Genomic DNA, 57,671 nt, shown 5'->3' on the forward strand with positions numbered 1-57,671 from the left:
AAGTCGCGCAACGTCATCAACGCATCGACGGCCGCGAGCCGCAGGTCCGAGCGCTCCCAGCTATGGCTCGCAAGGTTGATCAGGCGCGGTCCGAGGCCGAAGGTGTTGCCGCTGCCGCTCGCGACGATCAGCCCTTCAGCCTGCAAAGCCGCGACGATGCGATGGACGGTCGGGCGTGGATAGCCGCTCGCCGCGCTCAGCTTCGCGACGTTGGGCGGCGTTGGCGCATCGGCGATCAGTTGCAGCACCGCGATGAACTTCGAGAACGCGGCCGCGCCGGCGACGGCCTTGGAGTCGGCTTTGTCGTCGGCGTGCCCGACAGCGTCATGGCCGGCGGCGCCGGCGTGGGAACGGGGTTTGGAAGCGGAACTCGACATCACACAGAGGCAGGGCAGAGCAGGGGTACGCAATTATGCCTTTATCGATGGCGTCGAACGACGGCGGCGCCGCTTCACGCGACGACCCGATCACGCGACGAGATATCCGCCGTCGACCGGCACGATTGCGCCCGTCATGAACGACGCCGCCGGCGAGCACAGGAACACCGCGACCTGCGCGACTTCCTGCGGCGTGCCCCAGCGACGCAGCGGCGTACGTTCCAGAATCGCCAGCGAGCGGCCATCGTCGTCCTGCAACGCCTGGGTGAGCGGCGTTGCGATCCAGCCCGGCGCGACCGCATTGACGCGAATGCCGTCGACGGCATAGGCGATCGCGAGTGACTTCGTTAGCTGCGCCACCGCGCCCTTGCTCGCGCTATAAGCGGGCACGAGACCGCCGCCGAAAAAACTCAGCATCGACGCCGTATTGACGATGCAGCCCGCCGACGCCTTCAACGAATCGCGCGCGGCGGCGCACACGCGCATCGTGCCGTTCAGATTGATATCCATCACGCGTTCGAACACGTCGAGCCGATGTTCTTCGACGCGGCTGATCACGCCGGCGCAGTTGACCACGATGTCGAGACGCTCGAACGCGTTCACCGCGGCCGTGACGGCGTTGCCCGAGCGGACATCCAGCGTGACGCGCGCAATCTCGCGATTGAGCGTATCGGGCGTGCCTTCGGGCGGCGGCAAACCAGCCGCCACCGTGTGCGCGCCAAGCTGCGCGAGCGTGTTGGCGATCGCCGCGCCGATACCGGACAAGCCGCCGGTCACGAGCGCGGTCTTGCCTTCGAGGAGCTGGTTCTGGAACGTCATGGGAGAAGCCGCCTCAGGTGGGTTGGGTCTCGATCGAGCTCGCGAGCGGCGCGGGCGCCACTTCCTGGACGACGAACAGATAGACGAGCGCCGCCGCGAACGCGACGGCCGCGCTGATCAGCAGCGCGTTGACGAACGAATGCGTCCGATCGACGACGATGCCGGTGATCACCGGCGCGAACGAGCCGCCCAGATAACCACCGAAGTTCTGCATGCTGCCGAGCGACGCCACCAGATGTCGCGGCGCGGCGACGCTGACGAGCGCCCACGCGCTGCCGCTCGACAGGTTCACGAACAGCATCGCGAGCGACACGTAGACGATCGCGAGCGTCGTGCTCGGTGTGTAGGCGGCCGGCACCGTGAATGCGGCGGCGCCGACGAGACCGACGCATAGCGGCCACTTGCGGCTGCGGATCGGCGCCATGCCGCGCTTCAACAGATAGTCGGCGATCACGCCGCTGCTCGCCATGCCGATCGTGCCGAACACATACGGAATCGCGACGAGCCAGCCGGTGTGTGCGATGCTCAGATGACGCTCACGCTCCAGATAGCCGGGCAGCCACGTCAGATAGAGCCACACCATGTAGATCACGCCCATGAAGCCGAAGATCATGCCCCACGTGTTGCGCAGCTTGAACAGCGCGCCCCATTCGGACCAGCTGAGGCCCTGCGGGTTCTCCTGGCCGGTCGCGCCTTCGTTCAGATGCGCGGTTTCTTCTTCGGTCAGCGCGATTTCGCTGCGATTGCGATAGACGAGGTACCACGCGAGCGCGACGACAATGCCGGCCACGCCCATGATGACGAACATCGTTCGCCATCCGAAGGAAAGCATCAGCACCGTGAGCAGCGGCGGTGCGATCATCGGCGCAATGGTGGATGACGAGATGAAGGTGCCGATCGGCGTGCCGCGCTCGCGTACCGCGAACCATTCGCTGACGACTTTGGCGCCGGCCGGAAACAGCGGCGCCTCGGCGATGCCGAGCACGACGCGCGCCGTGAGAAAGTGATTGAGCGTCTGGATGAAGCCGCCCGCGACCTGGGCGATCGACCACACGAGCATGCCGAGGCCGAGCATCACGCGCGATCCGAAACGGTCCAGCAGCGCGCCGACCGGCAACTGCGCGAACGCATACGACAACGAGAACGCGGACAGCAGCAGCCCCATCTGCGAAGCGGACAGATGCAATTCCTCGCTGACCAGATGATTCGCGATCGACAGCGTGCTGCGGTCGAGATAATTGACGATGCCCGCGACCGTCAGGAAGACGACGGCGACCACCTGGATACGTTTCAGACGCTGCGACTTCTGAAGCATGTTTGTCTCCTGCGCAATGGGTCCTGCTGTGTGGGAATGGTGTTGCCGTGCCTGTCGGTATTGCGGTGTCCTGGCTGTTGGTTCCGTTGGGGGCTTGCGCGGCGTTTTACCGGACGAACTGCTCGACGTAGTCTTCGCCGAGGCCCACCGCCGCGTAGTGCTTGCGGCACATGTCGATCTTCGTGAATACGTCTTCGTAACCGGTGTAGTTCCCGTACGGATCGCAATAGAACATCACGCCGTTGACCTGGAAGTACGTGATCATTTCCTCGACGTCCTCGGGCACATATAACGTATGCGTTTCGCCCGGCGGCTCGTACACGTAGCTGCCTTCGGTCGCGACCCAGTCATGCTCGAGATAACGCCAGCGGCCCTTGAGCACCATGCCGTGCACGGCCTGCGGATGACGATGCCGGCTCAACACACCCGAGCGGCGTACGCGCAGCAGATTCATCCAGTATCCCTGCGACGCATTCAGGCACAGTGGGCGGAACGACACGTTTTCTGCCTGCGGGACCCACACGCGTTCGTCGGTCGGAATCGCGAAGGGCACGACGATTTCCTTTTGCGCTTCCTTCGGGAACGGTAGCTGGTACGGCGTCAGGTCGGATTGATTGGCCTCTGGCATGGGAAATTCCTCGCGAAGTGTGCAGAAAAAAGAAATGTCCACATTATGGATAACAAGTCCACGATATGGTTATTATCCGAACCGCTTTGGGCGGGGTCAATCCTGGGGAAATTACTGGTCAGGCACGATAAAGCGACGCTGCACTCGTTCTCGAATCGCGCGAAAGATACAGATGTTGCTATCTCATAAAAGCCGCACGACACGCAAAAAGCGCCTAAAACAAGGCCTGCGCGCGCATTCTGATCGAACACCATCTTTAAGTCTGCTTTAAGTGGAGGCCACTACATTACGCATCCACCACGTAACCCTCCGCAAGACTCCCTGACTATGACCACCAAAAACTATTGGCGCGGTAGCGCCGCGATCTGCGCTGTCCTCGCAATCGGCGGCGCGTATGCGCTCAGCCATCGCAATGCCGATGCGTCCGTAAACGACGCGCAGGGATCGACGTCGTCGCTGCACGCGGCGGCGGATGTCGTCGGCTCGCGCTCGTCGGCACCGGACTTCTCCAGCATCGTGACGCGCTATGGCCCGGCGGTCGTGCATATCGGCGTGAAAGAAGCCGCGTCGGTCGACGAGAACGGTCAACGCAAGAGCGGCGGCGAAGCGCTCGGCTCGGGCTTCATCATCAGCCAGGACGGGTACATCCTGACCAACAATCACGTCGTCGACGGCGCGACCAGCGTGACCGTGAAGCTCACCGACGGCCGCGAATTCCACGCGCGCGTGATCGGCAAGGACAAGGCCACCGACGTCGCCGTCGTCAAGATCGACGCGACCAATCTGCCGACCGTGAAGATCGGCAACCCGGACAGCAGCAAGGTCGGCGAATGGGTCGTGGCGATCGGCTCGCCCTACGGCTTCGACAGCACGGTGACCTCGGGCATCATCAGCGCGAAATCGCGCTCGTTCTCCGACGATAGCCCGATCCCGTTCATCCAGACCGACGTGCCGGTCAACCCGGGCAACTCGGGCGGTCCGCTGTTCAACCTGAACGGCGAAGTGATCGGCATCAACTCGATGATCTACTCGCGCACCGGCGGCTTCCAGGGACTGTCGTTCGCCATCCCGATCGACGCGGCGATGCACGTGAAGGACCAGCTCGTGAGTACCGGTCACGTAAGCCGCGGCCGCATCGGCGTGGGCGTGCAGCCGCTCAGCGTCGACAAGGCCAAGGCGCTCGGCCTCGACTCGACGGGCGGCGCACTGGTCGGCTCGGTCGATCCGAATGGTCCCGCGCACGCAGCCGGTCTGCGCCAGGGCGACGTGATCGTCGGCGTGAACGGCAAGCATATTGGTAACACGACCGAATTGATCGGTCAGGTCGCGCAACTGTCGCCGGGCAGCAAAGCGACGATCAGCGTGTGGCGCAACGGCGGCGAAAGCAAGCTGGCGGTGACGGTGGGCGCGCAGCAAGCGTCGGACATGGCGTCGGCCGCGCCACGCGAAGAGCAGCAGGAGCAACCGCAGCAGCAAAACCGTCCGCGTCTCGGCGTCGCCGTGCGTGCGCTGACCCAGGACGAACAGCAGCAAGCGCAGCTGCCGGGCGGCGTGGTGGTGCAGCAGTCCACCGGTCCGGCCGCCGAAGCCGGCATTCAGGCGGGCGACATCATCGTTGCCGTCGACGGCAAGGTGATTCACGGCGTCGAGCAACTGCGCCGCATGATCGCTCAGGCGGACGACAGCGTGTCTGTCACCGTGGTGCGCGATGGTGAACAAGCATCGGTCGACGTAACGCTTGGCTGATGAGTAGATCCCGCCGGTGCAATGCCGGCGGCGGACACGACGCGCTGCTGTGGCGCGCGTGCCTCAGTTGGACGGGTGGACCCCCGCAGCGTGAGACGTGCTTTGCGTGACGTTCCGCGGCTCGTCGGGCCCGCCCCCCAATGCGACGTAAAGTGACACTCCGTTCTGCAAGGCCGTCGCCCGAAGCTGGATCAGCTGCTGCTCGGCGGCAAACTGATTGCGTCGCGCATCCACCACCTCGAGATAGATCGAGATCCCGTTTTCGTAGCGCAGCTCCGCCGTTTCGGCGAGTTGCCGCTGCGCCTGCACCGCCTGTTCCTGCGCCGCGATCTGTTCCTTGTAGCGTTGTCGCGCGACCAATGCGTCGGACACTTCACGAAACGCGTTCTGCACCGTGCGCTGATAATCGGCGACCAGTTCGTCGCGTCGCGCGCGCGCCTGCGATAGTTGCGCCTGGCGCTGTCCCGCATCGAAGATCGGCATGCCGACCAGCGCGCCGAACGACCACGCCTGCTTGGCCGGCACGAACAGATCGCCGAGTTCGGGCGACACATATCCGAAGCTACCCGTCAGCGCGATGCGTGGGAAAAAGTCCGCACGAGCGGCGCCGATGTCGGCATTGGCTGCGCGCAGTTGCTGCTCGGCCTGCTGGATGTCCGGCCGGTCGATCAGCAGTGCGGAGGGCAGGCCCGCATCGAGCTCGCGGAACTGCGCGGCGTCGGCGATCGGCGGCGCCGGCGGTAGCGACCCGCTGAGCGGCCCGCCGATCAGCACCTCGAGCAGATGGCGCTGCTGCGCGGTGGTCCGTTGCAGCTCGGCCAGCTGCGTCTGTGCCTGCGTGACCAGAATGGCCGCCTGGTCGTAATCGACCATCGACGTGACGCCCGCGTCGAGCCGCATCTTCGCGACTTCCAGCGCGTAGCGCCGACTGTCGAGCGTCTGTTGTGCAAGCTCGATGCCTTCCTCGCCAGACCGGATCGCGTAGTAGTTCGACGCGACATTGCCGATCAGCGACAAACGGAACGCGTGCTGCGCGTCGACAGTGGCCAGATATCGACGCCGCGCGGCTTCGCTGGTGTTGCGCACGCGCCCCCAGAAGTCGAGTTCGAACGACGTCACTGCGGCCTGCACGTTGTACTGGTTGAACTGGACCGAGATGTCCGTGTTGTCGAACTCGGGATCGATCGAACCGAGTGGCGCCCTGGTGCGGGTCGCACCCGCGTTCGCATTGACCTGCGGCAAACGCGCGGCGTTCTGGATGCGATAAAACGCGCGCGCCTGCTCGATGCGCGCGATCGACGCGGCGAGATCGCGGTTGTGCTCGAGCGCCGCCTCGATCAGCAGCTTCAGTTGCGGATCGGCGAAGAAGGTCTGCCAGTCGACTTCGCTTGCCAGATGCGCGGCGGCCGGATTGGCGGTCTCCGTCGTGTCGAAACGATCGGCGATCGGCAATTGGGGCTGCTGATAGTTCGGCGCAAAGTTGCAGGCGGCGAGCGAGCAGCAGAAGAGGGGCAGCACCAGGCGCACATGAATGCATTTACGCATCGCGCTGCCCTCCACCCGAATCGCGCGGCATGGCTGTCGGCAGATCGTCATCGTCGAGATCGGTGCTGCGTTTCTTGCGGCTCAGCCAGCGTCGCGCGGCGACATAGAACAGCGGCGTAAAGAAGACGCCGAACATCGTCGCGGTCAGCATGCTGCCCATCACGCCGGTGCCGACCGCGCGGCGGCTCGCCGCGCCCGCGCCGGTCGCGAGCACGAGCGGCAGCATGCCCAACACGAACGTGACGCTCGTCATCAGAATCGGGCGCAGACGCTGCTGTGCGCCGCTTTTGGCGGCGGCTAGCGCGTCCCTTCCTTCGGATTCCTCCTTGATCGCAAATTCGACGATGAGGATGGCGTTCTTCGCGGCAAGGCCGATGATCGTCACGAGGCCGATGTTGAAATACACGTCCGCGGACAGTCCACGCAGCATCGTCAACAGCACCGCGCCGATCACGCCGAACGGGATGATCAGCAACACCGCGACCGGAATCGCCCAGCTCTCGTACAGCGCCGCGAGCAACAGGAACACGACCACGAGCGACAGCCCGAGCAGCATGCCGATCTGGCCGCTCGCCTGTTTTTCCTCGAGCGCGGTGCCGGTCCATTCGTAAGTCAGGTTGCCGGTCAACACGTGCGACGCGATGCGCTCCATCTCGGCGATCGCCGCGCCGCTCGAGCGGCCGGGCGCGGCCTGACCCGACAGCGTCGCGGACGGAAAGCCGTTATAGCGTTCGAGCTGCTGCGGTCCGGAAATCCAGCGCACGCGCGTGAACGCCGAGAACGGCACCATCTCGCCGCGGTTATTGCGCAAGCGCAGCGAAGTCACGTCCTCGGCACGCATGCGTTGCTCGGCGTCCGCCTGCAACAGCACGCGCAGCACGTTGCCCTCGAACACGAAGTCGTTCACGTAGTTCGAGCCGAACGTCAGCGCAAGCGCCTGGTTGACCTGACCGATTTGCAGGCCTAATGCGCGCGCCTTCACGCGGTCGATCTCGACATACAGTTGCGGCGCTTCCGGCATGCCCTCGGCGCGCACGCCCGCGAGAAGGGGGCTTTGCGACGCCTCGATCATCATCCGCCGCGCGGCCTGTTGCAGCGCTTCGCCGCCGATGCCGCTGCGATCCTGGATCTTCATCGTGAAGCCGGTCGCGTTGCCGAGCGACGGAATCGGCGGCGGGTCGAGCGCAAAAATGATCGCCTCGGGAATCTGCCGAAACGCCGCATTCGCGCGACGCACCAGCGCGCTCGCCGAATTGGCCTCGCCCGAGCGCTCGTCCCACGGCTTCAGATCGACGAACGACAGAGCCGCCGATTGCCCCTGGCCAAAGAAGCTGAAGCCCGTCACGGACGCGACGTTGCGCACTTGCGGCTGGGTTCGCAGAAACGCCTCCACCTGGTCGATCGCGTGCTGCGTGCGCTGGTCGGTCGACCCCGGCGGGCCGGTATACGTGATGAAGATATGCCCCTGGTCCTCGGTCGGCAGAAAGCCGGTCGGCAGCCGCGTGAAGAAAAACACGGTGATCGCGCAGGCCGCGACGAACACCAGCAGCCAGCGCAGCGGCGAGCGCAGCATCGCATCGACGCCCACGATATAGCGTGTGGTGCCCGCGTCGAGCCCACGATTGAAGCCGTCGAACACGCGATGCAGCAGACGCGAAGCCGCGTTCTTCGGCCGCTCCCCGGCGGCCGCCTCGCTACGCAACAGCGCCGCGCACAACGCCGCGCCGAGTGTCAGCGCCAACATCGTCGACAGCAGGATCGACACCGCGAGCGTGACCGAAAACTGCCGGTAGATGCCGCCCGTCGAGCCCGGAAAAAACGCCATCGGAATGAACACCGCGACGAGCACCAGCGTACTCGCGATCGCCGCACCCGATATCTGCCCGATCGCCTTCACCGTTGCGCGCGGCGCGCCGAGCCCTTCCTCGCGCATGATGCGCGCGACGTTTTCGACGACGACGATCGCGTCGTCGTTGAGGATACCGATCGCGACCACCATGCCGAACAGCGACAGAATGTTGATCGACAGCCCGAACAGGTAGAGCCCCGCGCACGTGCCGATCAACGCGATCGGCACCACGATCGTCGGGATCACCGTCGCGCGCCAGTCCTGCAGGAACAGGAACACCACGACCGTCACGAGCAACAGCGCCTCGACCATCGTGCGGATCACGCCCTGCACCGAGGTCGTGATGAACGGCGTGGTGTCGAACGGCACGGTCCACGCGACGCCGCGCGGGAAGATCGGCTGCAATTCGGCCATGCGCTGGCGCACCGCATTGGCGACTGCGAGCGCGTTCGCGCCGCTCGCGAGCTGGATCGCGATCCCGGCCGACGCCTTGCCGTTGACGGTCAGGCGGTTGCCGTAGCTGTCGTTGCCGAGCTCGACGCGCGCGACGTCGCCCACCCGCACGGTCGAGCCATCCGGATTCGCGTGCACGATGATTTCGCGGAACTGCTCGGGCGTCGTGAAGCGGCTTTGCGTGACGATCTGCGCGGTGAACTCGGAGCCCGGCGCGATCGGCTGATCGCCGAGGCTGCCGCCCGCGGTCTGGCTGTTCTGCTCCTGGATCGCCTGCAACACCTCGCTGGCCGACAGCCCAAAGCCCGCGAGCTTGCGCGGATCGAGCCAGATCCGCATCGCGTACGACGAGCCGAACAGTTGCACGTCGCCGACGCCGTCGATACGGCGCAGCTCGTTGACGATGTTGTTCGACGCGAAGTTGCCCATCGCGACGGCGTCGGTGGTGCCGTCGGTCGCCTGCAGTGCAAGCAGCATCAGAAAGCCCGACGACGCCTTCGTCACGCTCAAGCCGATCTGACGGACTTCGAGCGGCAGGCGCGGTTCGACGCGGCTCAGACGGTCCTGCACCTGAGTGCGCGCGATGTCGAGATTGGTGCCGGGCTTTAGCACCACGGTGATCTGCATCGTGCCGTTCGAGCGGCTCACCGACGACATGTACAGGAAATTCTCGATGCCGTTCAGCTCGTCTTCGACGATCGACGTGACGGTACGCTCGAGCGTGCTCGCGTCCGCGCCGCTGTAGACCGCGCTGATGGTGAGCGACGGCGGAGCGACGTCGGGGTACTGCTCGACCGGTAGCAGCGCTAGCGCGATCGAGCCGAACAGCACGATGAAAAGGGCGATGACCCACGCGAAAACCGGCCTGGCGACGAAGAATCGATTCATCGGCGAGCCCGTCAGTGCGCGGTCGAAGCGGGAGCGGGGGACGCGGCCGAATGCGCCGCTGGCGACGCATCGGGGGCGGGCCGCGCGTCGACCCGTTGACCGGGCTGCACCTTCTGCCAGCCATCGACGATCAGGCGCTCGCCGGGCTTCAGACCGTCGCGCACGGTCCAGCGTCCTTCGCCCTGCTCGCCGAGATCGATATTGCGGCGGACCACGGTGCCGTCGTCGGCGACCAACGCAACGCTTGCAATGCCGTTGTCGAGCTGCACCGCGCGCTCGGGAATACGGATGCCCTGCGCATTGCCCGCCGCGATGATGCGCCCGCGCACGAACTGCCCTGGCAACAGCGTGCGGTCCGGATTCGCGAACTGCGCGCGCACCGTCTGCGTACCGGTCGACGGATCGACGACGAGATCGGCGAAGTCCAGAAAACCGCGCTCGTTGTAGACCTGGCCGTTGGCAAGGATCAGTTGCACCTCGACGTGCTTCATGCTGGTCGGCTTGCGCGCGCCCGACTGGATCTGCTGCTCGACGTCGAGCATCGCGGTATTCGACTGCGTGAACACCGCGTTGATCGGCGTCAGTTGATTGACCTGCGTGAGCAGCGTGGCGGCGCCCGCGCTGACGAGCGCGCCTTCGGTGACGAGCGCGCGGCCCGCGCGTCCGGCGATCGGCGTGCGTACGATGCAGCGATCGAGCCGCAATTGCGCAAGCGAGACCGCAGCTTGCGCATCGGAGACATTGGCCTGCGCCTGCTGCATGGTCGCGAGTGCGGCGTCGTATTCCTGCGCGCTGACTGCATGACGGCCGACGAGCGGCTTGAACCGGTCCACCACCGACGCCGCGTTGTCGCGCACGGCGCTCGCGCGCGTGAGCGCGGCCTGCGCCTGCTGCAACTGCGCGCGATAGTCGCTCGCGTCGATCTGGAAGAGTGGGGCGTTGGCCGGCAGGTCCGTGCCTTCCCGATAGAGCGTGCGCTGGACGATGCCGTCGACGCGCGCGCGAATCTCGGCGGTGCGCACGGCCTCGATGCGGCCAGGCAACTCGACGACATCGGCGACAGGGGTGGTGGAAACCGTTTCGACCAGCACGGGAACCGGTGGCATCGACGCGGCGGTGGGCGTCTGCGACCGGTCGTTGCAGGCGGCAAGCAGGAGCGGCAAACCGGTGATCAGAAGCGATACGGCACGACTACGCAGGCGGCATGCGGAGCAAAGCAAGAGAAACTCCTTTGATCAAGGCAGTCTTTTTTGCGCGTGAGATCGGTGACGGTTTTAACGGTTTGCGGTCGAATTAACTATTCAGAACGTGTGTGGGTGCGTTAATGCGGGGAAAAGATTTCTGTTGATCCTACCGTGTCTGGGTAGCTTGTCAATTTATTCTTGGTGGTCGCGAGTGGAATGGACTCGCAACGACCAGGCGGCGCATGCGGTGGGCACGAGCGGGTGATTCCCGCTCGCAGACGAGGTGTTGAATGGTAATTGTCAATTACATGTCAATTGTCATCCAGCAATTGCCGCAATTCAAAGGCATGCAATTGTCATCGAAATCGAGGCGCCTGAAAAAATATTCCGAGTCGCCACACATTCACGTACGCTTGCGCTCCGGATGCCGCAACACCGAATGGTTGCGGCCGTATGACAGATAAATCGTCATGCCGATCACGAGCCACACGACGAGCCGCAGCCACGTGACGAGCGGCAAGCCGACCATCAGCAGCAGGCAGAACAGGATGCCGAGCACTGGCACGACCGGCACGCCGGGCGCCCGGAATGGACGCGTCGCCTCGGCGTCGCTGCGCCGCAGATAGATCACCGCGCCGCACACGAGGACGAACGCGAACAGGGTGCCGATGCTGACCATCTCGCCGAGCACGCCGATCGGTGTCAGCGCCGCGACGATCGCGACGACGGTGCCGATCAGGATCTGACTCAGATAGGGTGTATGCAGGCGCAGATGGACCCTCGAGAAAAAGTGCGGCAACAAACCGTCTTGCGACATCGTGAAGAAGATGCGGCTTTGTCCATAGAGCAGCACGAGTATCACGGTGGTCAGCCCCGTCAACGCGCCGATTTTGATCAGGATCGAGAACCACGTGAGCCCGATCACGTCGACGCCCTTGGCGATCGGATCAGGAACGTTCAGCTCGGGGTACGCAACGAGGCCGGTCAGCACGCCGGCGACGAGGATGTACAGCACCGTACAGATGATCAGCGAGCCGAGAATGCCGATCGGCATGTCGCGCTGCGGCTGCCGCGCTTCCTGCGCGGCGGTCGACACCGCATCGAAGCCGATGAACGCGAAGAACACCACGGCCGAGCCGCGCAGAATACCGCTCATGCCGAAACTGCCGAACTGGCCGGTATTGGCAGGAATGAACGGATGCCAGTGTTCCGGCTTGATGAAAAACACGCCGACGGCGATAAACGCGACCACCACGGTCAGCTTGATCGCGACCATCACGTTGTTGAGCCGCGCCGACTCCTTGGTCCCCAACACGAGCAACGTGGTCAGGATCGCGATGATCAACACCGCCGGCAGGTTGATCACGCCGGTGACCGTCGAGCCATCGGCCAGTTTGACGACGGTGCCGGGGGCGGCGGCGAGGGTAGGTGGAATGTCGATGCCGACGTTGCGCAACAGGCTCACGATATAGCCGGACCAACCGACCGCGACGGTCGCGGCGCCCATCGCGTACTCGAGGATCAGGTCCCAGCCGATCATCCACGCGAAGATCTCGCCGAGCGTCGCATACGTGTACGTATAGCTGCTCCCGCACACGGGCAGCATCGCCGCAAGCTCCGAATAGCACAGGCCGACGAACGCGCACGCGATGCCGCCCAGCACGAACGACAGCGTGATGGCCGGCCCCGCGAACTGCGCGGCGGCGGTCCCGGTCAGCACGAAGATGCCTGCGCCGATGATCGCGCCGATGCCCATCGCGGTGATACTCGTCGCGCCCAGCGTTTTCGACAGGTGACGGCCTTCTTCGGCGTCGGCGCTGGCGACGATATCAGCAACGGTTTTGCGTGCCATGTAACCGGTATCGGCCATGATAAGTCGTCCCTTTTCAGTGTTGATCAGGCACGAACCGGTTAGGCTGCCATCGGCTCGTGGAGCACGACAAAAACATCCGTCGCCGCGCACGGCAATGGCCACGGCAAGTGCGGAGAAAGCATCTAACGGAAAATTCAGTCTATGCCGGATTAAAGGCAAAGTGAAATCCGCTTGCTTTGTCGGCGCGATAGGGCAGTGCGATGGCTGGCGATCGCAAGCAAGGCCTCTGGTTCGATTCAGGAGGACTTACGATGTGCGATTGCGGAATCGGCAAGCCAACGTGGACGATTTCAGGCTTGCGGGGCGGACCTCAGCCGATCCGTCCGCGCCGCAGCACGCCGCTCAGACCGAGCGAGTGGCCTGGGTCGTAGTAGTGAATGAGGAGCGTGCGCCGCTGTCCGTTCTGTACGTCGAGGTTCGCATGCTGAAGTGCGAAGCCGTTGAATTCGTAGACGCTGCCCGGCTTGACCGGAATGCGCTTGCAGTTGCCGACACGCAGATCATGCAAGGTATGCCAGCTGCGCCAGCTGAGCGGCAGGCTTTGCAGGAAGCCATGGCGCATCTTGCAGATCATGTTGGTTAGCGTCGTTACGGACAGGCGCGGCTTGCGGTACATCACGAGGTCGCCGTTGTGAACTCCATCGGGTGCGAGCTGAAGCGGAATCAGCAGCGTCAGCAGGTGCGAGTCGTAGTGGCGGCAGTGGCTCTCGGCCAACGAAGTCCTGCTCGCACAGCGCAGTACGTGGAACGGCTCAGTCGGTAAGTTTGTCCGACCGAACTTCGCGGCCATCGCGCGCGCATTCGCGCAGATCGTCTGTTCGAGTTCGCGAAAGGCCTGACCGCGACGCAGCATCTCTGCAATCTCTGCGCCGGACTGCGAGCGCGGTGCCGTCGTGCCAAACAGGTGGTCGATGAAGTCGTTGATTTCGACGATCGTCTCCTGCGGAATCACGTCATCAAAAGAGTTCAACGCGACGCTTTTGTCGATTCGAATCCGCTTAGTCTCTGTATGCCCACGCACGTCTGTCAGGGTGTCCATAGCCCAAATTTCCATTCGCTTTTTGTTCTACGACCGTATTGAAAAATATTCCCTCCGAGGCGCGCACAATGTGCGCCAGCGTACATAAAGTCCTCAGGCGATTGAGCTCGATCATTAAATCTAAAGCGGATTTCTCTGACAGCCTTGGTAAATCTCGTTGGGCCGATTTGGAAAATGCTGCGACTGCGACGCTTCAGCTTTGCATAGGTACGACATTACAGCTTTGCCGCGACATCACATGTCGAGGCCAGATAGAAATGTCCGGGTTGCGACTTTTTAGAAATGTCCGGTTTTGAGGTTCAGAAATCTCTATGTTAGGGGGCTTTTGAGCACCGAGCCAACCCGCATTCCGGCAGTTCCCAGAATCGCTTCATTCAACTGCGCCCGGGTCAGCTCGCGCTGCTTGCGGGTGCCCACCTTGCGCTCCTTCGAGCGTGGTGCCTCGCCCTGATTGGTCCTCGATGGCGAGCCTGACGCGCGCCGGTCATCGCGCTGCGCCTGAATCACCTGCGCCAGCTGCAACGTGTGTCCCAGCCGCTTGTTATCGACCACCGCCGCCTGATCGATCTCCGAGAGCCGGTCATACGGCACACAGGGCAGGGCAGCGCCATTCACCCGGATCTCGATGCGCCCATCCGGATACTCGAACACATCCAGATAACGGTGAATCAGCCTGCGGTTGGCGACCGTGTCTTCCAGCAGCCAGATCACCCGGTCGTACTGGACCGTCAGCACCTTCGACACGCGCCGCGGCACACGAACCGTCAGGATCAGATCAAGATCGTCGTCGGCACGCAGCGGCCGGTGTGCATCGAAGGTGCTCCGCGGCATCTTGCCAAACCGGCCGTTAAAGTCAGCGATGAAGTGGGGCGCGTACGCATTGGCGGCCTCCTTCGTGGTGATGCCGCGTAGCCGCAGTTCCTTCACGAGACGATCCTGCAACGTCAGGTTCGCGCGCTCGACGCGCCCCTTCGCCTGACTGCTGTTGGCGCAGAACGTATCCACATTGAGCTCGTACAGCGCGCGGCCAAACTGCGTCACACCCTTGCCAGGCGTCGCCGAATGGCTGTTGCAATGGAAGACGCTGGCCTTGTCGCTGTACAGCGCCACCGGCTTGCCATGCTGTTCAAGGTACGCGCGCATCGCCTCGAAGTAGCTGAAGGTCGATTCGGTCGCCGTAAAGTGCAGTGCCATCAGCCGGCCTGTTGCATCGTCGATGAACACCAGCAGCGTGCACGCTGGCGCGCGTTCCTCAAACCACCGGTGATCACTGCCGTCGATCTGCACCAGTTCGCCCAGGCATGCCCGCCGGTTTCTCGGCTGGTGAAGCTTCGGCGGCCGCTGCTTGCGCGGAATCCACAGGCCCGCATCGCGCATCCAGCGTCGCACGGTTTCCTTCGCCAGCATGAGGCCATGACCTTCACGCAGCTTCTCGCAGGCCAGCGTCGGCCCGAAATCGGCATAGCGTTCGCGCACCAGCGCCATGGCCCGCGCACGGACATCCACCGGCAGTTCGCGGTTGCTGGGCTGTCCACGCCGCGCTGAAACCAGCCCGGCCGGTCCCGCCGCCTCGTAGCGCCGCACGAGCCGGCTGACCTGACGCTCACACAGCTGCAGCCGTTCAGCGGCCAGTACGCCCGTCGGGCGATGCTGGACGACCGCCTCGATGATCTTCACGCGCTCGAGCTCGTGCATGCTGATCGTGATGAATCCACGTCCGTTCATGGTCTGGCTCCGGGCTGACGGTGATACCGCAGCATGCGCCACAGCAGCCAGCCCGGAGCAGGAAACCGGACATTTCTAATGAGCCAGAACCGGACATTTCTAAAAAGCTCTGACACATCAAATGTTGATAATTTATCTTATGTCAAATTGTGGATCCTTCAGAAAAATGCTTCCAGTACGCACCGCACGGGCCACCGTCGTTGCGCGTGCCGCGTGTCGGCCCTCCGCCACAAGCGATGCACACCGGTGCCCGGTGACCATCGCGAATCGTCCGATCCGCGACTCTTTCACCTGCCACAACTTACGCCGGGTGCAGCCCGATTCAGTGACCAACAAAACTGGCGCGGCAATTCAATTCCAATTTTTATGGGTGGGCCCAATCAGAGCCCTCACGAATTAAGACGCGGCCGTGCGTACAGATTAATTTATGCACGCCACATGCCGCAATTAGACAGCTGTTAAATACTGCTTTGCGCACCACGAGAATAAGCTTTGTAGCGAAAGCCAATGCCGCTATCGCAGCTCGCGCGGATTTTTATCGTCGGCTATTGCCTTGTGGCTTAGAGACGTTTCGCATTTCTCTCAACCGGCGAGCGTGTCGTCGTTGAGCGACTGTGAATGGGCTACGTGCATTTCGACGTGGCGTACGGGCGCAACGTGTTCGCCACCCTCCCACTTGCCGCGATCTGAGATGCATGTTCGAACACGCGCAGACGCTCGGCATCCGCAATCAGTCGCTTCTTCGTCATCGAGCGTCCCGCCGATCCGAAGCCCATCACCTTTTCGTACTCACGCGGCCTGCCGTGCCTGAAGCGATTAAAGAAGTCATCGCCCGGCAGGCCGTTGTCGAGGCTCATCAGGCAGCCATAGTCGAGCGACGCGCAATCGCTCAGTGAACGCGCCGCGTCCTCCAATGCGCGATAGCGGCTTTGCAACGGTTCGTCGCGAGCGAAAAGCGCGTGCAGTTCCTGATAAGTCACGAGTCTTTTGCGTTTCGCGGCACGCAGTAGCATCGCGGCAATATCGCGGGTCCTATCCATGTTCATGTCGTTCTCCTTACCGCCTGCTTGCAAGCGCCCAATGGCAACCGATGAAAGCACTGTGCAACCGATGAAAGCACTGTCAGCTTTTAATTTCCGGTATTGAACGACGCAGCTAAAATTAAGCGGGTGGTTACTGGATTCGGGCTTCACGACGCCACTCTGCGCGAATGTCCCGTTTACATATAATCCGCTGGAAAAACGCCGCGAAGGATTTTCAATCTTCAGCACCTTTTCGCAGCTTTCCGGCGAATCGCCACCCTGCACCGAAAAATGCATTCCAATTACATTCGCAAAACAGGAATCCGCGCACTCAAACGGTTCAGTCTTCCGACCTGCCGCCCGCACTTAAAAGCGCCCGACGCCAAGCCGGATGCGGCTTGGCGGTATGCGGGCTGTCAGAGCGAGCCGAGCCGGATTGACGTCTTTGAATCACGTCAATCAGGTTAGCAAACGTTAAATTCAATCGCAAGAGAGATATTTAAGATTTTAGAAAGAAAACATCGTGTAACCGCCTTACGGGAGAATTGCGTGATTTTCTATCAGAGGAAAGGCGCGATTGATTTTTTATTCTTTTGGACACAGCGGGCGATTTTTCGATTATCTGTAGGTGGCGCGCCCTCCTCACTGTCTACCCCATAACCGATTGCAGTCCGGTCAGCGACCCAACGGCGGAGTTCTCCGATGCATCGACCAAATGACGATTTGCCGACCGTCGCACGGCGTCTCACGGCGGGCAAGAAACTGCTCGACGGCGTCGCTGCGGCCGAGGTCGCGAGACAGATGGGGATGGCAAAGACCACCGTCGAGCGATATCGCAAGCTGTTGGAGCAAGGCGGGCTCGAGGCGCTGAGAAACATGAGCGTCGGCGGCCGCCATTCCGCACTCGCGGTGGCGGATCTGGACTGGTTGGCCCAGGCGCTGAGGGCCTCGCCGCGGGACTATGGCTTCGACGCCGACGGCTGGAGCAATGCGCGCATGCGGGAGCTGATAAGCCGTCAGTTTGGCATTTCGTACTCGCGAGTCTATGTATGGCAACTGGCCACCAGACTCGGCGTGTCTTATCGGCTCGGCCGGAATGCGCAGTAAAACGGCGGCCGCACCCAGCTAAAGCACGCGCGTGCGCATCGGCTCAGGCGCTTTCTCGAACCTTTGGCAGAAACTGCGGCGCCAGTTCGACCTCCGACCATTGGAACGGCAACGCGCCGCGACTGCGCCGCACTTCGCTCACATGAAACCGCACGAGCCGCTGCGCGCCCGCAAACGCCGCGAGTTCGTCGCCGTCCCAGATGATCTCTGCTAGCACCGCCAGATAAAGCAGATCGCCGGTTGCGAAGTCGATAAACAGTAGACCCGCGCGCGGATCGTGCACGAGGTTGCCGATCGTGTTGAAAAAGCGGTTGCCGCTGTAGTCGGGCGTGGTCAGCGTAGTTGCATCGTCCACGCGCACGAAGCCCGGCGCACCGCCGCGATGGGAAACGTCGATCCCCTTTCCCGGCCCCGCTTCCTCGCTCAGATTCGCGCTGGCGATAAAGAAGGTGTCCGCGCTCGCGAGCAACTCGCGGTCGGCACTGCTCAGAAGCGTGGCGATCTCGGGCTGCGCGCGCGTCGCGGCCGCGTCCCGCTCGATGAAAGACGGCGCGCGGCTCTGGATATACTTCGGGCAATTGCCGAAGCTCTGCGTGACTTCGACCTGCAACGTGTCGCCTGCCACGGACCGGACTACGCCATTTGCCCGATTGCGCCGCCGCGTACGCGGCTCGATGCCCAGCGCACCAAGCTGCGCGCCTTCCCGCCAACCCGCGGCGAGCGGATCGCCAGCCAATGTGCCACCTTCGATGCGCAGTGTCCCCGCCTCCGGTGACGAGACGAAACCCGGCGCACCCGCACGCAGCGTCGCCCACGGCTGAGCGCTCGCATCGACGCCGCCAATCACGACGAACGGCTGCGCGGCAAAGAACTCGCGATGCTGCTCAGGCATGAATCGGCGAATGCCCCGACGTCCCATCGACTCGGCTACCTCACGCACACCCGCGCGCTGCTGCGCATCCTGCTCGCCGGCATGAAACGGCGACGCGTCGCTTCCCCAGTTATTCAACGGGACGAACTCGGACATGATCGGACTCCTTTGCAAGATCTGACGCAGCCGTCAACGCGTATCACGCCGCCAGCAAGCCCGCCTTCGTCGAAGGCATCGCGATGAAACGCGGCAGTGCCTCCACGCGCTGCAGCCACGCGCGAATGTTCGGATACGGCTGCAACGACACGCCGCCCTCGGGCGCGTGAGCGATATACGTGTGCGCGGCAATGTCGGCGATCGTGACGTGCGCACCAGCCACGAACGGCTTACCGGCAAGCTCCTCGTCGATCACGTCGAACAGCTTGACGGCGATCTGCTTCGCACGTTCGTGGTCGAGCGGCGCGCCGAACACGGTCACGAGCCGTGCCGCGCACGGCCCGTAGGCGATCTGGCCAGCGGCGAGCGACAGCCAGCGCTGCACCGCCGCGGCGCCGCGCGGATCGTCCGGCAGCCACGATGCGTCGCCATAGCGCTTCGCCAGATAGACCAGAATCGCGTTCGAATCGAACAGCGTGAGCTCGCCGTCCTGAATCGTCGGCACCTGACCGAATGGGTTCAGCGCGAGGTACTCGGGCTTGCGGTTGTCGCCCGCCTTCATGTTCAGCTCGATGACCTCGAACGGCAGATCGAGCAGCGTCAGAAACAGCTTCACGCGATGACCGTGGCCTGAAAGCAGCGTCGTATACAGCTTGATAGGCTCGGCGGGTCTGGCAGCGGGCATGGATGGCTCCGGATACGTTGAATGACACGCCCAGCATAAGGCGTAGGCACTGTCGCGCGGAAGCCCGATAATCCGGGAAACACAGTCAAGCGAGAATGGACAATCGATCATGGCCGATGTGCGCAACGTGAACCTGAACCGCCTCGCGATCTTCGTCGCGGTCATCGACGCGGGCTCGCTGAGCGCCGCCGCGACGCGGCTCGGGCTCGCGAAGACGATGGTCAGCACGCACATGCAGAGGCTCGAGGCGGAGGTCGGCGCGAGCCTGCTGGTGCGCACCACCCGGCGGCTCGGCGTCACCGAGGCGGGCCGCACGTTCTACGAGGCGAGCGTGAAGATTCTGCGCGCCACCGAGGACGCGCTGAACGCGCTCGGCGGGGAAACCTCACCGGTGCGCGGCACGCTGCGCGTCAGTGCGCCGAACGACTACGGCACGCTCGTCGTCGCGCCCGCGCTGGTCGAACTGCGTCGCACGCATGCGCAGCTCGACGTCGAGCTGCTGAGCAGCGACCGCTACGTCGATCTGATCGCCGATGGCATCGATGTAGCGATCCGGCTTGGTCGCCTCGCGGATTCCAACTATCGCGCGGTGAAGCTCGGCAGCTTCGTCAAATGGCTCGTCGCGAGTCCGGAGTTCCTGCGGACGTGGGGCGCGCCGGGCACGCCGGCCGCGCTGGAGACGCTGCCCTATTGCGCGTTGTCGGTGCTGCCGCATCCGTTGACGCTCGACTTGCGGCACGTCGACGGCAAGATCGCGAGCGTGCGCTGCGCGTCCGCGTTGCGCGTCAACACGGCCGATGCCTGCCGCGCGGCGACGCTCGCGGGCGGCGGCATCGGTCTGTTGACGGATTTTTCGATCGCGGACGACGTCGCGGCGGGACGGCTGATCCGGCTGCTGCCCGAATGGGCGAGCGCACCGGCGAGCATTCAGGCCGTGTTCCCGCCGACGAGTCACCCGCCGGCGAAGGTGCGCGCGTTGATCGATACGCTGAAGCGAAGGCTCGCGGCGGAGCCTGCGGATTAGCACGGCAGATCCTTCTGGCGCTCCCATTCCAGCGCAACGGCGGTTAGCTTCTATCCGCGTTATCGCCCGATTTGCTCTACTGCGACGATGCGCGCCGCACCCCGCGGCCTCGCCTGATCGTCAATGTGGAGAGCTGATGTCCGCCATTTCCCGTCCTGCTCAAGGGGTTCTCACCGTCGCGTGTCCGAGCGCGGCGGGCCAGGTTGCCGCCGCCGCTGGCTTTCTCGAACGGCATCGTTGCTATGTCGACGAACTCACCGTATTCGACGACGAACTGAGCGAGCGCTTTTTCGTGCGCTGCGTGTTTCACCACGTCGATCGCGACGATGCGCTGCAGATCGCCACGCTGAAGCAGGAATTCGCGCCGATCGCCGAACGCTTCCGGATGACGTGGGCGATCCACGATCTGTCGAGCCGGCCGAAAGTCCTGATCATGGTTTCCAGGCTCGAACACTGTCTCGCCGACCTGCTGTTTCGCTGGCGCATGGGCGAACTGAAGATGGACATCGTCGGCATCGGCTCCAATCATCGCGATCTCGAACCGCTCGCGCGAGCGCACGGCCTGCCGTTCCATCATCTGCCGATTACAGCCGACACGAAGCCACAACAGGAAGCCGGCCTGCTCGAGCTGTTCGATACGTCCGGCGCGGAACTGCTGATTCTCGCGCGCTACATGCAGATCCTGTCCGCCGAAACGAGCCGGGCGCTCGCCGGGCGCGCGATCAATATCCACCATTCGTTCCTACCCGGTTTCAAGGGAGCGAGACCGTATCATCAGGCCCATGCGCGCGGCGTCAAGGTAATCGGCGCCACCGCGCATTTCGTCACCGACGATCTCGACGAAGGTCCGATCATCGAGCAGGGAGTCGAACCGGTCGATCACTCGTACAGCCCCGAACGGCTGCTGACGACCGGACGCGACGTCGAATGCATTACGCTCGCGCGCGCGGTCAAGGCGTTCGTCGAGCGGCGTGTGTTCATCAACGGCGAGCGCACCGTCGTGCTGCGGTAAACAGAAAAACGCCGCTGAAAAGCGGCGTTTTCGTGTGCTGCGCCGACGCCTGGCCGAGTTACTTCACCCAGCTATCCACCCGGTCCGCATGCGCGCTGACCCACGCGTCGGCCGCTGCAGCCGGCTTTTCGCCATTCTGCGTGGCCAGCATCACCGTGTCGATCTCGCCCGGCTTCCATTGGAACTTCTTCAGGAACGCGACCACTGTCGGCGCTTTTTTCTCGAGCTCGGGATTCACCACACTGTCCACGTGCTCGGCTTCACCGAATACCTTCTTCGGATCGTCGAGGAATTTCAGCTTGTACTTGGCGAACATCCAGTGCGGCTTCCATCCGGTCACGATGATCGGCTTGCTGGCCGCCTCCGAGCGCGCCAGTTCGGCGGTCATCGCGCTTCCGGAACTCGGCATCAGTTGATAGTCGAGCCCATAGGCCTTGATCGCCTCGCTGGTTTTCTGCATCACACCCGCGCCGGCGTCGATGCCGACGATGCGCGCGCCGAACTCCGCCTTCTTCGCCTGCAGATCGCCGACGCTCTTCACGTCCGCGTTGTCCGGCACGATCAGACCGATCTTCGCGTCGTTGAAGTTCGGCCCGAGGTCGACCACCTTGTCCTTGAAGTTGTTCCAGTAGGCGCCGTGCGTGACCGGCAGCCACGCGGACAGCGTCGCGTCGAGATCGCCGCGCGCCACGCCCTGCCACATCACGCCGGCCGCCACCGGCACCAGTTGCACCTGATAACCGAGGCGTTTTTCGATCACCTCGGCGGCCACGTTCGAGGTCGCCACGCTATCGTCCCAGCCCTCCACGTAACCGATCTTGATGGTCGGCTTCGAATCGGCCGACACGCCCGCACTGACCGCCGCCAGCATCACCCCCAACGCGCTTGCCACCACTATCTTTCCGATCAGTCTCATCGACGTTCTCCCGTTGATCCATTTGCCCATTGACGCGTTTGCCATCGAACCGCACATCGCGTATTTAGAATCGCCAACCAGAATTGCCGGGTAGCGTTGTTTTGCGACATGCAGTTGTCCGCATGCGACTTCCACGCCAATCCGCCCAGTGCTTGCCGTGTTGCTGTGGTGTTATCAGTCGTATTACTTGTCGACGACGAGATCGGTCAGCGGCTTGCTACAGCACAGCAGCACCATGCCCTGATCGATCTCGCGCTGACGGATACCGCCCGCGTGCTTCATCGCCACTTCGCCGGACACGAGCTTCACCTTGCAGGTGCCGCACATGCCTTGCGTGCACGACGCCGGCAGCCGCACGCCCGCCTGCTTCGCCGCATCGAGCACATGCTGGCCGCCGCCGCACTCGATCTCGCGATGACTGCGCGTAAAGCTCACCTTGAAACGCGTGGCGGTTTCGGCCGGCGCGCACGCATCGCTCAGCGTGTGCGCGACATGCGCTTCGGCCAATTGCGCGGCCACTTCGCCGACGGTCTCGAACGAGAAGCTTTCCTCGTGATAGTGCTGGCGATCGAAGCCGCCTTCATCGAGCAGATTGCGCACCGCCTGCATATACGGCGCGGGGCCGCACGTGAAAATCTCGCGCTCCAGAAAATCCGGCGCAATCAGTTTCAGCAGCGGCAGCGTCAGAAAGCCGGTGATGCCGGGCCAATTGGTGCGCGTGCCCACGCGTTCGCAGACGAACGCGGTGCGGAAATGCGCCTGATTGGCGGCGATCAGATCGAGCTCGCGCGCGAAGATGATGTCGTCCGGCGTACGCGCGCTGTGCACGAAGACGATATCGCTGTCCTCGCCGAGTTCATGATGCGCGCGGCTCATCGACATCAGCGGCGTGATGCCCGAGCCCGCGGACAAAAACAGCAACTTGCGCGCCGGATGCCGCGCGCAGGTGAATTCGCCGGCTGGGCCCAGCACGCGTACCTGCATACCCGCATGCAGATGGTCGTGCAGCCAGTTGGACACCGGGCCGCCCGGCACGCGCTTGACGGTGATCGAAATCGTATGCGGCCGGGTGGGCGCAGAGGAGATCGTATAGCAGCGATTGACGCGCTCGCCGTCAATCTCCAACTCCAGCGTGATGAATTGCCCCGGCTCGAACACGAACGCCCGACCGGATGGCGCGCGGAAGAAGAAACTCTTCACGTCGTGCGTTTCGCTGCGGACCTGGCAGCACTCCAGCGTGTCGTCGGCGTCGCTGTTCCAGCGCGCCGGCAGCGCGTCCCAGAAGCGCGGCTGCGTGACGCGGCTCGGCGCGTCAGCTGGATTCTGCGAAGTCTGCTCGATGTCCGGTTGAAACATGGCCTGATCGCGCATCATGGTTGTCCCCCCGCTCCTCATTGCGGTCTTGCGCTCAGCGCACGAACGACACGACTTTCTCGTCGTGCACCGCCCGCGAGTTCGCGTCGTAATCCGCGAGACGGCCGATATACCACTCGCAGAACTTTTCGACGAGTCCTTCGGTGAACGGCGAATAAGGACCCGGCTCATACGCGCTGCTCGTCGCGCCGCGCTGCGAATATTCGACGAGCGCGCGATCCTGGTCGTTGGTCGCGCGCCATACGGCGGTCAGATTGTCGACGTCGTAATCGATGCCTTCGCGCGCGTCCTTGTGCACGAGCCATTTGGTGCGCACCAGCGTCTTGCCGGCCGACAGCGGAATCGCCGAGAAACTGACGATGTGGTCGCTCATGAAGTGATGCCACGAGTTCGGCTGGGTCCAGAACGACAGGCCGCCGAGATCCGCATGCCTGAAACCGCCGAGCAGCTTCTTCGAGGCGACCTTCGCGTCGAGTGTCTGCGATTCGCCGTCGCGATCGAGCGGCAGACGTTGCGTACGAAACCCGGTGACCAGGTCGGCGAGCCGCTCGATTTCCGCCGACGGCAACTGCATCGCCTCCCACTGCGCGGTGCGGCGCGCGACCGTCGTCTCGAACGCGGCCATGCCCTCCTCGTTCGCCGGCGTGCGCTGATAACCGAAACCGTATTCGTACAGCGAGATGGTCAACTCCGGATGGTTCGCGACGCAGTGATAGCACTCGCGATTGTTTTCCATCGTCAGCTTCCAGTTGCCCTCCTCGATGATGTCGATCGACGCGGCGATCTTGCAGCCGGCCAGATCGTGCGGCAACAGATACGGTTCCATCGCGGCGCGCATCACGGCGAAATCGGCGGGCGGCTGCTCGGCGAGGCAGATGAAAATCAGTCCGGCGAGATTTTCGACATGCACCGCTTTCAGACTATGTTTGCAGCGCTCGAACTGCTCGCCCATGTGCTCGGCGAACATCAGGTCGCCATTGAGGCTATACGTCCAGCTGTGATACGGACAGACGATATTGCCAAGCGAGCCCTTGCCGGTATTGCACAGACGCGCGCCGCGGTGGCGGCATACGTTATGAAACGCACGCACCCGCATGTCGTCGTCGCGCACGATCAGGATCGAATCGTCGCCGATCTCAACCGTCACATAGTCGCCCGGCTCGGGCACGTCGGGCTCGACCGCGACCTGAATCCAGTGCCGACGGAAAATCGCGTCGATGTCGAGCGCGAAGATGGGCTCGCTGGTATAGAACGGCGCTTCCAGCGTGTAGTTCTGCTTGCGGCGTTCGATCATTGCGCGAACGTCTGCGGAAACTTTCATTGTTTGCTCCGTTGCGTGTCACGTCTGGCGCCGCGCCAGGCCCTCCTGGTCGCATGCTGGCCCGAGCCGGAATTCAGTAATCCACCAGTTGATGCTCGCGCAAATACGCGAGTATCACTTGTGCTTTTTCGACGGAACTCCCTTCAATTACGACGCTGCCGCCGCGGCTCTCGGTCGCCGTCGCCGACAGCATGCGCGCGTGGCCTGAGCGCTTTTCGGCGGCGGCGAGGCGCACCGGTTTCGCTGTGGCGGAACCGATCGTCCATGCGGACTGTTCGGGAGTGGTGCCGCGCCGCGCGTCGGCGAGCGGCGCGACGGCGCGCTCGATCGTGCCTTCGCGCATCCGTGCATACGCGTACGACGTCGCGACGTTCGCGAGCGGATGCACGGCAACCAATGCCGGCAGCCGCACTTCGACGCGCCGTCGCAGGCCCTTCGGCATGAACTGCCGGACCTGCGCTCGACCGTCGCGCAGCGCCACATCGACGGCGGCGCCGACGAGCGGCACCGCCAGCGCATGCGCGACGCGATACGGCAGCATGCCGCTATCGAAACCGCCTTCGGCGCGCGTGCCGGTCAGCACCAGCTGGTAGCCACGCAAACGCCCGGCGAGTTGCGGCGCAGGATCGGCGTCGGGCGTCATCTCGAGCACTTCGACCGAACGCGCGCCGAGCGCCAGATACTCGTTCAACGCGGCGTTCGACGGATCGCCCGCGTGCAGCACGTCGAGCGTCGCGCCATGCGTTCTGACGAGCGACAGCGCCAGCGTCAACGCCGCCGCATCGTTGCGGCTGTAGCGCGCGACGCCGCTGACCGGGTGACGTCCGACTGAAACCAGCACGGCGATCTTCATGCGAGCACTCCTTCGGCAAGCTTGCCCGGCCGCAGCAGCGCGGCCGAGGTCTCGCGGGCACCGCGCGCCGCGGCCGCCGCCTCGTTGAGCGCCGCGATGGTGTCCTGCGCGTCGGCGATCACGGTCAGATTCGCGCGCTTCGCGATCGGCGCGCTCGCGTCGAGATTCACCGCGATCACATGGCGGCAATCCTTGATGCCTTGCAGATGCTGGACCGCCCCCGAGATGCCGAACGCGATATACACGCTCGCCTCGACGGTCTTGCCGGTCGCGCCGATCTGCTTGTCGCGCGTGAACTTGCCGTCGTCGACGGCAACCCGGCTGGCACCGATCGCCGCGCCGAGGGTCGTCGCGAGTCGCTCGAACGCGGGCACGTCGCTGACGCCGTTGCCCGCCGACACGATGAAATCCGCCTCTTCCAGCGCGACCTGCGCCGCGTCGATTTCGTCGATGCCGAGATCGTGTATCGCTCGTTGCGCGACCGTGCTGTCCGCTTCGCGCTCGAAGCGCCACGCGACCCGCTCGCCCGCGCCGACGAACGGCAGCTTCGGATCGACCGCATTCGGCTCGAGCAGCACGACCTCGGGCAGCGCGCGGCTGGCGAGCGCCGTATTCGCGCGAACATAGCTGCACACGTGCCCGGCAGCGATCTCGACGACGTGCGTCGCGACGCTTGCATCGGCCGCCGCCGCATAGCGGCGGCCGAGGTCGCCGTCGCCGGTCGCGTTGTCGGGCAGCAAGACATGGGCTGGCGCATAGGCCGCGACGCAGGCCGCCAGCGCATTCAGTTCATCGTTCGGCGCGTACGTGCGGCGATCGAACATCGGCAATTCGATCAGCTTGTCGGCGCCGAGCGCGGCGGCATCGCCGGTGAATTCGCCGAACACCAGCAGCACGACTTCGCTGTGCGTGTCCGCGATCAGCGCGGCGGCCGCGAGCGTCTGGCGCGCGTGTTCATCGAGCGCGCCGCGATCCGTGTGCGCCGCGACCAGCAGCACACGGCGCGGCGCGGCCGTCGTGCGGCGCGGCTTCGGCTGTTCGCGATGCGCGGCGTGACGCGCATCAGCCAGCGACGCACTGCCGCCGGCGTCCGCGATGCCAACGACGCCGAGCGTGATGCGCCTGAGTCCCTGTGCCGTCACCGTGAACGGCCGGCGCGGATCGATTCGTTTGAGCGTATTGATCATCGCGTTACTCCAGCGCCGCGGCGACCAGTTCGGCGACGTCCAGCACTTCCGGTCGCGGACCCACCACCCCTTCGAGCATCGCGGTGCAATTCGGACAGCCGACCGCGACGATCTCCGCGCCGCTCGCGCGCGCGTCGTCGATACGGATGTCGGGAATCCGCCGTTTGCCGGGAATATCGGTCAGCGGTGCGCCGCCGCCACCGCCGCAGCAGCGTCCGCGCAGGCCGTGACGCTCCATCTCGACCACCTTGATGCCGATGCTCTTCAGCACCCGGCGCGGCGCTTGCGTCTCGCCGTTGTAGCGGCCCAGATAGCACGGGTCGTGATACGTGATGTTGCGCTCCGCGACGGCGGCGGCCGCGCGCGGCGACAGCTTGCCGCTCGCGATCAGTTCGTCGATCAGCGCCGTGTGATGCTGGACCTGATAGAACCCGCCGAGCGCGCGATATTCGTTGCGCAGGCTATGCAGCACGTGCGGATCGGCGGTAACGATGCGCGCGAACGAGTACTGCGCGAGCGTCCCGATCAGCGTACGGGCCAGTTGCTGGAACGTCGCTTCGTCGCCGAGCCGCCGCGCGGTGTCGCCGGTATCGGTCTCGACACCGCCCAGCACCGCGTAATCGACGCCCGCGCGGTTCAGCACCTTGACGAGCGCGCGCAGCGTGCGCTGATAGCGCATGTCGAACGCGCCTTCGCCGGCGATCAGCAGCACGTCCACGTGACGGCCCGGCTGCGCGACCTGCACCTGCAGATCGACGGCCCAGTCGTAGCGCGCGCCGATGTCGTAGCCGTTGAGGCTGCCGGTTTCGCGCAGATTCGCGAGCGTCGCCGGCCCCTTGCCCGGCACGCTGCCTTCGACCAGCGTCTGATTGCGGCGCATGTCCACGATCGCGTCCACGTGCTCGATCAGCATGGGGCACTCCTGCACGCAGGCGCGGCAGGTCGTGCAGGACCACAGCGTGTCCGCTTCGATCAGCGTCGAGATCAGCGGCTTGGCGGGCGCGCCCGCGTGCTTGCCGACCGGAATGCCGGGCGTCGGGCTGCCTGCGTACTGCGCGTCGGTGCCGCCGACCATGCCGGTTACCAGATCCTGAATCAGCTTCTTCGGATTGAGCGGCTGACCGGCCGCGAACGCGGGGCACGCCGCTTCGCATTTGCCGCATTGCACGCAGGCGTCGAAGCTGAGCAACTGGTTCCAGCGGAATTCGACCGGCTTGCCGACGCCGTATTCCTTCGCGCCGAGCAGCGGGGTTTTAAGCGCGGTGGGCGGCACGGCATCGCGAGCGTGACGCGCTGCGGTGGAATCGGCAAAGCGCTCCTGACGCGGATGAAACGCGAGGTGCAGCAGACCGGCCACCGCATGTTTCATCGGGCCGCCACGCGCCGCGCCGAACGTCATCGTGAACGCGCCCGCCGCGATCAGCAGCGCGACGATCACGGCGAACGCGCCGGACATCGCCGTCGCGGGCAGCCCGACGAATAGCACGAGACCGAGCGCGAACGCGCCGAGCAGCAGCGGCAACTGATCCCACGGGCCGCGCGACAGCCGCGCCGGCACCGTCTTCGCGCCATGCCGGCGGCGCCAGACGAACACCGTGCCGATCAGCATCGCCAGCGCGGCGAGAAAGATCAGCTTGTCGAGCCACGGCGAGTAGATCGCGAGGCCGTAGTTGACGAACACGAGCGCCATCGCGAGGATCGCTCCGCCCGCCGTGGCAACGTGCGTGCGGGCGATATACGGATCGCGCGCGACCACATGATGCAGGTCGACGAAGTAGCGCTTCGGGATCGCGAGCAGATTGGCCCAGCCGTAGGCGCCCGCGACGGTCGCACGGCCCTCGCGCCAGTAGGCGGCGCGGCGCGCCAGCGCGAACGCGAGACCGGCCACCGACACCCACAGCAGGACGGTGATGACAAACACGGGGCTCATCGTCAGAAATCCTTGCAAAGGCGCAGCGCGTCGTAGATCGCGCCGTGAATGTTGTGCATCGAGATGCAGTCGCCGACCCGGAACAGCAGGAAGCAGCCGTCGCCGAGCTGCTCGTCGAGACACGGTTGCGGTTCGGACGCGAACAGTTTGTGCACGTCGACCTGGCCGCGATTGACCGATTCAGGCTTCAGCTTCCAGTAAAGCCGGTCGTTCGGCGTACTGCCGTTTTCGATCACCACCTGATCGACCGCGCGCTCCTCCTGCTCCTCGGTGTACTCGTTGCGGATCACGGCGATCTTTTTGCCGTCCTCCTCGTACACCCTGTCGAGCCAGTAATTGGGCGTATGGATCACGCCTTGCGCGTACAGACGGCGATAGAAGATCGGGAACGTGGTGCCGCCGACGTCGTCGGCGACCTTCACGTCGGGCGTGACGATCTCCACGTTGGCGCCGCGGCTCGCGATGAAATCGGCGACGCCCGCGCCGGCATGCGTGCTGACGCCGTCGTACACGAGCACGTTTCTGCCCGGCTCGACCTTGCCGGCCAGCACGTCCCACGAACTGACCGCGAGCCCCGCGTCGACGCCCCATGCCGCGACCTGCGACGTGAACGCCGAACCGCCGGTGGCGAGCACGACGATGTCGGGCTTCTCGGCCATGATGGTCCGCTCGTCGGCGGCGACACCGAGGCGGCGGTCCACGCCGAGGCGCTTCGTCTCCATGTCGAACCAGCGCACGATGCCCGCCATCTGCTCGCGCTGCGGCGCTTTCGCCGCCAGCATGATCTGGCCGCCCACGTGATCGTTCTGTTCGAACAGCACCACGTCGTGACCGCGCGACTTCGCGACGCGCGCCGCTTCGAGCCCCGCCGGCCCCGCGCCGACCACCACGACCTTGCGCTTCGGCCCGCGCGTCTTCGCGATTACGTGCGGCATCGTCGCTTCGCGCGAGGTCGCCGCGTTCTGTACGCACAGCACGTCGAGCCCGTTGTACTGACGGTCGATGCAGTAGTTCGCGCCGACGCACTGCTTGATTTCGTCCTCGCGGCCATCGCGGATCTTGATGACCATATGCGGATCGGCGATCTGTGCGCGCGTCATGCCGACCAGATCGACCATGCCGCTCGCGAGCAAGCGCTCGGCCTGGCCGGCGTCGCGAATGCTTTGCGCGTGCATCACCGGCACCTTGACGACCTGCTTGATGCCGGCCGCGAGATGCACGAACGGCTCGGGCGGCAGCGCCATCGGCGGCATGCAGTTGGCGAGCGTATTGTGCGTGTCCGCGCCGGAACCGATCACGCCGAGATAGTCGATCAGACCGGTCTCGCTCATCGCCTGGGCAATCTCTTTCAGCTGCTCGTGATCGAGCCCGTCTTCATGGAATTCGTCGCCACACATGCGCAGGCCGACGCAGAAGTCGGCACCCACCGCCGCGCGCACCGCCTGCAACACTTCGACGCCGAAACGCAGGCGGTTTTCGAACGAGCCGCCCCATTCGTCGGTACGGAAGTTGGTGCGCGGGCTCCAGAACTGATCGATCAGATGCTGGTGCGCCGCCGAGATCTCGATGCCGTCCATGCCCGCATCCTTCACGCGCTTCGCGGCCGCCGCGAAGTCGCCGATGATGCGGCGGATCTCTTCGACCTCGATGATCTTCGCGTTGCCGCGATGCACCGGCTCGCGCACTCCCGACGGCGACATCAGATGCGGCCAGTGCTCGCCGTGAAACGCCGAGCGGCGTCCCATGTGGGTGGCCTGAATCATGATTTTCGCGCCATGCGCATGCATCGCTTCGGCGAGCCGCGCGAGCGGATCGACGATCCGGTCGGTGGCGAGATTCACCGACTTCCACCAGCCTTGCGGGCTGTCGATCGACACCGGGCTCGAACCGCCGCACACGGCGAGTCCGACTCCGCCCTTCGCCTTTTCCTCGTAGTAGCGGATATAACGGTCGCCGGGCAGACCACCCGGCTCCGCATAGACCTCCGCGTGCGCGGTACTGACGATGCGATTGCGCAGCGTCAGCTGGTTCAACGTGAGCGGCTTGAAAAGGTTCGGGTAACGCATCGCGATCGACCTCGGAATGCCCGGATTAAATTGACGCGAGCGGCGAGACTTCGAACACGCAGTGCTCGTGTCCCTCCGCCGCGCAGCGCGCTTCTTTCGACTGCGACGGCGGGCCCTTGCGCGCGCCGTCGGGCGCGGTATCGTTGACCCAGTCCATCGCGCCCGCGAACCAGCCGGCGAACATGTAGCAAAGCTTGCCGGTCTTGCCCGGTTGCGCGAGCACGAACGACGAGTGCCGCAATTCGATCCGCGCATGCGAGCTGGCCGGATCGGCTTCGATGATCCTGAAGATGCCCCAGCCGCGCTGCGACAGACGGTTCAGGTAATGCTCGAATACCGCCATGCCGGCAAGACCATGTTGCTTCGCTTCCTTCTCGCACCAGAAGTAGGCGGACTTGTGACCGGCCTTGTAGAGAATCCCGGCGTACGTATCGCGGCCGAGCGCTTCCTCGACGGCGACGTGGTTGTTGGTGAAGAAGTGGCGCGGCACGTACAGCATCGGCAGCGCGTCGGTGGTCCAGACGCCGGTGTCCGGATCGACGTCGATAGGCAGTTGGGGTTGCATGTGGAGACTCCGTTTCGTATCCGCTATGAAAACAAGGGCTAAAGCTCACACCTTCCAGACTTCGCCGAACACCCGTACCCAGTTTTCGCCCATGATCTTGCGGATGCGCGTCTCGCTCCAGCCGGCGCGTTCCATCGCGGCGGTCAGGTTCGGAAACTCGCCGATCGTGCGAATGCCTTCGGGATTCACGACCTTGCCGAAGTTCGTCAACTGTCGATAACGGCCCTTGTCGTGCGTGATCCAGTCGAAAAACTCGGTGCTGTAGCCCTGCGTGAAATCCGTGCCGATCCCCACCTGGTCCTCGCCGATCAGGTTCACCACGTACTCGATCGCCTCGATATAGTCCTCGACGGTCGCATCCGGTCCGCGCTTCAGGAACGGCGCGAACATCGTCACGCCGACGAAGCCGCCCGCGTCCGCGATCTCCTTCAACTGCTCGTCGGTCTTGTTGCGCGGATGCTCCTTGAGCCCGGACGGGCAGCAATGCGAATAGCAGACCGGCTTCTTCGACGCCGCGATCGCCTCCGACGACGTCTTGCCGCCCACATGCGACAGATCGACCATGATGCCGACGCGGGTCATCTCCTGAATCACTTCGCGCCCGTAGCCGGACAGACCGCCGTCGCGTTCGTAGCAGCCGGTGCCGACCAGGTTCTGCGTGTTGTAGCAAAGCTGCACCACGTTGACGCCGAGATCCTTGAACGCTTCGATATAGCCGAGGTTGTCCTCGAACGCATGCGCGTTCTGGAAGCCGAAGATGATGCCGGTCCTGTTCTCTTTCTTGGCGCGGAAGATGTCGTCGGTGGTGCGCACCAGCGTGAGGATCTCGCTGTATTGGCGGATTTGCTGCTTCATTTCGGCGATGTTGTCGACGGTCTTCTGAAAACTCTCCCAGACCGACACCGTGCAGTTCACCGCGGTCACGCCGCCCTTGCGCATGTCCTCGAACACCGAGCGCTCGAACTTCGAAATGTTCAGCCCGTCGATGATGATGCTGTTCTCGTGCAGTTGACTCATCGTTTGCTCCACGCGTACTCAGTAAATGGGAAAGCGCTCGCACAGCGCGAAAATCTCGCGGCGCACGCGTTGTTCGGTTGCGGCATCGCCTTCGGGCGACACGCGCAGCGCATCGAGCACCTCGACGATCAGACGCCCGACCTCGCGAAACTCGCTGACGCCGAAGCCGCGTGTCGTGGCCGCCGGTGTGCCGAGGCGGATGCCGGAGGTGATGGTCGGCTTCTCCGTATCGAACGGAATGCCGTTCTTGTTGCAGGTGATGCCCGCGCGCTCCAGCGCCTGTTCGACCTGATTGCCCTTGAGCCCCTTCGACCGCAGATCGACCAGCAGCAGATGGTTGTCGGTGCCGCCCGTCACCAGATCGACGCCGCCCGATGTGAGCACCTCGCCCAATGCCCGCGCGTTCGCGAGCACGCTGTCGATATAGGTTTTGAAGTCCGGCTGCAGCGCCTCGCCGAATGCGACCGCCTTGCCGGCGATTACGTGCATCAGCGGGCCGCCCTGCAAGCCGGGGAACACGGCAGAGTTGATCTTCTTTGCGATCTCCTCGTCGTTGGTCAGCACGAATCCGCCGCGCGGACCGCGCAAGGTCTTGTGGGTGGTCGACGTGACCACGTGCGCATGCGGGACCGGATTGTCATGGCGGCCGGCCGCGATCACGCCGGCGATATGCGCCATGTCCACCATCAGCTTCGCACCGGCGCCATCGGCGATCGCGCGCAGCCGCGCGAAGTCGAGCGCGCGCGGATAGGCGGAGAAGCCGGCGATCAGCAGCGTCGGCTTGTGCTGTTGCGCCAGTTCCTCGATCTGCTCGTAGTCGATCAGCATCGTGTCGCGCCGCACGCCGTACTGCACCGCGTTGAACCACTTGCCCGACATCGCGGGTTTCGCGCCGTGCGTCAGATGCCCGCCCGCGTCGAGCGACATGCCGAGCACCGTGTCGCCGGGCCTGGTGAGCGCGAGCATTACCGCGCCGTTGGCCTGCGCGCCGGAATGCGGCTGCACGTTGGCGAACTTCGCGTCGAACAGCTGCTTGATACGATCGAGCGCGAGCGTCTCGATCGCGTCGACGTATTCGCAACCGCCGTAGTAACGCTTGCCCGGATACCCTTCCGCGTACTTGTTGGTCAGCACCGAGCCCTGCGCGTCGAGCACTGCGCGCGACACGATGTTTTCCGACGCGATCAGCTCGACTTGCGACTGCTGACGCTCGAGCTCTTTCAGAATGGCGCCGCGCACGGCCGGGTCGCGCGCCGCTAGCGGGTCTTCGAAGAAGGGATTCGGGTTCGACATGGAAGGTCCGTGAGATCGTTGACGGGAAGGCCGCTGCGGGTTGCCGGCGGGATCGCGCTACCGCTTTGCCCTGGGTCTATTCTTGACGGTCACCCGGCGCGTCTATTTACGAATTCAGACGCGTTCTTTGCCTTTTCCGCCATGCGCAACCTTTTTCGACAAGTCGGCGCAATCCGCGCGCTCAGCGCTGCACTACAACGCAGTATTCCTGCGCCGATCGGGTGCGCTGCAAGAGCGTCGCCGCGCTGTTCCGGTGCCGCGCGGATGCTTTCATCAGTCGATTGCTTAGCTATTCCAGGCTTTGTGCGCAGTATCCGAGGGTTTAGCCTGATGGCACGGTAGTTGCCCTGATACTCAGAATTCAGATAGTCGCCCTCCCCACGGCGACGCGACATTTACATCAGGAATCACCGTTCCCATGTCCACCGATCGCACGGCATCGTTGTCGCATTTCGCATTCATGCCGGTCCCCAACTTCACGATGATCGCCTTCTCGAACGCGATCGAAGTGCTACGCATGGCGAACTATCTGACGGGCCAGACGCTTTACCGCTGGTCGATCGTGAGTCCCGCCGGCGGGCCGGTCATGGCGAGCAACGGGTTATCCGTCGATACGGGGCCGGTCGAATGCGTCGGGCAACCCGACATCGTGTTCGTGGTCGGCGGCATCGACGTGCAGCGCTCCACCACCGCCGAGCATCTGTCCGCGCTGCGCCGTTTCGCGCGCATGGGCTGCGTGCTGGGCAGTCTTTGCACGGGCACCTATGCGCTCGCGCGCGCCGGCCTGCTGGCCGGTTATGCGTGTGCGATTCATTGGGAAAACATGTCGGCGCTGAAGGAAGAGTTTCCCGATACGCGCTTTCTGAAAGAGCTATTCGTGATCGATCGCGATCGCGTGACCTGTACCGGCGGCGTCGCGCCGCTCGACATGATGCTGAACCTGATCGCGCCGCGTGTTGGCACCGCTCGGGTCACGCAGATCGCCGAGCAGTTCATCGTCGAACACGTGCGCGACACCAGCGCGCAGCAAAAGATGCCGCTCGTCGCGCGGCTCGGCTCGGCCAACAAGTCGCTGTTCGAAGTGATCTCGCTGATGGAGAACAACATCGAGGAGCCGCTGTCGCGCGAAGAACTGGCGCGGCTCGCCGGCATGTCGCAACGGCAGTTGCAACGGCTGTTCCGCGAACATCTGGGGATGACGCCGACGCACTACTATCTGACACTGCGCCTGCGGCGCGCGCGCGAGCTGCTGTTGCAGACCGACATGTCGATCATGCACATCACGATGGCCTGCGGCTTCCAGTCGGCCTGCCACTTCTCGAAGAGCTATCGCGATGCGTTCGGCACCGCGCCGACGCGCGAGCGTCGCAAGCAGGTGCCTTCGCTATCGAACGCGCCGGTGATGGCCGCTTGATACCAGCGGCCAACGAACCTCAAGCGGCCTTCAACAACCCGTGCGGGTCGATCACAAACTTCTTCGGCGCGCCGCCGTCGAATTGCCGGTAACCCTCGGGCGCATCGTCGAGCGACACCACCGTCACGTTGACGATGTCGGCGATCGGCAAACGGTCCCACAGGATCGCCTGCATCAGATTGCGGTTGTACTTCATGACCGGCGTCTGCCCGGTGTGGAACGAGTGCGATTTGGCCCAGCCGAGCCCGAAACGCAAGCTGAGGCTGCCCTGGCGCGCGGCGGCATCGGTCGAGCCCGGATCGTCGGTCACGTAGAGTCCGGGAATGCCGATCGCGCCGGCCGCGCGGGTAATTTCCATCAGCGAATTGAGCACCGCGGCCGGGGCCTCCTCGTGTGAAGCGCTGCTGCCGTGACCGTGTGCTTCGAAGCCGACGCAGTCCACCGCGCAATCCACTTCGGGCTTGCCGAGAATCTGCTCGATCTGTTCGCCGAGCGTCGCGTCCTTCGACAGATTGATAGTCTGGAAGCCCATCTTGCGCGCATGCGCAAGGCGTGCCTCGTTCATGTCACCGACGATCGTGCAGGCCGCACCCAGGAGGCGCGCGGACGCGGCCGCCGCCATGCCGACCGGGCCCGCGCCCGCGATGTAGACGCTCGCACCGGGCTGCACGCCGGCCATCACCGCGCCGTGATAGCCGGTCGGCAGAATGTCGGACAGGCACGTCAGGTCACGGATCTTCGACATCGCCTGCGCGCGGTCGGGAAATTTCAGCAGGTTGAAGTCCGCGTACGGCACCAGCACGTATTCGGCCTGGCCGCCGATCCATCCGCCCATGTCGACGTAGCCATACGCGCCGCCCGCGCGCGACGGGTTTACGTTCAGGCACACGCCGGTATGCTGCGCCTTGCAGGTCGGGCAGCGCCCGCAGGCGACGTTGAACGGCACCGACACCAGATCGCCGACCTTCAGCGTCTCGACATCGCGCCCGACCTCGATCACTTCGCCGGTAATCTCGTGCCCAAGTACGAGGCCGACCTCGGCGGTCGTGCGGCCACGCACCATGTGCTGATCGGAGCCGCAGATATTCGTGCTGACCACTTTCAGGATCACGCCGTGGCCGATCGAACGGCCGCGAGGATCGACCATCTTCGGGTAGTCGATCGATTGCACTTCGACCATACCCTGCCCCAGATACACGACGCCGCGATTGCTGCTCATTGTCTCGTCTCCATGTTCGTGAGCGGCACGCCCCGCACGCCGCGCGGCGCACCATTTCACCAGCGTAGCGGCCGCCCGGAGCGACACCTGTGTCGAACCCGACACGCGTTTGGCTTCAGCCGACAACGCCGGCGCCGCTCGGATTGCCGCCCACAACTTTTTCTTTACCGTCGCCTAACTTATCCTCGTTTGCCAGCGGTTCTCAAAAGCCGGATAGTGCTGCCTCAGCCGAATCGCCGATCCACCGATTCACACTCCCCCGACCGAGGACCCGTTTGCAATGAAGACCCGAGCGCTCAAACTGATAACAACCGCCACGTTCGCGCTGTTCACGCTCTGCGCGATCTCGCCCGTCGGCCACGCGGCCGAGCCCACCGCCGCGCAACTCCAACCGACCATCGATGCCGCGATCAGGCCGCTGATGGCGAAGTACCATATCGCCGGCATGGCGATCGGCGTGATCGACGACGGCAAGCCCTACGTGTACAACTACGGCGTCGCGTCGACGCAAACCGGCAAGCCGGTCACACGCGATACGCTGTTCGAACTCGGCTCGGTCAGCAAGACCTTCACGGCGACGCTTGCGTCGTACGCGCAGCTGGACGGCAGGCTGTCGTTGTCGGATAGCACGGAGCGCTATCTGCCGACGCTGCGCGGCCGCCCGTTCGGCAAAGTCAGCCTGCTGAACCTCGGCACGCACACGCCTGGCGGTCTGCCGCTCCAGGTGCCGGACGACATCCATAACGACGCGCAATTGCTGCGGTACTTCCACGACTGGGAGCCCGCTCATGCGCCCGGCACGTTCCGCACCTACTCCAATCCCGGCATCGGCACGCTCGGCCTGATCACCGCGAAGAGCATGGGCGAGGACTTCACCGTGCTGATGCAGCAACGCGTGTTTCCGGCGCTCGGTATGAAGAGCACCTATATCGACGTGCCCGCGGCGAAAATGCCGGACTACGCGCAGGGCTATGCGAAAGACGGTGCGCCGATCCGCCTGACGGGCGGCGTGATTTCCGCCGAAGCGTACGGGGTGAAGTCGACCGCCGCCGACATGCTGCGTTACGTGCAGGCAAACATGAATCTGATTCCGCTCGACAGTCAGTGGCAGCGCGCGATCACGGACACGCATACCGGCTACTTCCAGTCCGGCGTGCTGACCCAGGATCTGATCTGGGAGCAGTACCCGTATCCGGTCGCGTTGCCGACCTTGCTGGCCGGCAATTCGCCGGAGATGGTCCTCAACGGGACGCCGTCGACCGCAATCAAACCGCCGCTGCCGCCGCAGCAGAACGTCTGGATCAACAAGACCGGATCGACGAACGGCTTCGGCGCGTATGTCGCGTTCGTGCCGCAAAAACGCATCGGTATCGTGATGCTCGCCAATCGCAATTTCCCGAACGAAGCGCGCGTGAGCGCCGCGCATCAGATCCTGACGGCGCTGGATGGCGGCAAGCCCTGATACGGCGTGGACTTACGGGCGCAGCCGCGCACGCGCTGCGCCGGCGATCCGCGCGAGCGCATCCGCGCTCAGACGAGCCGCGATTTTCTCGACGTACGCATGATGCCGCGCTTCGAGCGGCGCACCGAGCTCCCGCGCGAGTAGATAGCGGATCAGCGCAATGCGCCGATGACGCAGCGCGATACTTTGATCGAGCAGCGCGAGCGCGGCGCCGGCATCGCGCTCATCGCACGCGCGTGCCGTGAGGAGCGAGGTGGCCGCGCGTGCCGACGTCATGGCGAAATCAGCAAAGCGAAGCGCGCGTCGCTCAGCACATCAACGGCTCGGCGGCGTCGAGCATGATCCTGACGAAGTAATCCGCGAAACTGCGACGCACGACGATGTCGAAACTGTCGGCGCCCGTGGGCAGCAACGTGATCGACGCCTTGAAATAGTGGCTCTGCGCGCACTGCCCCAGGCCGAAAAGTTTGGGATGCAGATCGAGCGGACAGCCGCGCGCGAGCACGTCGCGCGTGCGCGTGCCGGTGATTTCAAGCACCGTATAGCCGCTGCCCACATCGACCGCCGATGCGAACACGCCCGCGAACGCCGCGCCGAGCTTCGCCTGCAACGGCGCCGTGCGCGTCGCATCGTGCGCGGCCTCCGAACGCACGAGCCATTCGTCCGGGCCGAGCCAGACCATGTCGTAGCCGTTGCCGCGCGCGACGGTGTTCGGCTTCTCCGGCGGCTTGCAGCCGATCACCTGTTCCACCGCGCGAATGAACGCCGCGTCGCGCGTATCGCCGCGCACGTTCACGAGTTCGAAAAATGGCCGCTCGCCGAGCCGGAACGCGGCGGTCGCGTTGGCCTGATGCTGTTTCAGCAGCCCATCCGCACCGACCAGCGGCGACTCCTGCCACGCGCCGTTTTGCCGCCCGAGCGTGCGGTCCACGATGGACACCGTCCCGCCTGTTTCATTCCACATGTTGACGTGCTCCTTCGCTGTCGTAGAACACCGGACTCGCGATCTTCGCCGCGATCTGTTTGCCGCTCGCGAGCGGAATCGTGACGGTCGTGCCGATCTTGTCGAGACCGCCCTTGACGACCGCCATCGCGATCGAGCGTTGCAGAATCGGGCTGTAATAGCTCGACGTGACGTGCCCGAGCATCGGCGCGGTGTCGCCCTGGAACGGACCGGCGACGATCTGCGAGCCCTCGGGTATCACGAACGACGCATCCTCCGCGAGCAGCCCGACCAGTTGCTTGCGTCCCGCCTTCGCGGTGTCCGAGCGGGCGAGCGAGCGCTTGCCGAGAAAGTCCTTCGACTTCGCGACGAGCCCGCCCATGCCGAGGTCGTGCGGCGTCATCGAGCCGTCCGTATCCTGGCCGACGATGATGTAGCCCTTCTCCGCGCGCAGCACGTGCATCGTCTCGGTGCCGTACGGCGTGATGTCGAACTCCGCGCCCGCGGCCATCAACGCTTCCCACACCGCGCGTCCGACGTTGGCCGGCACGTTCACCTCATACGCGAGTTCGCCCGAGAAACTGATGCGCATCACGCGCGCCGCTGCGCCCGCGACGGTGCCTTCACGATACGTCATGAACGGAAACGCCGCGTTCGCGAAGTCGATGTCGTCGCAGACCTTTTGCAGCACCTTGCGGCTCATCGGGCCGACTACCGCAAAAGTTGCCCAGTGATCGGTGACCGACGCGAGCCGCACGCGCAGGTCGGGCCATTCGGTTTGCAGCCAGCGTTCGAGCCACGTGAGCACACGCGCCGCGCCGCCGGTGGTGGTCGTCATCATGTAGTGCTGCTCGGCGAGGCGCACGGTCACGCCGTCGTCGAAGATCATGCCGTTTTCGTCGAGCATCAGGCCGTAGCGGCACTTGCCGACTTCGAGCTTGGTCCACGGATTCGTGTACACCCAGTTCAACAGTTTCGCGGAATCGGGGCCCTGAATATCGATCTTGCCTAGCGTCGACGCATCGAGGATGCCGACGCTTGTGCGCACCGCGAGCGCTTCGCGCGCAACCGCCGCGTGCAGATCCTCGCCCGCTTTCGGGTAATACCACGGACGCTTCCAGTTGCCGACGTCCTCGAACGCCGCGCCGTGTTCCACGTGCCATTCGTGTACCGCCGTCTTGCGCACCGGATCGAGCAATTCGCCCAATTCCCGGCCGGCGAACGTGCCGAACGTGACCGGCGTGTAGTTCGGCCGGAACGTCGTCGTGCCGGTCTCGGGAATGGTCTTACCGAGCGCCTGGGCGAGAATCGCCATGCCGTTGATGTTGCCGAGCTTGCCCTGGTCGGTGCCGAAGCCCATCGCGGTGTAGCGCTTCACGTGTTCGACGGATTCGAAGCCTTCGCGCGCCGCGAGGAAGATATCGGCCGCCGCGACGTCGTTCTGGAAGTCGACGAACTGCTTGGGCCCGCGCGTGGCCAACTCGCGTCCACCGACGAGCCACAGCGGTTCCAGCTTCGTTTCGCTCAGTTCGGCGACCTGCACCGGCTTTGGCCGCGCGACGATGTGCCCGGCCGCGCGCGCCGCTTCGACGCCGGCGTCGAGCGCGAAGCGGATGCCCTGGCCGAGCGTGAAGTCGCCCGCGCAGGCGCCGACGCTGGTCTCAGGCTGGACCGCCTTGCCCGGCACGAAGCAGGCCTTGTCGTCATGCCAATGGGCCTTGCCGCCCGACTGCGCGAACAGATGCAGCACTGGGCTCCAGCCACCCGACATCGCGAGCAGATCGCACGGCAGTTGGCCCTGCTGAGCGGTGATCTGCCCTTTCGCATACGAGGCGAGCGACACCGACGCGACGCGCAGCTTGCCATGCGCCGCCGTGACGACCGTGCCGTTCAGCACCTTGATGCCATGGCGGCGCGCAAGCGCGGGCAGCGTGCCCTTCGATTCGCCCGCGCGCGGATCGATGACGCTCACCTGCGCGCCGGCCGCCTTCAGGTCGAGCGCGCATTGATAGCCGTCGTCGTTGTTCGTGAACACGATCGCATTGCGACCCGGCAGTACCGCATACCGATGCAAATAGCTCGACACCGCCGACGCGAGCATCACGCCAGGCAGATCGTTGTTGCCGAACACGATCGGCCGTTCATGCGCGCCGGTCGCGAGAATCACGCGTTTCGCGCGGATCTTCCACAGCAGTTCGCGCGTGCCCTTGCGCTGCGACACGGGCAGATGATCGGTCAGACGCTGCGTGACCGTGACGAGATTGTGGTCCTGATAGCCGAACGCGGTGCTGCGGCTCAGGATCTTCACATCGGGCAACTGCCGCAATTCGTCCTCGATTTTCTGCACCCACCGCAGCGCGGGCTTGCCGTCGATCTCCGCGCCGCAGGACAGCAGCGAGCCGCCCAGCTCGGGCTGATCGTCGACGAGCGTCACGCGCGCGCCGGACAAGGCCGCCGCGTGCGCGGCCGCGAGCCCGGTCGGGCCGCCGCCGACCACCAGCACGTCGCAATGCGCGAAGCACTTGTCGTAGCGGTCCGCGTCGCGCTGTCGCGGCGCGGTGCCGAGGCCGGCCGCGTCGCGAATCGCTTCCTCGTACTTCGGCCAGAGTTTGCGCGGCCACATGAAGGTCTTGTAGTAGAAGCCCGCCGGAATGAAGCGCGCGATCTTCTGGTTGATCGCCATGCGGTCCTTCTCGATGCTCGGTTTCGCGTTCACGCTGCTCGCGACGAGCCCCTGGTACAACTCGACCTCGGTGGCGCGCGCGTTCGGCACCGTGTAGGCGCCGGTCTCCAGTTGCACGACCGCGTTCGGCTCCTCGACGCCCGCGGTCACGATGCCGCGCGGCCGATGATATTTCCAGCTGCGCGCGACGAAATGCATGCCGTTCGCGAGCAATGCGGACGCGAGCGTATCGCCTTGATAACCCTGATACTCGACGCCGTTGAACGTGAAGCTCAGCGCGATCGCGCGATTGATGCGCCCGCCGGTCGGGAGTCGGTCTTTCTGGCTCATGATGCTTTGCCCTCTTGTGCCTTTACCTGTGCGTTTGCTGCCTGTGTATCGGTACTGTCCAGCGCCAGCAACGGACGCTCGAACGTCTGATAGCCCTGGAACGCATAGCTGACGGTGTCGCGCTGCGCCTTGAACCAGCGGCGGCAGCCCTGCGTGTGGAACCATTGCTCGCGATGCACGCCGCGCGGGTTCTTGCGCATGAAAAGGTAGTCGCCCCATTCCTTGTCAGTGAGCTTGTCCGTGTCGAGCGGGCGGGCGATGTCCGCCTCGCCGCCGCACGAGAATTCGGTTTCGGCGCGGGGACCGCACCAGGGGCATTCGATCAGCAGCATCTGTGTCTCCTTGTCGACTAGTGGGCCACGGCGGCAGCGCCATGCTCATCGATCAGATGACCGGTATAGAACCGGTCCAGCGAAAACGGCGCGTTCAACGGATGGGGTTCGTCCTTCGCGATCGTGTGCGCATAGACCCATCCCGAGCCGGGCGTCGCCTTGAAGCCGCCCGTCCCCCAGCCGCAGTTGAAATACAGTCCCTTCACATCGGTCTTGCTGATGATCGGGCACGCGTCCGGCGACACATCGACGATGCCGCCCCACTGCCGGTTCATCCGCACGCGGGAAAACACGGGGAACATCTCGACGATCGCCTCGAGCGTGCCCTCGATGACCTGGAAGCTGCCGCGCTGCCCGAACCCGGTGTACTGATCGACGCCCGCGCCGATCACGAGATCGCCCTTGTCGGACTGGCTGATATACGCGTGGACCGCATTCGACATCACGACCGTGTTGACGACCGGCTTGATCGGCTCCGACACCAGCGCCTGCAACGGATGGCTTTCGAGCGGCAGCCGCACGCCGGCCATGTCGGCGAGCGTCGACGTGTTGCCGGCCGCGACCACCGCGACCTTCTTCGCCTTGATGAAACCCTTCGTCGTGTCGACGCCCGTCACCTGGCTGCCGTCGCGGCGAATGCCGACGACCTGGCAGTTCTGCACGATATCGACGCCGGCCTGATCGGCGCCGCGCGCGAAGCCCCACGCCACCGCATCGTGCCGGGCCACGCCGCCGCGCCGCTGGATCGATGCGCCGAGCACCGGGTAGCGGCTGTTCAGGTTGATGGTCGGCTCGAGTTCCTTGATCTGCGCGGGCGTGAGAAATTCGGCGTCGACGCCGTTCAGGCGGTTCGCGTTGACGCGGCGTTCGGTGTCGCGCACGTCCTGCAGCGTATGCGCGAGATTCATCACGCCGCGCTGGCTGAACATCACGTTGTAGTTCAGATCCTGCGCGAGCCCTTCCCACAGCTTCATCGCCTTCTCGTAGAGCGCGGCGGATTCGTCCCACAGGTAGTTCGACCGCACGATCGTCGTATTGCGCGCGGTGTTGCCGCCGCCGATCCAGCCCTTCTCGAGCACCGCGACATTGCGCACGCCATGCTCCTTCGCGAGGTAGTACGCGGTCGCGAGACCGTGCCCGCCGCCGCCGACGATCACGACGTCGTATTCACGTTTAGGCTCGGGGCTGCGCCATTGCCGCTCCCAGCTCTCGTGATACGACATCCCGTTGCGTAGCAGGCTGAATATCGAATAGCGGCTCATCGTCGGTCCTTTGCGGTTTTGCAGATGCGGTGTAGCGGTTCAACACTCGATGACGTTCACGGCCAGTCCGCCGCGCGACGTCTCCTTGTATTTCGTCTTCATGTCGGCGCCGGTTTCGCGCATGGTGCGGATCACACTGTCGAGCGACACCACGTGCTTGCCGTCGCCCTTCATCGCGAGGCGGGCCGCGTTGATCGCCTTGATCGCGCCCATCGCGTTGCGCTCGATGCACGGAATCTGCACCAACCCGCCGACCGGATCGCAGGTCATGCCGAGGTTGTGTTCCATGCCGATTTCGGCGGCGTTCTCGACCTGGGTGGGCGTGCCGCCCATCACGGCCGCGAGCGCGGCGGCGGCCATCGAGCAGGCCACGCCCACTTCGCCCTGGCAGCCCACCTCGGCGCCGGAGATCGACGCCGTTTCCTTGTAGATGATGCCGATCGCCGCGGCGGTCAGCAGGAAGTCGACGATGCCGGCGTCGTTCGCCGCATGCATGAATTTCACGTAGTAGTGCAGCACTGCCGGGATCACGCCGGCCGCGCCATTGGTCGGCGCGGTGACGACCCGGCCGCCCGCGGCGTTCTCCTCGTTGACGGCCATCGCGTACAGGTTGACCCAGTCGAGCATCGACAGCGGGTCGCGCAGCGATTCCTCCGAGCGTGCGCGCAAGCGCTCGCACAGCTCGGCCGCGCGACGCTTCACGTGCATCGGGCCGGGCAACTCGCCGCGCGCCTTGCAACCGCGCTCGACACATGCGGCCATCGTGCGCCAGATCGCCAGCAGGCCCTCGCGCACGTCGTGCTCGGGCCGGGTCGCGCATTCGTTGCGCAACGTCACTTCGGCGATGGACAGGCCGCTTTCGCGGCACACGCGCATCAGATCGGCGCCGGTGCGAAACGGATACGGCACCTCCGCGTTGGCGCGCCGGCCGTTCACGCGGTCGCCGTCGCGATTGACGACGAAGCCGCCGCCGATCGAGAAGTACTCTTTTTCGACGAGCAGTTGACCGTTCTCGTCGAAGGCCTGGAAGCGCATGCCGTTCGGATGCACGACGCCCGAGCCCGGCGCGCCCGGCATCAGCTTGCGCAAGAAGCCGACATGTTCGCGCTCGTCGAACGCGACCGGATGCTTGCCGAGCAGCACGAGCTGGCGGGTCTCGCGGATCGCGCGCAGCCGCGGCTCGATCAGCTCAGGATCGAGCCGGTCGGGCAGATTGCCTTCGAGGCCGAGCAGCACCGCCTTGTCGGTGCCGTGGCCCTTGCCGGTCGCGCCGAGCGAGCCGAACAGCTCGGCTCTGACGCGCCGCACGAAGCCGAGCAGATTCGCGTCCTCGATGTGCGATGCGAAGCGGCATGCGGCGATCATCGGCCCGACCGTGTGCGAGCTGGATGGACCGATGCCGATCTTGAACAGATCGAAGACGCTGACGTTCATGGCGTGCCTTGTGCGTTGTGTCTTGCGTGTTGCGATGGCCGGAAGCGCTTCGACTCGACTCATGCGCCCGGATGGAATGTGCGTCTATTGCACCGCACGCCGGGCCGGATCGATAGAATAAAAACGGCATCGCAATGGGATGGCGTCGTCAGGTGAACCGCCAGGCGGGTCTTCCGGCGCATTTGCGATGACTTGGGACGCATTTGCGACAGGCGCCCCGATTGCGGCCGGCAATGCTGAAGGTCCGTGGTGCTATCCTCGGCTTCACCGTTTCGGTCAACGTTCGTTCCTCTTTCGCCGTTCTTTTCACCGACCCGCCGCGCGCATGAATTCCGCTGAAACGCTTGCCCCTCCCTCACTCGACACAGCCACGAAGCAGCGCATCCGCTTCGGCATCATCCTGCTGCCGAACTTCACGCTGACCGCATTCGCGGGTTTCGTCGACCTGCTGCGCCTGTCCGCCGACGAAGGCGACTTCAGCAAGCCGGTGCGCTGTTCGTGGAGCGTGATCGGGGAAACCCTGGCTCCGGTGCGCGCGAGTTGCGGCATCCAGATCACGCCGTGGGAAACCTTCGAGACCGCCGGGAAGTTCGACTACGTGGTGGTGGTCGGCGGACTGCTGCACTCGGGGCCGGCCGCGAGCGAGGCGACGCTCGCGTTCATCCGCCGCGCCGCCGCCCGCGACGCGACGCTGGTCGGCATGTGCACCGGCGTGTTCTCGCTGATGCGCGCGGGCGTGCTCGACGGCCATCGGATCTGCGTGAGCTGGTTTCACTACTGGGATTTCATCGAGCGGTTTCCGTCGGTCGACGAACAGATGCTGGTCGCCGACCGGCTGTTCGTGATCGACCGGCGGCGCATCACCTGTTCCGGCGGCCGCGCGTCGATCGACGTCGCCGCCGCGATCCTGCTGCGTCATTTCGAAACCGCCACGGTGCAGAAGGCGCTGCGCATCCTGCTCGTCGACGACCTGCAGAAAGGCAACGCGCCGCAGCCGCATCCCCCCGGTCTCGCGCCGGCCTCGCATCCAAAGGTCAAGCGCGCGATCCTGCTGATGGAGCAGCACGTGGGCCGCGCGCTGCCGCTCGACGAACTGGCGGGCAAGCTCGATCTGTCGCCGCGTCAGCTCGAACGGCTGTTCAAGGCGCAGACCGGCAAGGCGCCGCAAGCCTACGCGAAGCAGGTGCGCCTGCGCACCGCCGCGTGGTTGTTGACGAGCTCAGACAAAACCGTCGCCGATATCGCGTCGAGCTGCGGTTTTTCGGACGCCTCGCACCTGGGACGGGAATTTCGCAAACAGTTCGGCGTGCCGCCGATGATGTATCGCGAGCAGCGCGGCACGGCGGAGCAAGCCGACGACGGCTCGTGCTACGACGAAACGTTTCCGGGCCGCGCGCAGGCGATCTGAATCCGCGCGGCATGCGAGGCCGCGGCACCCGCTACTCCGGCATGCGCCGCTCGACGCTCGGCGCATGTCCGAACTGCGCGCGATAGGCCTTGCTGAAATGACACGGAGAATGAAAACCGCACACCGTGGTCACGCGCGCGATCGACGCATCGGTATTGCGCAGCAGATCGCGCGCGCGGCGCAGCCGCAAGCTCAGGTAGTAATGCGTCGGCGACACGTTCAGGAATAGCTTGAACATCCGTTGCAAATGACGCTGCGACAGGTTGACGAGCCGGGCGAGTTCATCGAGCGATAGCGGCTCCTCGATGTTCGCTTCCATCAGCCGCACCACTTCGATCAGTTCGGTGCGCGACAGGCCGACCCGCGCGTCGACCGGAATGTGCTGGTAATCGGTCGAGCCGCGAATCCGCTCGACGATGAATTGCTCGGACACCTGCGCGGCCACCGAGGCCCCCAGCCGCATGCCCACCAGATGCAGCATCAGATCGAGCGGCGCGGTTCCGCCGGTGCAGGTCAGCCGGTCGCGGTCGATCACGAACAGTTCGTCGTCGAAATGCACATGCGGATAGCGCTGGTGCAACGGCGACATGTCCTCCCAATGCACGGTCGCGCGATAGCCGTCGAGCAGCCCGGCCGCGAGCAGCGCATACGGACCCGTGCAGATGCCGCCGAGCGGCACGCGGTGCGCGGCCGCCTCGCGCAGCAGCGCGATTACCGCGTCGTTCACATACTCGCGCACGTGCCAGCCCGCGCACACGAACAGCAGGTCCGGCATGCCGGCCTCGGCGAGCGTGGTGGTCGGTTTCACCGTGATGCCGTTGCTCGCGCGCGCCGGTTCGCCGTCCGGCGTGATCACGGACCACCGGTAGTGCTGCGCGCGGCCCACGTAGTTCGCCATGCGCAGCACCTCGACCGCGCTCGTGAACGCGATCATCGAGAAGTTCGGCAGCGTCAGGAAGCCGACGTGCGCGACGGCGCACAGCCGCGCATCGGCTTCGGCGGAGGCGATTGCGTCGCGCTTCATGGACGTATCGAATCAGGCCATCAACCGTGTTGCGCCGCCGGCTCGCGGCGCACTTTCATCGCATTGCGCAAACCGGCGAACAGGGGCGCGCGTACCTTGCCCGGCGCCCGGCCGAAGCTCTCGGTGATGCGGTCCAGAATGATCGCCAGCATCACGACCGACATCCCGCTTTCGAAGCCGAGTCCGATATCGAGCCGCTGGATGCTCGCGAGCACGTCGTTACCGAGGCCGCCCGCACCGACCATCGACGCGATGATCACCATCGACAGCGCCATCATGATGGTCTGGTTCACGCCGGTCATGATCGACGGCAGCGCGTTCGGAAACTGCACCTTGTACAGCAGTTGCCACGGCGTGCAGCCGAACGCCTGTCCCGCTTCGACGATTTCGCGATTCACGTGCTTGATGCCGAGCGCGGTCAGACGCACCGCGGGCGGCATCGCGAAGATCACCGTCGACAGGATGCCCGGCACGCGGCCGAGACCGAACAGCATCGCGGCCGGGATCAGGTAGACGAACGCGGGCATCGTCTGCATCAGATCGAGCACCGGGCGCACGATCATTTCGACGGCGCGGCTCTTCGCCATCCAGATGCCGAGCGGCACGCCGAGCACGAGACTGATCACCGTCGATGACAGCGTGAGGCCGAGCGTGATCACCATCTGATCCCAGAAGCCGGTGCCGTAGATCAGCAGCAGCGCCGCCAGCGTGAACAGCGCGAAGCGCCAGCCGACGCGCCACAAGCCGATGCCGACGAAAAACGCCATCAGCGCCCACATCGGCACGGCCTGCAAACCGTGCTCGACCGCCGCGGCGAAACTCTCGATGACCTTGCCGATCGTGTCGAAGGTCTGCGCGTCGTGATCGAGCAGGTAGTGAACGCCGTGATCGACCCACGCGCCAACTGGAATGACTTCAGACATGAGAACCTCGATGGCGCGTGAGAACGTTCAGCACGTTCGTCTTGTTGACCGAACCGCAGTAGGAACCGTCCGCTTCGACGACCGGCAGCGGCGCGCGGCTCGCCACCACGCGCGCGACCACGTCGTCGAGCGGCGCGCTGCGGCGGATGCATTCGATCTGGTTGAGCTGCGGCGACGCGCTGCCCGTCGCATCGCGGCACACGAAGCCGCGAATCCGGCGCTCGCTATCGAGCACGAACGCGTAGTCGGCGCTGCCGTCGAGCGTCGCGGCGACGCTCGACGCGTCGATCTGCGGCGCGTGCATCAGCGGCACGTCGTCGGTCTGCATCAGATCTCCGGCCGTCAGATAGCGGCTCGTGTCGATGCCTTCGAAGAACGCTCGCACGTAGTCGTCGGCCGGATTCTTGATGATTTCGCGCGGCGTGCCGATCTGCACGACACGGCCGCCTTCCATGATCGCGATGCGCGTGCCGATGCGCATCGCCTCCTCCAGATCGTGCGACACGAACAGGATCGTGCGCTGCTGCTCGCGTTGCAGATCGAGCAGCACGTTCTGCATCTCCTTGCGCTTGAGCGGATCGAGCGCGGAGAACGCCTCGTCCATGATCATCAGCGACGGGTTGACCGCGAGCGCGCGCGCGAGCCCGACGCGCTGCTGCATGCCGCCCGACAACTCGGCCGGCAGTTTCTGCGCGAACGGTGCAAGGCCGACCTGTTCGAGCACCGTCAGCGCCCGCGCCTCGCGCTCCTTACGGCCGACGCCCGCCACCTCAAGCCCGAACGCGGCGTTGGCCAGCACGCTGCGCTGCGGCATCAGCGCGAAGGACTGGAACACCATGCTCATGTCCTTGCGGCGCAACGCGGTCAGCTCGGCGCGCGGCACGCCCGCGACATCGCGGCCGTCGATCAGCACCTTGCCGGCGCTGGGCTCGACGAGCCGATTGATCAGGCGAATCAGCGTCGACTTGCCCGAGCCGGACAGGCCCATCAGCACGAAGATCTCGCCCTCGCGAACCTCGAACGACGCGTTGTGGACGCCGACGATCTGACCGGTGCGGGCAAACACCTCTTCTTTCGTGGCGCCGCCGGCCAGCATCGCGAGCGCCTGTTTCGGGTTGCTGCCGAACACCTTGCACAGCCCTTCGACCACGACCTTGGGGGAATTCATCGAGTGCTCTCCTCGCTTGCGGACGTCCGTCCGCGCTGTGCCTACATAGTTGCCAGAAAAAAGTGCGGCTAACCGACTAATTCCGACAACCACATGAGGAAATGCGACACCCGGCCATGCCGTGGACGCTCGGCGCGGCGAGCAAACCCTTGTGGGAGAAAGGATTGACGCGGGTTGGCCCGCGCGCGGAGCGTGTCGCGACATAGCAAGCGGCGCTCCCGGACGGCGGCGAGCGCGAGGCGCCTGAGAGGCGCCGGGTTCAGGAAATCGACACGCCCAGCAAGCGCCCGACGCCGAACGTGAACCCTGCCGCGATGAGCCCGATGACGATCTGGCGCAGCGCCGAAAACCCCGCGCTGCGTCCATTGAACAACGACGTGAACACGCCGATCGACGCGAGCGCCAGCATGCTCAGCACGACGCACTGCACGATTGCGCTGACGCCGCGCGTCCACAGGAACGGCATCACCGGGAAAATCGCGCCGAGCGAGAACAAGCAGAACGACACACCCGCCGCCGACCACGGATTGCCGCCCAGTTCCGCCGGATCGAGACCGAGCTCCTCGCGCGTGAGGGTGTCGAGCGCCTTGTCCTTGTCGCGCATCATCTGCGAGGCCACGCGTTTCGCCTCGCTCGCGTCGAGCCCTTTCGCGCGGTAGATCAGCGCGAGTTCGTGCTCCTCCGCTTCGGGCTGTTCTTCGATCTCCTCGGCTTCCTTGGCGATCTGCGTGCTCGCGAGTTCGCGCGCATTGGTGACCGACAGCCATTCGCCGAGCGCCATCGAACAGGCACCGGCGATCAGCCCGGCGAGGCCGGTCAACAGGATCGCCTTGTTGCCGGTGCCCGCGCCGGCGACGCCCATGATCAGGCAGAAGTTGGACACGAGGCCATCGTTCGCGCCGAGAACCGCCGCGCGCAGATCGTTGCCCGACGCGGCGCCCTTGTGCCACGACTCGGCCGCGGCAATGCGCGCGCCGGACGACAGGTTGGCATTGCCGGTGCTCGCGAGCGTCTGCACCACGGCCGCGTGATGATGTTCGTCGGCCGACATGTGGCCCGCGTCGCGTTGGCCTTGATATTTGTTGCGGTCCGCGTATTCGGCTGCGGCGAGCGTCGGCAGCACGAAGTCCGCGCCGCACACGCGCACGAGCCCCTTCATCAGACGCGTCTTGACCGCATGGCCACGGCCCTTGGGTTCGATGCCATTGGCTCTGAGCTTGTCGGCCCACACTTGCGCGTGGCTGTGTTCGGATTGCGCGAGATCCTGATAGACCTGCTTGCGGGTCTCATCTTTCTCGACCTGCGCGAGCGTCTCATAGAGGGCGGCGCTGTGCAGTTCGTCGGAGAGATTCGCCTTGTAGCGTTTCACTTCATGTTTCGTTGCCATGATCGCGCCTCGCAACTGCCCGGCGCCTCATCAACGATGAATGCCACGCCGGGCGTCCGCCTGTCCGTTACTGGCTGGCAGGCACACCAACGCCGGCCTTCTTCTGGGCTGCCTGCAGCTTGTCCGGATAGTTCGGATCGTTCTGCGCCGGCTGGTAGCCCGCGTCTTCGAGTTTCTTCAACTCGGCGTTCTTTTTCGCGCGAGCCTGTTTGCGCTCTGCCTTGCGCTCGGCCTTGGTCGGCTTTGGGGTGGTCGTCGTCGCGCCTTCCTGGGCTGCGGCATCCGTCGAGCCCTGCGCGAGCGCGAGCGGAATCGTACCGGCCATCAGTGCGACGGCCGAAACGCCCAGCATGATTCGTTTAATGGCGAAGCTTTTCATCACTGATATCCCCTGAAAAAATTGGCAATAACGTACGAATTGCGGCTGCGAATCGTGAACCACACGCCGGGTCGCGCAGCCTCCACGCGAACCCGTCAACGGGAGCTTACTGCCAAATAGCGGGATGCGGGTCGGGAGCGTGGACGACCCCCGGCGGCCTCGCTTTCAGAATTCTCCGGGTTTTGTTGAGATTGACTCGTGAACAATAGTGGCGCGGATCGATTTCATCATCTACTCGGACTGTCGCTTCGTATATGTCGGCCGGCTATTCGATGCCAAGACTGGAAAGCTGCTTGCACAGCGCACGTTCAGCACGCCTGTCCCCGATCTTTTCTGGTCAACGGGTCTGCGATACTCGCTGAATCCGTATTCGCTGCCCCGTTATCTCGGTCCGTCCGTCGAATTTTCCCGCGGAGATGGCGGTGAAGGAGATTCGAGTATTTCGTTACCTCCATCGTTCTGGGACAAACTAGCCGCCGCACGCCCGCGCTTATAGTCCGCTGCGTCGTATGCCGGTGCCTGTGTCTCACCGTGCTGGAATCAAGGCGCACGCACTTCCTTCCGCGATTCAGTTTTTTGGCATGTCCGCGCCGTCAGGAGTATCTTTTAACCGCGCCGGAAGCGCCAACACCACCACTCCTCTACAAGACAGACGCTTCCCAGAGTCCAGACCTGCTCGACAAAGCGCGGCGTTTCTAACATGCAGCGAAGCGACATCATCTTATCGAGGAGGTGAAACCGTGAAAACAGTCAATCTTTTGAAGGTGCTCGGTATTGCATTGTGCGTGGCAACCGCATCCAGCGCCTATGCCCAGGCGAGCGACGCGCAGGCGCCCGCCGCCACGGCAGCCGCGCCGGCCACGACCGCCCCGTCGACGCGTGCGGCGGATCGCAAGCTCGGCCGCGACGTGCGGCGCGCGCTCGGTAAAGCGCCGCGGCTTCAATGTATCGAACGTGTTCGTGCGGGCGCGCGGCGGCGCGGTGACGTTGACCGGCTCGGTGCCTCAGGGCGACATGATCCAGCAGGCCGGCGATGTTGCGAAAGGCGTGCCGGGCGTGGCCTCGGTGACCAACAGACTCACCCTGAACCTGCCATCCCGCGGGAGTGGCGGGAGCTGAGCACAAGCTGGACGAAACTCAGCGCCGCACCAACCCCACCACGTATCTGCACACCTCGGTGCCCGCATTGAAGAACTCGCATTCGACCGGCGCACCGAGTTGCAAACAATCCCCCGCTTCGAGCCGGTGCGTGAGCGCGCCCTCGCGAAACGTCAGCACCCCTTGCGTGACCCAGATCTGCTGATGCTGAAACACGAACGCATCCGACGGATAAGGCACCCTCACCCCAGTCGGCAATTCGATTTCGAGCAGTTCCAGCACGCCGCCGGTCGGCGGCGAAATACGCCGCCGCGTATAGCCGGTTTCGGGGTCCTCCCACAGCGGCTGGTCCGCATGACGCACGAGCCGCTCGCCGGTCTGCTCGGCGAGTGCGAGCAACGTGGACAGCGTCAGCCCGAACGCGCCCGACAGCCGCCCGAGCACCATCGCGGTCGGACTCGCCTCGCCACGCTCGACCTTGCTGATCATCGCCTTCGATACACCCGAGCGCTCGGCCAGCTCGGCGAGCGACCAGTTGCGCGCCTCGCGCTCGGTCTTCACGCGCGCGGAGATCGCCTGGGTCAGATCGATGGCGGAAGTTTCGGACATGGCGGGTTGTCGTTGCGCAAGTGGGGGGAATTATCCTCAAAGACCTTCCGACAACCGGCTTTGGAAGGCCTCTTGTTGCAACGGAAGGTTCTGATCCTGCGTCGAGACACGGGGGTAGCCGATCATCGTGGCGTGACAGTGCCCATTGACGAGTTCGTTGCCGCCGGCGGTCGAGATAGTTGCCTTCAGTTCCGTTAACTCCATCCGCTCGGTCATTGCTTCATTCCATCGTCCTTGCGGTCTTCATCTTCGGCATCCTGGCACGCAGCAGGCAGTTGTTTCAGTAGCTCTGGTAGCGCCGTTTGCACTGCAAGCATCGGTTGCGGCTTGCTGCATGTGGTCGAGGTAGTCCGGCAAGCGGTTCTCGTTCATACCGGCTGCGCCTGCGCAAGCACCTTGGCCCGGAACTTCTGCGACAGGTCGGCCGGGGTCAGCAGATCGACGTGGACGCCGAGTAGCGCTTCCAGTTCATCCTGCAACCCCCCCAGGTCGAACAGCGTCGCCCCTGGCAGCGCATCGACCAGCAGATCGAGGTCGCTGCCGTCCCGGTCGGTGCCGTGCAGCACCGAGCCGAACACGCGCGGGTTCGCTGCGCGGAAGCGACTCGTCGCTTCGCGCACTACGCTGCGCTTCATGTCGAGAACAACGGACGGTCGCATGGGCATCCTTTCTTATCGAAACTCATCGAGACGATAAGCGATTGAGTCGAGACTCGCAATGCCTTCACCTCCCGTGCCATGCCGGTTGCGTTGGCGGGCTTGCTGCCCCGGCACGGCCTACGCCAGGCTGATTACCTTTGACGCAGCAGCGCCAGGATCAGCGCAGACCAGTTCAGGCCGCTACGACCACCGCAACCGGCACAGCCAGCCAACCATGTCTTGCATAGTGATTTTTCGTCCACTATATTAAACACCACGCCATCGCCCGAACCCGCTCGTCAGCAGGAACACACCATGCCGAAGGAAATCGTTCTCAACGCGTTCGACATGAACTGCGTAGGCCACATCCAGCAAGGGCTGTGGACCCATCCGCGCGATCAGTCCACGCGCTACACGGATCTGCAGTACTGGACCGACTACGCGCGCAAGCTCGAAGCGGGCCTGTTCGACGGCATCTTTTTCGCGGACGTGGTCGGCGTGTACGACGTCTACGGCGGCAGCCCGGACGCGGCAATCGGCGGCGCCGTGCAGGTGCCGGTCAACGATCCGACGCTGCTGATTCCGGCGATGGCCGCGCTCACGCGGCATCTGTCGTTCGGCGTCACCTCGAATCTGTCGGTCGAGCAGCCGTTTCTGTTCGCGCGCCGCATGTCGACGCTCGATCATCTGACGCGCGGCCGGGTCGGCTGGAACATCGTGACCGGCTATCTGGACAGCGCATCGCGCGCGATCGGCCTGAGCGGCCAGATGGCACACGACGACCGCTACGATCTCGCTGACGAGTACATGGAGCTCGTGTACAAGCTGTGGGAATGCAGCTGGGAAGACGGCGCGGTGCTGCGCGACAAGGCGCGCGGCGTCTATGCGGACGCGTCGAAAGTCCACGTGATCCATCACCACGGCAAGCAGTACCGCGTCGATGCGATGCACCTCGCGGAGCCGTCGCCGCAGCGCACGCCGGTGCTGTATCAGGCCGGTTCGTCCGCGCGCGGCAAACAGTTCGCGGCGGCACACGCGGAGTGTGTGTTCGTCAACGGCCAGGCGAAGCCGGCGGTCAAGACGATCGTCGACGACATCCGCGCGCACGCGGTGGCCGGCGGCCGCCGCGCCGACGACATCAAGGTACTGCTCGGCCAGACCGTGATCACGGGCCGCACCGATCAGGAAGCGCGGGAGAAATTCGAGGAGTACCGCCGCTATGTGAGCTCGGAGGCGGCGCTGGTGCATGCGGCCGCGTCGCTTGGCATCGACTTCGCGCGCTACGACCTCGACGAGCCGATCGAAACGGGCAAGAGCCAGGCGATCGTGTCGAACGTCGAAGCGATGACGCGCGCGGCCGGTCCGCAATGGACGAAGCGCAAGCTGCTCGAACAGATGGTGCTCGGCAGCCGCCAGCAGCCGCTCGTCGGTTCGGCCGACAAAATCGCCGACGATCTGATCGCGTGGACCGAGCAAACCGGCGTCGATGGCTTCAATCTGTCGCGCACCGTCGTGCCCGAGTGCTTCGACGATTTCATCGAACTGGTCGTGCCGCTGCTGCAGGAGCGTGGCGCGTACAAGCGCGCGTATCGTGACGGCACGCTGCGCGAAAAGCTGTTCGGCCACGCGCGGCTGCCTGCGAGCCACACGGCGGCGCGCTTCCGTTCGCCGGCTTGCGCGGCGGCGCCGGACGACGAGCCTCGCGGCTAACTCGACCACCGTTGTTTTGGCGAACCCCGACTTCCAGCAGAGGTCCCCATGCTTGACAAGAGCACGTTCCGCGACGCGATGGCCGGGCTTGGCGCGGCCGTCAACATCATTACCAGCGACGGCGAAGCCGGCCTTGCGGGCTGCACCGCGTCGGCGGTCTGCGGCGTCACCGACGAGCCGCCCACCCTGCTCGTTTGCATCAACCGCAGCAGCCGCAACAACGCGGCGTTTCGCAGCAACGGCAAGCTCTGCGTGAACGTGCTGAGCGCCGAGCAGCAGGCGCTTGCCGCGCACTTCGCCACGAGCGCGCTCGCGATCGAAGAGCGCTTCGCCGCCGCGCAATGGGACGACCTCGCAACCGGCGCGCCGGTGTTGCAGGACGCGCTCGCGTCGCTCGACTGCGAGATCGAGTCGGTGACCGAAGTCGGCACGCACACGGTGTTCTTCTGCGCGGTGAAAGCCGCGCGCACGCAGGGCGCGGGCGATGCGCTGATCTACTACGGCCGCCGCTATCATCGCGTCGGCGAGCGCTCGGTTCACGCGACGCCCGCCGCTTCACCTGCCCTGCCCCAGCCTCGCCAACGGCCCGGCCGCGATCGTCCGGCCGAATAGCGCGGCCGCGGTGCGCTCCGGATCGAGCGCAATACTTTCGCTCGCTGCACCGACGATCAACGCGTCGAGCAAAGCAGTCAGCGTCGGCTCACGCGATTCGCCATGCCGATGCGACGCGAACCCCCGTCCGCCGCGATCGCAGGTCGCTCGCCCACGGAATCCTCGATCGCCCATCACGCCTGCGTGCCATCGTCATTGCACGCCGTTGTGCGATCGACGCGTCACGCCCGCACGACGCCCGTCATCGGTCTGCCCGCCATGGTCCGGCCAAACAGCGCTGCCGCCGTCCGTTCGGGATCGAGCCCGAGACTTTCACTCGCGGTGTCGGCGATCAACGCATCGAGCGAGGCGGTCGGCTTCAGGTCGCGCGACTGATACAGCTGATGCGGCGCGAGGCCCGGCCAATCGGCAATCACGCGTCCGCCCTGCACCGACCCGCCCACCACCATCGCGACCGAGCCGGTGCCGTGATCGGTGCCGCCCGTGCCGTTCGCGGCGGCGGTCCTGCCGAACTCCGTCGCGACCAGCACCGTGGTCTTGCTCCACGATGAACCCATGCCATCGCGCAACGCCGCGAGCATCGTGTCGAGTGCCTTCAGTTGATTCGCGAGCCGCGCGTTCTGCGCGCTGTGCGTGTCCCACCCGCCGGTCTCGATCATCGCGATGCGCGGACCGTCGTCGCGCGCCAGAAAACTGGCCGCGAGCTTGCCGAGGCTCGCCGGGTCCTGGCGCGCGCCAGCGTCGCCCGCAAGGCCGCGCGCCGCCATCGCCGATTCCCACAGCGCACGCAGCTGCGCGTCCTGCTCGTACAGTTGCGACACGCGCGCGAGCAGATCATCGGGCGCCTGCGGCAAGGCCGACGGTGCATACGACGTCACCGCCGCGGGCCCGCGCAGCGCCATCGGCACGGTCGGCGCGAACGCGATCGCGTTTTCGCGGGTGGCGGGCAGTTGCGCGGCGAGCCGGTTGAGCCAGCCGTCCTTCGTCTGATACGGCGACGTGCCGCCGGTTTCCAGCACGTTCTGTCCGTCGAAATGCGAGCGGTCGCGATACGGCGAGGCGACCGCGTGCACGAACAACGCCTCGCGCTGCGCGTACAGCTTCGCCATCTGCGCGAGCGCCGGATGCAGCGCGAACGTGCCGTCCAGATGCGGCGCGTTCGACGCATCGATCGCGAGCGGCCCGCGCAGCGTCGCATACGCGGGGTCCGCGTACGGCACGACGATGTTCAGCCCGTCGGCCGCGCCACGCTGGATCACGAACACGAAGCGGCGGTCGGTCGCGACATGCGCGAACGCAATCCGCGGCGACACGAGCAGTGCGCCGGCACCGGCGGCGGCGACGCTCAGAAACTGACGGCGTGACAGCATGGCGTTCATCTCCGTTGAAAATCGGGCGATACGAGCAGCAGCGCGATCGCCGTCGATGCGCTTTCCGCGCGCGACACCGCCGTGGCCGTCGGCTCGCTGAGCGAGCCAGCCAGCAAGGTCTGGCCGAGCGAGCGCGCATCGAGCCGGTCACCCACGCGCGCGGCGAAACGTTGCGCGACTTCGACGCGACGCACGAGCGCATCGGGCGCGGCCCAGCTCGCGGCGATATCGTCGTAGCCGGCGGGTGAACCGGGCCGCCACACCGGCTGGCCAAGCTGCGTGAGGATCGGCGCGCTCTGCAGATTGCCGGGCTCGTGCCAGCCGAGTCCGCGCATCGACGAGATGGTCCACTCCCACGGCGTCTTGAACTTCACCGCGGCCGGCGACCACGCTTGCGGCGTATCGATCAACGCGCGATAGACGGTC

At 64.8% G+C, this 57,671-nt stretch carries 48 protein-coding genes and 2 pseudogenes (2 of these 50 cut by a window edge); 10 read left to right on the forward strand and 40 right to left on the reverse strand.

The window, feature by feature from the left end; translation table 11 throughout:
• From OKW26_RS12050 to OKW26_RS12065, 4 genes are all read right to left on the reverse strand, one after another.
• Positions 1-377 carry the 5' portion of an IclR family transcriptional regulator gene (locus OKW26_RS12050; RefSeq protein WP_429353746.1) on the reverse strand. Its footprint begins 481 nt before the window's first position, so 377 of the gene's 858 nt are visible here — the first part of the coding sequence; its start codon is at positions 375-377; its stop codon lies off the left edge, out of view.
• Positions 378-467: 90 nt separating this feature from the next.
• Positions 468-1,196 (reverse strand): SDR family NAD(P)-dependent oxidoreductase, encoded by a 729-nt coding sequence (locus tag OKW26_RS12055; RefSeq protein ID WP_429353747.1) that lies wholly within the window; start codon positions 1,194-1,196, stop codon positions 468-470.
• A 13-nt stretch (positions 1,197-1,209) separates the two neighbouring features.
• Positions 1,210-2,511 carry an MFS transporter gene (locus tag OKW26_RS12060; RefSeq protein WP_429353748.1) on the reverse strand — a complete coding sequence of 434 codons (1,302 nt, stop codon included), beginning with the start codon at positions 2,509-2,511 and terminating at the stop codon, positions 1,210-1,212.
• Positions 2,512-2,617: 106 nt separating this feature from the next.
• The gene (locus OKW26_RS12065; protein ID WP_090809981.1) at positions 2,618-3,139 is read right to left on the reverse strand and encodes a 2,4'-dihydroxyacetophenone dioxygenase family protein; all 522 of its coding nucleotides are present in this window, start codon (positions 3,137-3,139) and stop codon (positions 2,618-2,620) included.
• A gap of 327 nt (positions 3,140-3,466) precedes the next feature.
• On the opposite strand from OKW26_RS12065, the gene OKW26_RS12070 reads away from it, so the two are divergent.
• Entirely contained in the window at positions 3,467-4,885 is a 1,419-nt protein-coding gene (locus OKW26_RS12070; protein WP_429353749.1) for a trypsin-like peptidase domain-containing protein, read from the forward strand.
• Positions 4,886-4,948: 63 nt separating this feature from the next.
• On the opposite strand, the gene OKW26_RS12075 is transcribed toward OKW26_RS12070, so the two are convergent.
• From OKW26_RS12075 to OKW26_RS12105, 7 genes are all read right to left on the reverse strand, one after another.
• Complete coding sequence (locus OKW26_RS12075) at positions 4,949-6,430, reverse strand: efflux transporter outer membrane subunit (RefSeq protein WP_429353750.1); 1,482 nt, start codon at positions 6,428-6,430, stop codon at positions 4,949-4,951.
• Complete coding sequence (locus tag OKW26_RS12080) at positions 6,423-9,620, reverse strand: multidrug efflux RND transporter permease subunit (protein WP_429353751.1); 3,198 nt, start codon at positions 9,618-9,620, stop codon at positions 6,423-6,425. The genes OKW26_RS12075 and OKW26_RS12080 overlap by 8 nt, the downstream gene beginning before the upstream one ends.
• Before the next feature lie 11 nt (positions 9,621-9,631).
• Positions 9,632-10,840: an efflux RND transporter periplasmic adaptor subunit gene (locus OKW26_RS12085; protein WP_184060188.1), complete on the reverse strand. Its 1,209-nt coding sequence runs from the start codon at positions 10,838-10,840 to the stop codon at positions 9,632-9,634.
• A gap of 367 nt (positions 10,841-11,207) precedes the next feature.
• Positions 11,208-12,674 (reverse strand): amino acid permease, encoded by a 1,467-nt coding sequence (locus tag OKW26_RS12090; RefSeq protein WP_184060190.1) that lies wholly within the window; start codon positions 12,672-12,674, stop codon positions 11,208-11,210.
• Positions 12,675-12,987: 313 nt separating this feature from the next.
• The gene (locus OKW26_RS12095) at positions 12,988-13,716 is read right to left on the reverse strand and encodes a hypothetical protein (protein WP_429353752.1); all 729 of its coding nucleotides are present in this window, start codon (positions 13,714-13,716) and stop codon (positions 12,988-12,990) included.
• Positions 13,717-14,025: 309 nt separating this feature from the next.
• The gene (locus tag OKW26_RS12100; protein ID WP_429353753.1) at positions 14,026-15,441 is read right to left on the reverse strand and encodes an ISNCY family transposase; all 1,416 of its coding nucleotides are present in this window, start codon (positions 15,439-15,441) and stop codon (positions 14,026-14,028) included.
• A gap of 623 nt (positions 15,442-16,064) precedes the next feature.
• Positions 16,065-16,760, reverse strand: a complete 696-nt coding sequence (locus OKW26_RS12105; protein WP_429353754.1) for a hypothetical protein — start codon at positions 16,758-16,760, stop codon at positions 16,065-16,067.
• Between the two features lie 405 nt (positions 16,761-17,165).
• On the opposite strand from OKW26_RS12105, the gene OKW26_RS12110 reads away from it, so the two are divergent.
• Positions 17,166-17,570 carry a helix-turn-helix domain-containing protein gene (locus OKW26_RS12110; protein WP_090809994.1) on the forward strand — a complete coding sequence of 135 codons (405 nt, stop codon included), beginning with the start codon at positions 17,166-17,168 and terminating at the stop codon, positions 17,568-17,570.
• Positions 17,571-17,613: 43 nt separating this feature from the next.
• Here the strand turns inward: OKW26_RS12110 and OKW26_RS12115 are convergent, their stop codons facing one another.
• Complete coding sequence (locus tag OKW26_RS12115) at positions 17,614-18,597, reverse strand: pyridoxamine 5'-phosphate oxidase family protein (protein WP_429353755.1); 984 nt, start codon at positions 18,595-18,597, stop codon at positions 17,614-17,616.
• Between the two features lie 43 nt (positions 18,598-18,640).
• Complete coding sequence (locus OKW26_RS12120; protein ID WP_184010004.1) at positions 18,641-19,282, reverse strand: glutathione S-transferase family protein; 642 nt, start codon at positions 19,280-19,282, stop codon at positions 18,641-18,643.
• A 109-nt stretch (positions 19,283-19,391) separates the two neighbouring features.
• Between OKW26_RS12120 and OKW26_RS12125 the strand changes: the two genes are divergently transcribed.
• On the forward strand, positions 19,392-20,306 hold the full coding sequence (locus OKW26_RS12125) for a LysR family transcriptional regulator (protein ID WP_187616739.1): 915 nt from the start codon (positions 19,392-19,394) through the stop codon (positions 20,304-20,306).
• A 136-nt stretch (positions 20,307-20,442) separates the two neighbouring features.
• Complete coding sequence (gene purU / locus OKW26_RS12130; protein WP_429353756.1) at positions 20,443-21,318, forward strand: formyltetrahydrofolate deformylase; 876 nt, start codon at positions 20,443-20,445, stop codon at positions 21,316-21,318.
• A gap of 58 nt (positions 21,319-21,376) precedes the next feature.
• Here the strand turns inward: purU and OKW26_RS12135 are convergent, their stop codons facing one another.
• From OKW26_RS12135 to OKW26_RS12180, 10 genes are all read right to left on the reverse strand, one after another.
• Positions 21,377-22,234, reverse strand: a complete 858-nt coding sequence (locus OKW26_RS12135; protein ID WP_184038367.1) for a glycine betaine ABC transporter substrate-binding protein — start codon at positions 22,232-22,234, stop codon at positions 21,377-21,379.
• Positions 22,235-22,417: 183 nt separating this feature from the next.
• Complete coding sequence (locus OKW26_RS12140; protein WP_429353757.1) at positions 22,418-23,608, reverse strand: 2Fe-2S iron-sulfur cluster-binding protein; 1,191 nt, start codon at positions 23,606-23,608, stop codon at positions 22,418-22,420.
• Positions 23,609-23,642: 34 nt separating this feature from the next.
• Positions 23,643-24,929, reverse strand: coding sequence for an aromatic ring-hydroxylating oxygenase subunit alpha (locus OKW26_RS12145; protein ID WP_429353758.1), 1,287 nt, complete (start codon positions 24,927-24,929; stop codon positions 23,643-23,645).
• Between the two features lie 73 nt (positions 24,930-25,002).
• Entirely contained in the window at positions 25,003-25,782 is a 780-nt protein-coding gene (locus OKW26_RS12150) for an electron transfer flavoprotein subunit beta/FixA family protein (RefSeq protein WP_429353759.1), read from the reverse strand.
• Positions 25,779-26,966 (reverse strand): electron transfer flavoprotein subunit alpha/FixB family protein, encoded by a 1,188-nt coding sequence (locus OKW26_RS12155; RefSeq protein WP_429354224.1) that lies wholly within the window; start codon positions 26,964-26,966, stop codon positions 25,779-25,781. Before OKW26_RS12155 ends, OKW26_RS12150 begins: the two co-directional genes overlap by 4 nt.
• A gap of 7 nt (positions 26,967-26,973) precedes the next feature.
• Positions 26,974-28,899 (reverse strand): (Fe-S)-binding protein, encoded by a 1,926-nt coding sequence (locus OKW26_RS12160; protein ID WP_429353760.1) that lies wholly within the window; start codon positions 28,897-28,899, stop codon positions 26,974-26,976.
• Between the two features lie 2 nt (positions 28,900-28,901).
• Complete coding sequence (locus OKW26_RS12165) at positions 28,902-30,965, reverse strand: FAD-dependent oxidoreductase (RefSeq protein WP_429353761.1); 2,064 nt, start codon at positions 30,963-30,965, stop codon at positions 28,902-28,904.
• A gap of 25 nt (positions 30,966-30,990) precedes the next feature.
• Complete coding sequence (locus OKW26_RS12170; protein WP_018425095.1) at positions 30,991-31,530, reverse strand: DUF5943 domain-containing protein; 540 nt, start codon at positions 31,528-31,530, stop codon at positions 30,991-30,993.
• Between the two features lie 45 nt (positions 31,531-31,575).
• Positions 31,576-32,547 (reverse strand): dipeptidase, encoded by a 972-nt coding sequence (locus OKW26_RS12175; protein ID WP_429353762.1) that lies wholly within the window; start codon positions 32,545-32,547, stop codon positions 31,576-31,578.
• 18 nt (positions 32,548-32,565) lie between these two features.
• A complete protein-coding gene (locus tag OKW26_RS12180) occupies positions 32,566-33,840 on the reverse strand; it encodes a serine hydroxymethyltransferase (RefSeq protein WP_429353763.1) in 1,275 nt (424 codons plus the stop codon).
• A 418-nt stretch (positions 33,841-34,258) separates the two neighbouring features.
• Here OKW26_RS12180 and OKW26_RS12185 point away from each other — a divergent pair, with 418 nt between their 5' ends.
• Entirely contained in the window at positions 34,259-35,254 is a 996-nt protein-coding gene (locus tag OKW26_RS12185) for a GlxA family transcriptional regulator (protein ID WP_429353764.1), read from the forward strand.
• A gap of 19 nt (positions 35,255-35,273) precedes the next feature.
• Here OKW26_RS12185 and fdhA read toward each other — a convergent pair whose 3' ends face one another.
• Positions 35,274-36,473 (reverse strand): formaldehyde dehydrogenase, glutathione-independent, encoded by a 1,200-nt coding sequence (gene fdhA, locus OKW26_RS12190; RefSeq protein WP_184060221.1) that lies wholly within the window; start codon positions 36,471-36,473, stop codon positions 35,274-35,276.
• A gap of 280 nt (positions 36,474-36,753) precedes the next feature.
• Between fdhA and ampC the strand changes: the two genes are divergently transcribed.
• A complete protein-coding gene (ampC, locus tag OKW26_RS12195) occupies positions 36,754-37,935 on the forward strand; it encodes a class C beta-lactamase (RefSeq protein ID WP_429353765.1) in 1,182 nt (393 codons plus the stop codon).
• Positions 37,936-37,947: 12 nt separating this feature from the next.
• On the opposite strand, the gene OKW26_RS12200 is transcribed toward ampC, so the two are convergent.
• The 6 genes from OKW26_RS12200 to OKW26_RS12225 are packed head-to-tail and all read right to left on the reverse strand — an operon-like array spanning position 37,948 to position 44,919.
• Positions 37,948-38,211: a hypothetical protein gene (locus OKW26_RS12200; RefSeq protein ID WP_018425089.1), complete on the reverse strand. Its 264-nt coding sequence runs from the start codon at positions 38,209-38,211 to the stop codon at positions 37,948-37,950.
• 31 nt (positions 38,212-38,242) lie between these two features.
• Positions 38,243-38,899 carry a sarcosine oxidase subunit gamma gene (locus OKW26_RS12205; RefSeq protein ID WP_429353766.1) on the reverse strand — a complete coding sequence of 219 codons (657 nt, stop codon included), beginning with the start codon at positions 38,897-38,899 and terminating at the stop codon, positions 38,243-38,245.
• The gene (locus OKW26_RS12210) at positions 38,889-41,891 is read right to left on the reverse strand and encodes a sarcosine oxidase subunit alpha family protein (RefSeq protein WP_429353767.1); all 3,003 of its coding nucleotides are present in this window, start codon (positions 41,889-41,891) and stop codon (positions 38,889-38,891) included. The genes OKW26_RS12205 and OKW26_RS12210 overlap by 11 nt, the downstream gene beginning before the upstream one ends.
• Positions 41,888-42,223: a sarcosine oxidase subunit delta gene (locus OKW26_RS12215; RefSeq protein WP_018425086.1), complete on the reverse strand. Its 336-nt coding sequence runs from the start codon at positions 42,221-42,223 to the stop codon at positions 41,888-41,890. The genes OKW26_RS12210 and OKW26_RS12215 overlap by 4 nt, the downstream gene beginning before the upstream one ends.
• Before the next feature lie 17 nt (positions 42,224-42,240).
• Positions 42,241-43,485 carry a sarcosine oxidase subunit beta family protein gene (locus tag OKW26_RS12220; protein WP_429353768.1) on the reverse strand — a complete coding sequence of 415 codons (1,245 nt, stop codon included), beginning with the start codon at positions 43,483-43,485 and terminating at the stop codon, positions 42,241-42,243.
• Between the two features lie 39 nt (positions 43,486-43,524).
• Positions 43,525-44,919 carry an L-serine ammonia-lyase gene (locus OKW26_RS12225; protein WP_429353769.1) on the reverse strand — a complete coding sequence of 465 codons (1,395 nt, stop codon included), beginning with the start codon at positions 44,917-44,919 and terminating at the stop codon, positions 43,525-43,527.
• 325 nt (positions 44,920-45,244) lie between these two features.
• Between OKW26_RS12225 and OKW26_RS12230 the strand changes: the two genes are divergently transcribed.
• Positions 45,245-46,327, forward strand: coding sequence for a GlxA family transcriptional regulator (locus OKW26_RS12230; protein ID WP_429353770.1), 1,083 nt, complete (start codon positions 45,245-45,247; stop codon positions 46,325-46,327).
• 31 nt (positions 46,328-46,358) lie between these two features.
• Here the strand turns inward: OKW26_RS12230 and OKW26_RS12235 are convergent, their stop codons facing one another.
• The 5 genes from OKW26_RS12235 to OKW26_RS12255 form a co-directional block, all read right to left on the reverse strand.
• Complete coding sequence (locus OKW26_RS12235) at positions 46,359-47,351, reverse strand: GlxA family transcriptional regulator (RefSeq protein WP_187611347.1); 993 nt, start codon at positions 47,349-47,351, stop codon at positions 46,359-46,361.
• A gap of 20 nt (positions 47,352-47,371) precedes the next feature.
• Positions 47,372-48,274, reverse strand: coding sequence for a choline ABC transporter permease subunit (choW, locus tag OKW26_RS12240; protein WP_184046843.1), 903 nt, complete (start codon positions 48,272-48,274; stop codon positions 47,372-47,374).
• Positions 48,267-49,442: a quaternary amine ABC transporter ATP-binding protein gene (locus tag OKW26_RS12245; RefSeq protein ID WP_429353771.1), complete on the reverse strand. Its 1,176-nt coding sequence runs from the start codon at positions 49,440-49,442 to the stop codon at positions 48,267-48,269. Before OKW26_RS12245 ends, choW begins: the two co-directional genes overlap by 8 nt.
• Before the next feature lie 259 nt (positions 49,443-49,701).
• A complete protein-coding gene (locus OKW26_RS12250; protein ID WP_184060241.1) occupies positions 49,702-50,829 on the reverse strand; it encodes a VIT1/CCC1 transporter family protein in 1,128 nt (375 codons plus the stop codon).
• Positions 50,830-50,896: 67 nt separating this feature from the next.
• Complete coding sequence (locus tag OKW26_RS12255; protein ID WP_429354225.1) at positions 50,897-51,208, reverse strand: hypothetical protein; 312 nt, start codon at positions 51,206-51,208, stop codon at positions 50,897-50,899.
• A 740-nt stretch (positions 51,209-51,948) separates the two neighbouring features.
• Between OKW26_RS12255 and OKW26_RS12260 the strand changes: the two are divergent.
• Positions 51,949-52,327, forward strand: a pseudogene (locus OKW26_RS12260) (BON domain-containing protein).
• 18 nt (positions 52,328-52,345) lie between these two features.
• Here the strand turns inward: OKW26_RS12260 and OKW26_RS12265 are convergent.
• The 3 genes from OKW26_RS12265 to OKW26_RS12275 form a co-directional block, all read right to left on the reverse strand.
• Complete coding sequence (locus OKW26_RS12265; RefSeq protein WP_429353772.1) at positions 52,346-52,915, reverse strand: helix-turn-helix domain-containing protein; 570 nt, start codon at positions 52,913-52,915, stop codon at positions 52,346-52,348.
• Positions 52,916-52,951: 36 nt separating this feature from the next.
• Entirely contained in the window at positions 52,952-53,131 is a 180-nt protein-coding gene (locus OKW26_RS12270) for a hypothetical protein (protein WP_429353773.1), read from the reverse strand.
• A 152-nt stretch (positions 53,132-53,283) separates the two neighbouring features.
• Positions 53,284-53,574, reverse strand: a complete 291-nt coding sequence (locus OKW26_RS12275; protein WP_429353774.1) for a nucleotidyltransferase family protein — start codon at positions 53,572-53,574, stop codon at positions 53,284-53,286.
• 294 nt (positions 53,575-53,868) lie between these two features.
• Between OKW26_RS12275 and OKW26_RS12280 the strand changes: the two genes are divergently transcribed.
• Positions 53,869-55,263 (forward strand): LLM class flavin-dependent oxidoreductase, encoded by a 1,395-nt coding sequence (locus OKW26_RS12280; protein ID WP_429353775.1) that lies wholly within the window; start codon positions 53,869-53,871, stop codon positions 55,261-55,263.
• A gap of 48 nt (positions 55,264-55,311) precedes the next feature.
• Positions 55,312-55,875 (forward strand): flavin reductase, encoded by a 564-nt coding sequence (locus tag OKW26_RS12285; RefSeq protein WP_429353776.1) that lies wholly within the window; start codon positions 55,312-55,314, stop codon positions 55,873-55,875.
• 221 nt (positions 55,876-56,096) lie between these two features.
• Here the strand turns inward: OKW26_RS12285 and OKW26_RS12290 are convergent, their stop codons facing one another.
• The gene (locus tag OKW26_RS12290) at positions 56,097-57,245 is read right to left on the reverse strand and encodes a DUF1501 domain-containing protein (RefSeq protein ID WP_429353777.1); all 1,149 of its coding nucleotides are present in this window, start codon (positions 57,243-57,245) and stop codon (positions 56,097-56,099) included.
• Between the two features lie 5 nt (positions 57,246-57,250).
• A pseudogene (locus OKW26_RS12295) lies at positions 57,251-57,671 on the reverse strand (DUF1800 domain-containing protein); it runs 1,077 nt beyond the window's last position.

The sequence above is a fragment of the Paraburkholderia sp. 32 genome, assembly GCF_050435345.1.
Classification (GTDB): Bacteria; Pseudomonadota; Gammaproteobacteria; order Burkholderiales; family Burkholderiaceae; genus Paraburkholderia; species Paraburkholderia tuberum.

Coding starts and splice junctions, on each gene's coding strand:
- OKW26_RS12205 (WP_429353766.1), bottom strand. CDS start 38,899: ATGTGGAATGAAACAGGCGGGACGGTGTCCATCGTGGACCGCACGCTC.
- OKW26_RS12105 (WP_429353754.1), bottom strand. CDS start 16,760: ATGCATTTTTCGGTGCAGGGTGGCGATTCGCCGGAAAGCTGCGAAAAG.
- OKW26_RS12070 (WP_429353749.1), top strand. CDS start 3,467: ATGACCACCAAAAACTATTGGCGCGGTAGCGCCGCGATCTGCGCTGTC.
- OKW26_RS12245 (WP_429353771.1), bottom strand. CDS start 49,442: ATGAATTCCCCCAAGGTCGTGGTCGAAGGGCTGTGCAAGGTGTTCGGC.
- OKW26_RS12110 (WP_090809994.1), top strand. CDS start 17,166: ATGCATCGACCAAATGACGATTTGCCGACCGTCGCACGGCGTCTCACG.
- OKW26_RS12065 (WP_090809981.1), bottom strand. CDS start 3,139: ATGCCAGAGGCCAATCAATCCGACCTGACGCCGTACCAGCTACCGTTC.
- OKW26_RS12250 (WP_184060241.1), bottom strand. CDS start 50,829: ATGGCAACGAAACATGAAGTGAAACGCTACAAGGCGAATCTCTCCGAC.
- OKW26_RS12285 (WP_429353776.1), top strand. CDS start 55,312: ATGCTTGACAAGAGCACGTTCCGCGACGCGATGGCCGGGCTTGGCGCG.
- OKW26_RS12185 (WP_429353764.1), top strand. CDS start 34,259: ATGTCCACCGATCGCACGGCATCGTTGTCGCATTTCGCATTCATGCCG.
- OKW26_RS12125 (WP_187616739.1), top strand. CDS start 19,392: ATGGCCGATGTGCGCAACGTGAACCTGAACCGCCTCGCGATCTTCGTC.
- OKW26_RS12265 (WP_429353772.1), bottom strand. CDS start 52,915: ATGTCCGAAACTTCCGCCATCGATCTGACCCAGGCGATCTCCGCGCGC.
- OKW26_RS12280 (WP_429353775.1), top strand. CDS start 53,869: ATGCCGAAGGAAATCGTTCTCAACGCGTTCGACATGAACTGCGTAGGC.
- OKW26_RS12145 (WP_429353758.1), bottom strand. CDS start 24,929: ATGAAAGTTTCCGCAGACGTTCGCGCAATGATCGAACGCCGCAAGCAG.
- OKW26_RS12055 (WP_429353747.1), bottom strand. CDS start 1,196: ATGACGTTCCAGAACCAGCTCCTCGAAGGCAAGACCGCGCTCGTGACC.
- OKW26_RS12180 (WP_429353763.1), bottom strand. CDS start 33,840: ATGTCGAACCCGAATCCCTTCTTCGAAGACCCGCTAGCGGCGCGCGAC.
- OKW26_RS12075 (WP_429353750.1), bottom strand. CDS start 6,430: ATGCGTAAATGCATTCATGTGCGCCTGGTGCTGCCCCTCTTCTGCTGC.
- OKW26_RS12220 (WP_429353768.1), bottom strand. CDS start 43,485: ATGAGCCGCTATTCGATATTCAGCCTGCTACGCAACGGGATGTCGTAT.
- OKW26_RS12060 (WP_429353748.1), bottom strand. CDS start 2,511: ATGCTTCAGAAGTCGCAGCGTCTGAAACGTATCCAGGTGGTCGCCGTC.
- OKW26_RS12200 (WP_018425089.1), bottom strand. CDS start 38,211: ATGACGTCGGCACGCGCGGCCACCTCGCTCCTCACGGCACGCGCGTGC.
- ampC (WP_429353765.1), top strand. CDS start 36,754: ATGAAGACCCGAGCGCTCAAACTGATAACAACCGCCACGTTCGCGCTG.
- OKW26_RS12090 (WP_184060190.1), bottom strand. CDS start 12,674: ATGGCCGATACCGGTTACATGGCACGCAAAACCGTTGCTGATATCGTC.
- OKW26_RS12170 (WP_018425095.1), bottom strand. CDS start 31,530: ATGCAACCCCAACTGCCTATCGACGTCGATCCGGACACCGGCGTCTGG.
- OKW26_RS12140 (WP_429353757.1), bottom strand. CDS start 23,608: ATGATGCGCGATCAGGCCATGTTTCAACCGGACATCGAGCAGACTTCG.
- choW (WP_184046843.1), bottom strand. CDS start 48,274: ATGTCTGAAGTCATTCCAGTTGGCGCGTGGGTCGATCACGGCGTTCAC.
- fdhA (WP_184060221.1), bottom strand. CDS start 36,473: ATGAGCAGCAATCGCGGCGTCGTGTATCTGGGGCAGGGTATGGTCGAA.
- OKW26_RS12165 (WP_429353761.1), bottom strand. CDS start 30,965: ATGCGTTACCCGAACCTTTTCAAGCCGCTCACGTTGAACCAGCTGACG.
- OKW26_RS12290 (WP_429353777.1), bottom strand. CDS start 57,245: ATGCTGTCACGCCGTCAGTTTCTGAGCGTCGCCGCCGCCGGTGCCGGC.
- OKW26_RS12225 (WP_429353769.1), bottom strand. CDS start 44,919: ATGAACGTCAGCGTCTTCGATCTGTTCAAGATCGGCATCGGTCCATCC.
- purU (WP_429353756.1), top strand. CDS start 20,443: ATGTCCGCCATTTCCCGTCCTGCTCAAGGGGTTCTCACCGTCGCGTGT.
- OKW26_RS12115 (WP_429353755.1), bottom strand. CDS start 18,597: ATGTCCGAGTTCGTCCCGTTGAATAACTGGGGAAGCGACGCGTCGCCG.
- OKW26_RS12135 (WP_184038367.1), bottom strand. CDS start 22,234: ATGAGACTGATCGGAAAGATAGTGGTGGCAAGCGCGTTGGGGGTGATG.
- OKW26_RS12215 (WP_018425086.1), bottom strand. CDS start 42,223: ATGCTGCTGATCGAATGCCCCTGGTGCGGTCCCCGCGCCGAAACCGAA.
- OKW26_RS12160 (WP_429353760.1), bottom strand. CDS start 28,899: ATGAGCCCCGTGTTTGTCATCACCGTCCTGCTGTGGGTGTCGGTGGCC.
- OKW26_RS12150 (WP_429353759.1), bottom strand. CDS start 25,782: ATGAAGATCGCCGTGCTGGTTTCAGTCGGACGTCACCCGGTCAGCGGC.
- OKW26_RS12095 (WP_429353752.1), bottom strand. CDS start 13,716: ATGGACACCCTGACAGACGTGCGTGGGCATACAGAGACTAAGCGGATT.
- OKW26_RS12120 (WP_184010004.1), bottom strand. CDS start 19,282: ATGCCCGCTGCCAGACCCGCCGAGCCTATCAAGCTGTATACGACGCTG.
- OKW26_RS12210 (WP_429353767.1), bottom strand. CDS start 41,891: ATGAGCCAGAAAGACCGACTCCCGACCGGCGGGCGCATCAATCGCGCG.
- OKW26_RS12275 (WP_429353774.1), bottom strand. CDS start 53,574: ATGCGACCGTCCGTTGTTCTCGACATGAAGCGCAGCGTAGTGCGCGAA.
- OKW26_RS12175 (WP_429353762.1), bottom strand. CDS start 32,547: ATGAGTCAACTGCACGAGAACAGCATCATCATCGACGGGCTGAACATT.
- OKW26_RS12270 (WP_429353773.1), bottom strand. CDS start 53,131: ATGACCGAGCGGATGGAGTTAACGGAACTGAAGGCAACTATCTCGACC.
- OKW26_RS12235 (WP_187611347.1), bottom strand. CDS start 47,351: ATGAAGCGCGACGCAATCGCCTCCGCCGAAGCCGATGCGCGGCTGTGC.
- OKW26_RS12080 (WP_429353751.1), bottom strand. CDS start 9,620: ATGAATCGATTCTTCGTCGCCAGGCCGGTTTTCGCGTGGGTCATCGCC.
- OKW26_RS12255 (WP_429354225.1), bottom strand. CDS start 51,208: ATGAAAAGCTTCGCCATTAAACGAATCATGCTGGGCGTTTCGGCCGTC.
- OKW26_RS12230 (WP_429353770.1), top strand. CDS start 45,245: ATGAATTCCGCTGAAACGCTTGCCCCTCCCTCACTCGACACAGCCACG.
- OKW26_RS12100 (WP_429353753.1), bottom strand. CDS start 15,441: ATGAACGGACGTGGATTCATCACGATCAGCATGCACGAGCTCGAGCGC.